This is a genomic window from Micromonospora globbae (assembly GCF_036184225.1).
Classification (GTDB): Bacteria; Actinomycetota; Actinomycetes; order Mycobacteriales; family Micromonosporaceae; genus Micromonospora; species Micromonospora globbae.
Genome location: NZ_CP108084.1, coordinates 803,634 through 861,304, shown reverse-complemented (window position 1 = coordinate 861,304; position 57,671 = coordinate 803,634). Strand labels below are relative to the sequence as shown.

The 57,671-nt window shown below is 73.5% G+C and carries 45 protein-coding genes, 1 tRNA gene and 4 pseudogenes (1 of these 50 only partly in view); 27 read left to right on the top strand and 23 right to left on the bottom strand.

The genetic code is table 11. From position 1 onward, the window contains the following. The 4 genes and pseudogenes from OG994_RS03850 to OG994_RS03835 form a co-directional block, all read left to right on the top strand. A protein-coding gene (locus OG994_RS03850) for an IS5 family transposase (RefSeq protein WP_396844139.1) crosses the window boundary here: on the top strand, positions 1-767 show its 3' portion. 148 nt of this gene lie to the left of the window's left edge; only the last 767 of its 915 coding nucleotides appear in the window; its start codon lies off the left edge, out of view; it ends in the stop codon at positions 765-767. Positions 768-1,122: 355 nt separating this feature from the next. Then, positions 1,123-2,025, top strand: coding sequence for a UvrD-helicase domain-containing protein (locus tag OG994_RS03845; RefSeq protein WP_328852193.1), 903 nt, complete (start codon positions 1,123-1,125; stop codon positions 2,023-2,025). Positions 2,026-2,036: 11 nt separating this feature from the next. Beyond that, complete coding sequence (locus OG994_RS03840) at positions 2,037-2,519, top strand: 3'-5' exonuclease (RefSeq protein ID WP_328852192.1); 483 nt, start codon at positions 2,037-2,039, stop codon at positions 2,517-2,519. Between the two features lie 284 nt (positions 2,520-2,803). After that, positions 2,804-3,869, top strand: a pseudogene (locus OG994_RS03835) (IS110 family RNA-guided transposase); the annotation flags it as partial. 145 nt (positions 3,870-4,014) lie between these two features. Here the strand turns inward: OG994_RS03835 and OG994_RS03830 are convergent. Then, positions 4,015-4,542: a DUF302 domain-containing protein gene (locus OG994_RS03830; protein ID WP_328852191.1), complete on the bottom strand. Its 528-nt coding sequence runs from the start codon at positions 4,540-4,542 to the stop codon at positions 4,015-4,017. A 128-nt stretch (positions 4,543-4,670) separates the two neighbouring features. On the opposite strand from OG994_RS03830, the gene OG994_RS03825 reads away from it, so the two are divergent. Next, entirely contained in the window at positions 4,671-5,678 is a 1,008-nt protein-coding gene (locus OG994_RS03825; protein ID WP_328852190.1) for an acetolactate synthase large subunit, read from the top strand. A 68-nt stretch (positions 5,679-5,746) separates the two neighbouring features. Further along, positions 5,747-6,624: pseudogene (locus OG994_RS03820) on the top strand (IS5 family transposase). A 53-nt stretch (positions 6,625-6,677) separates the two neighbouring features. Here the strand turns inward: OG994_RS03820 and OG994_RS03815 are convergent. Continuing rightward, positions 6,678-7,346 (bottom strand): annotated as a pseudogene (locus tag OG994_RS03815) (tyrosine-type recombinase/integrase); the annotation flags it as partial. 250 nt (positions 7,347-7,596) lie between these two features. Beyond that, complete coding sequence (locus OG994_RS03810) at positions 7,597-7,899, bottom strand: hypothetical protein (RefSeq protein WP_238688270.1); 303 nt, start codon at positions 7,897-7,899, stop codon at positions 7,597-7,599. A 339-nt stretch (positions 7,900-8,238) separates the two neighbouring features. Between OG994_RS03810 and OG994_RS03805 the strand changes: the two genes are divergently transcribed. After that, positions 8,239-9,366, top strand: a complete 1,128-nt coding sequence (locus tag OG994_RS03805) for a Fic family protein (RefSeq protein WP_328852189.1) — start codon at positions 8,239-8,241, stop codon at positions 9,364-9,366. Between the two features lie 197 nt (positions 9,367-9,563). On the opposite strand, the gene OG994_RS03800 is transcribed toward OG994_RS03805, so the two are convergent. After that, positions 9,564-9,650: transfer RNA gene (locus tag OG994_RS03800), tRNA-Leu, on the bottom strand. Positions 9,651-9,871: 221 nt separating this feature from the next. Between OG994_RS03800 and OG994_RS31515 the strand changes: the two are divergent. The 6 genes and pseudogenes from OG994_RS31515 to OG994_RS03770 form a co-directional block, all read left to right on the top strand. Then, positions 9,872-10,099 (top strand): annotated as a pseudogene (locus OG994_RS31515) (tetratricopeptide repeat protein); the annotation flags it as partial. A 1,779-nt stretch (positions 10,100-11,878) separates the two neighbouring features. Beyond that, positions 11,879-13,189, top strand: a complete 1,311-nt coding sequence (locus OG994_RS03790) for a fibronectin type III domain-containing protein (RefSeq protein ID WP_328853654.1) — start codon at positions 11,879-11,881, stop codon at positions 13,187-13,189. A 152-nt stretch (positions 13,190-13,341) separates the two neighbouring features. Then, positions 13,342-15,972 (top strand): fibronectin type III domain-containing protein, encoded by a 2,631-nt coding sequence (locus OG994_RS03785; protein ID WP_407942561.1) that lies wholly within the window; start codon positions 13,342-13,344, stop codon positions 15,970-15,972. A gap of 27 nt (positions 15,973-15,999) precedes the next feature. Next, the gene (locus tag OG994_RS03780) at positions 16,000-16,995 is read left to right on the top strand and encodes an AAA family ATPase (RefSeq protein ID WP_120326580.1); all 996 of its coding nucleotides are present in this window, start codon (positions 16,000-16,002) and stop codon (positions 16,993-16,995) included. A gap of 14 nt (positions 16,996-17,009) precedes the next feature. Next, entirely contained in the window at positions 17,010-18,305 is a 1,296-nt protein-coding gene (locus OG994_RS03775; RefSeq protein WP_328853652.1) for a DUF58 domain-containing protein, read from the top strand. Next, positions 18,281-20,833 (top strand): transglutaminaseTgpA domain-containing protein, encoded by a 2,553-nt coding sequence (locus OG994_RS03770; protein WP_328852188.1) that lies wholly within the window; start codon positions 18,281-18,283, stop codon positions 20,831-20,833. Before OG994_RS03775 ends, OG994_RS03770 begins: the two co-directional genes overlap by 25 nt. On the opposite strand, the gene OG994_RS03765 is transcribed toward OG994_RS03770, so the two are convergent. Next, positions 20,746-22,032 (bottom strand): MFS transporter, encoded by a 1,287-nt coding sequence (locus tag OG994_RS03765; protein ID WP_328852187.1) that lies wholly within the window; start codon positions 22,030-22,032, stop codon positions 20,746-20,748. The genes OG994_RS03770 and OG994_RS03765 overlap by 88 nt on opposite strands. Positions 22,033-22,098: 66 nt before the next feature. Between OG994_RS03765 and OG994_RS03760 the strand changes: the two genes are divergently transcribed. Next, positions 22,099-23,076: a DUF5937 family protein gene (locus OG994_RS03760; protein ID WP_328852186.1), complete on the top strand. Its 978-nt coding sequence runs from the start codon at positions 22,099-22,101 to the stop codon at positions 23,074-23,076. A gap of 245 nt (positions 23,077-23,321) precedes the next feature. Here the strand turns inward: OG994_RS03760 and OG994_RS03755 are convergent, their stop codons facing one another. From OG994_RS03755 to OG994_RS03740, 4 genes are all read right to left on the bottom strand, one after another. Then, a complete protein-coding gene (locus OG994_RS03755; RefSeq protein ID WP_328852185.1) occupies positions 23,322-23,879 on the bottom strand; it encodes a GIY-YIG nuclease family protein in 558 nt (185 codons plus the stop codon). A 180-nt stretch (positions 23,880-24,059) separates the two neighbouring features. Continuing rightward, complete coding sequence (locus tag OG994_RS03750; RefSeq protein ID WP_120326585.1) at positions 24,060-24,818, bottom strand: SDR family NAD(P)-dependent oxidoreductase; 759 nt, start codon at positions 24,816-24,818, stop codon at positions 24,060-24,062. Between the two features lie 2 nt (positions 24,819-24,820). After that, positions 24,821-25,807 (bottom strand): alpha/beta hydrolase, encoded by a 987-nt coding sequence (locus OG994_RS03745; protein WP_328852184.1) that lies wholly within the window; start codon positions 25,805-25,807, stop codon positions 24,821-24,823. 28 nt (positions 25,808-25,835) lie between these two features. Beyond that, on the bottom strand, positions 25,836-26,141 hold the full coding sequence (locus tag OG994_RS03740; RefSeq protein ID WP_328852183.1) for a putative quinol monooxygenase: 306 nt from the start codon (positions 26,139-26,141) through the stop codon (positions 25,836-25,838). Between the two features lie 149 nt (positions 26,142-26,290). Between OG994_RS03740 and OG994_RS03735 the strand changes: the two genes are divergently transcribed. Further along, on the top strand, positions 26,291-27,193 hold the full coding sequence (locus OG994_RS03735; RefSeq protein WP_328852182.1) for an AraC family transcriptional regulator: 903 nt from the start codon (positions 26,291-26,293) through the stop codon (positions 27,191-27,193). A gap of 110 nt (positions 27,194-27,303) precedes the next feature. Next, positions 27,304-28,605: a low temperature requirement protein A gene (locus OG994_RS03730; protein ID WP_328852181.1), complete on the top strand. Its 1,302-nt coding sequence runs from the start codon at positions 27,304-27,306 to the stop codon at positions 28,603-28,605. A 76-nt stretch (positions 28,606-28,681) separates the two neighbouring features. Here the strand turns inward: OG994_RS03730 and OG994_RS03725 are convergent, their stop codons facing one another. Both OG994_RS03725 and OG994_RS03720 read right to left on the bottom strand, forming a co-directional pair. After that, entirely contained in the window at positions 28,682-29,473 is a 792-nt protein-coding gene (locus OG994_RS03725) for an SDR family oxidoreductase (protein WP_120326590.1), read from the bottom strand. Position 29,474: 1 nt separating this feature from the next. Beyond that, positions 29,475-30,452: an LLM class F420-dependent oxidoreductase gene (locus OG994_RS03720; RefSeq protein ID WP_120326591.1), complete on the bottom strand. Its 978-nt coding sequence runs from the start codon at positions 30,450-30,452 to the stop codon at positions 29,475-29,477. Between the two features lie 195 nt (positions 30,453-30,647). On the opposite strand from OG994_RS03720, the gene OG994_RS03715 reads away from it, so the two are divergent. Next, positions 30,648-31,832 (top strand): low temperature requirement protein A, encoded by a 1,185-nt coding sequence (locus OG994_RS03715; RefSeq protein ID WP_328852180.1) that lies wholly within the window; start codon positions 30,648-30,650, stop codon positions 31,830-31,832. Positions 31,833-31,883: 51 nt separating this feature from the next. Next, positions 31,884-32,747: a DUF1028 domain-containing protein gene (locus OG994_RS03710; RefSeq protein WP_120326593.1), complete on the top strand. Its 864-nt coding sequence runs from the start codon at positions 31,884-31,886 to the stop codon at positions 32,745-32,747. Between the two features lie 7 nt (positions 32,748-32,754). On the opposite strand, the gene OG994_RS03705 is transcribed toward OG994_RS03710, so the two are convergent. Then, a complete protein-coding gene (locus tag OG994_RS03705; protein ID WP_120326594.1) occupies positions 32,755-33,423 on the bottom strand; it encodes a maleylpyruvate isomerase N-terminal domain-containing protein in 669 nt (222 codons plus the stop codon). Between the two features lie 80 nt (positions 33,424-33,503). Between OG994_RS03705 and OG994_RS03700 the strand changes: the two genes are divergently transcribed. Beyond that, positions 33,504-33,986, top strand: coding sequence for a YbhB/YbcL family Raf kinase inhibitor-like protein (locus tag OG994_RS03700; protein ID WP_204985125.1), 483 nt, complete (start codon positions 33,504-33,506; stop codon positions 33,984-33,986). 4 nt (positions 33,987-33,990) lie between these two features. Here OG994_RS03700 and OG994_RS03695 read toward each other — a convergent pair whose 3' ends face one another. Next, on the bottom strand, positions 33,991-34,866 hold the full coding sequence (locus OG994_RS03695) for a phosphatase PAP2 family protein (RefSeq protein WP_328852179.1): 876 nt from the start codon (positions 34,864-34,866) through the stop codon (positions 33,991-33,993). 234 nt (positions 34,867-35,100) lie between these two features. Here OG994_RS03695 and OG994_RS03690 point away from each other — a divergent pair, with 234 nt between their 5' ends. After that, a complete protein-coding gene (locus tag OG994_RS03690) occupies positions 35,101-35,727 on the top strand; it encodes a DUF3159 domain-containing protein (RefSeq protein WP_240032765.1) in 627 nt (208 codons plus the stop codon). Between the two features lie 277 nt (positions 35,728-36,004). On the opposite strand, the gene OG994_RS03685 is transcribed toward OG994_RS03690, so the two are convergent. Then, positions 36,005-38,905: a glycoside hydrolase family 48 protein gene (locus OG994_RS03685; RefSeq protein ID WP_328852178.1), complete on the bottom strand. Its 2,901-nt coding sequence runs from the start codon at positions 38,903-38,905 to the stop codon at positions 36,005-36,007. A gap of 1,090 nt (positions 38,906-39,995) precedes the next feature. Between OG994_RS03685 and OG994_RS03680 the strand changes: the two genes are divergently transcribed. After that, positions 39,996-41,336 carry a GH1 family beta-glucosidase gene (locus tag OG994_RS03680; RefSeq protein WP_328852177.1) on the top strand — a complete coding sequence of 447 codons (1,341 nt, stop codon included), beginning with the start codon at positions 39,996-39,998 and terminating at the stop codon, positions 41,334-41,336. Positions 41,337-41,539: 203 nt separating this feature from the next. Here the strand turns inward: OG994_RS03680 and OG994_RS03675 are convergent, their stop codons facing one another. The 3 genes from OG994_RS03675 to OG994_RS03665 form a co-directional block, all read right to left on the bottom strand. Beyond that, on the bottom strand, positions 41,540-41,962 hold the full coding sequence (locus OG994_RS03675; protein WP_120326599.1) for a roadblock/LC7 domain-containing protein: 423 nt from the start codon (positions 41,960-41,962) through the stop codon (positions 41,540-41,542). Further along, positions 41,959-44,448 carry a sensor histidine kinase gene (locus tag OG994_RS03670; RefSeq protein WP_240032747.1) on the bottom strand — a complete coding sequence of 830 codons (2,490 nt, stop codon included), beginning with the start codon at positions 44,446-44,448 and terminating at the stop codon, positions 41,959-41,961. The genes OG994_RS03675 and OG994_RS03670 overlap by 4 nt, the downstream gene beginning before the upstream one ends. A gap of 95 nt (positions 44,449-44,543) precedes the next feature. Then, on the bottom strand, positions 44,544-45,956 hold the full coding sequence (locus OG994_RS03665) for an FGGY family carbohydrate kinase (RefSeq protein WP_120326600.1): 1,413 nt from the start codon (positions 45,954-45,956) through the stop codon (positions 44,544-44,546). Between the two features lie 249 nt (positions 45,957-46,205). On the opposite strand from OG994_RS03665, the gene OG994_RS03660 reads away from it, so the two are divergent. Continuing rightward, positions 46,206-48,131, top strand: coding sequence for an anthranilate synthase family protein (locus tag OG994_RS03660; protein ID WP_328852175.1), 1,926 nt, complete (start codon positions 46,206-46,208; stop codon positions 48,129-48,131). 79 nt (positions 48,132-48,210) lie between these two features. Here the strand turns inward: OG994_RS03660 and wrbA are convergent, their stop codons facing one another. Continuing rightward, positions 48,211-48,828, bottom strand: coding sequence for an NAD(P)H:quinone oxidoreductase (gene wrbA, locus OG994_RS03655; protein WP_120326602.1), 618 nt, complete (start codon positions 48,826-48,828; stop codon positions 48,211-48,213). A gap of 120 nt (positions 48,829-48,948) precedes the next feature. On the opposite strand from wrbA, the gene OG994_RS03650 reads away from it, so the two are divergent. Then, positions 48,949-49,437 carry a GNAT family N-acetyltransferase gene (locus OG994_RS03650; RefSeq protein WP_120326603.1) on the top strand — a complete coding sequence of 163 codons (489 nt, stop codon included), beginning with the start codon at positions 48,949-48,951 and terminating at the stop codon, positions 49,435-49,437. Positions 49,438-49,547: 110 nt separating this feature from the next. Here the strand turns inward: OG994_RS03650 and OG994_RS03645 are convergent, their stop codons facing one another. Further along, complete coding sequence (locus OG994_RS03645) at positions 49,548-49,931, bottom strand: hypothetical protein (protein WP_120326604.1); 384 nt, start codon at positions 49,929-49,931, stop codon at positions 49,548-49,550. Positions 49,932-50,123: 192 nt separating this feature from the next. On the opposite strand from OG994_RS03645, the gene OG994_RS03640 reads away from it, so the two are divergent. Beyond that, a complete protein-coding gene (locus OG994_RS03640; protein ID WP_328852174.1) occupies positions 50,124-51,218 on the top strand; it encodes a winged helix DNA-binding domain-containing protein in 1,095 nt (364 codons plus the stop codon). Between the two features lie 89 nt (positions 51,219-51,307). Here the strand turns inward: OG994_RS03640 and OG994_RS03635 are convergent, their stop codons facing one another. The 4 genes from OG994_RS03635 to OG994_RS03620 are packed head-to-tail and all read right to left on the bottom strand — an operon-like array spanning position 51,308 to position 55,683. After that, a complete protein-coding gene (locus OG994_RS03635) occupies positions 51,308-52,513 on the bottom strand; it encodes an ABC transporter ATP-binding protein (protein WP_120326606.1) in 1,206 nt (401 codons plus the stop codon). A gap of 9 nt (positions 52,514-52,522) precedes the next feature. Continuing rightward, entirely contained in the window at positions 52,523-53,359 is an 837-nt protein-coding gene (locus OG994_RS03630; RefSeq protein ID WP_120326607.1) for a carbohydrate ABC transporter permease, read from the bottom strand. Position 53,360: 1 nt separating this feature from the next. Further along, on the bottom strand, positions 53,361-54,353 hold the full coding sequence (locus tag OG994_RS03625; protein WP_328852173.1) for a carbohydrate ABC transporter permease: 993 nt from the start codon (positions 54,351-54,353) through the stop codon (positions 53,361-53,363). 43 nt (positions 54,354-54,396) lie between these two features. Then, entirely contained in the window at positions 54,397-55,683 is a 1,287-nt protein-coding gene (locus tag OG994_RS03620) for an ABC transporter substrate-binding protein (RefSeq protein WP_328852172.1), read from the bottom strand. A 284-nt stretch (positions 55,684-55,967) separates the two neighbouring features. Here OG994_RS03620 and OG994_RS03615 point away from each other — a divergent pair, with 284 nt between their 5' ends. From OG994_RS03615 to OG994_RS03605, 3 genes are all read left to right on the top strand, one after another. Beyond that, positions 55,968-56,672, top strand: a complete 705-nt coding sequence (locus OG994_RS03615) for a VOC family protein (protein ID WP_328852171.1) — start codon at positions 55,968-55,970, stop codon at positions 56,670-56,672. 186 nt (positions 56,673-56,858) lie between these two features. After that, the gene (locus OG994_RS03610) at positions 56,859-57,290 is read left to right on the top strand and encodes a RusA family crossover junction endodeoxyribonuclease (RefSeq protein ID WP_120326611.1); all 432 of its coding nucleotides are present in this window, start codon (positions 56,859-56,861) and stop codon (positions 57,288-57,290) included. 47 nt (positions 57,291-57,337) lie between these two features. Then, positions 57,338-57,613 (top strand): hypothetical protein, encoded by a 276-nt coding sequence (locus OG994_RS03605; protein ID WP_120326612.1) that lies wholly within the window; start codon positions 57,338-57,340, stop codon positions 57,611-57,613. Positions 57,614-57,671 lie beyond the last annotated feature (58 nt).

Below are 57,671 nucleotides of genomic sequence, written 5' to 3'. Positions count from 1 at the left end.
GGGTCGGTGCGCCGTGGCGGGACGTGCCGGCGTGTTATGGCTCCTGGCAAGCGGTATACGCGTTGTTCCGGCGTTGGCAGCGGGCCGGGGTCTGGCAGCAGATCGTGACCGGATTGCAGGCCCGCGCCGACGCGGTTGGCTTGATCACCTGGGATGTCAGCGTCGATTCGACTATCGCTCGGGCCCACCAGCACGCCGCCGGCGCACGCCGGTGCCCACAGCAGCAGATCGAACCGCCCGGTGGGGTGGCGACGGAGCCCGCCGACCATGCCCTCGGGCGTTCCCGCGGCGGGTGGACCACGAAGCTGCACCTGGCCTGCGAGCAGGGCGGCAAGCCGTTGTCGATGCTGCTCACCGCGGGGCACCGCGGTGACAGCCCGCAGTTCACTGGGGTGCTGGCCGGTATCCGGGTGCCTCGGCTTGGCACCGGCCGGCCTCGCGTGCGACCAGACCGGGTGATCGCCGACCGCGCCTACACGTCCCGCGCCAACCGCGCCTACCTGCGCCGCCGGGGGATCAAGGCATGCATCCCCAGCAAGGTCGATCAGGACGCGCACCGCCGCGCCAAAGGCTCCGCAGGCGGCCGGCCACCTGCCTTCGACCCGGAGGTTTACCGGCAGCGCCACGCCGTCGAATGCGGCATCAATCGGCTCAAACGCCACCGTGGTCTGGCCACTAGGTACGACAAGCTGGCCGTCCGCTACGAAGCCACCATCCACGTCACCGCCATCAACGAATGGCTACGCGCACTTCGAGACACGACCTAAGGCCCTGTCCGCCCTGACCGGCCAACCACACCCCATGGCGGCACGCAGAGACGATTTTCAATCGAGCGCTAAGCTCCTACCGGCTGACCTTTCCCCACCGTCGAGCTGAACTACCTGCTCTCGGCGGTGCGGAGCACAATCCGCACCGCCGTGAGCGGCGCCGGCGAGCACTTCCACCAGGCGGCTGGGCTACGCCGCCCGCAGGATGGTCGGTCCTTCATCTTCGAAACGATGTCGGTTGCTATGGCGAGTATCCTGGCCGGTGGTCTCGCTACCGCTGGCGAGTACGGGATGAAGGCGGTGGGACTGATGGCTGACGGCGCGCGATTGCTCTGGCCAACGACCCGTCTGAACCATGTGGAATCTGATGCTCAGCCCCATCGACATCTTCGCTCGCAGCCCGGCGGAGCCCGCAAGTTGGGCCACAGGATTCGATCGCTCTGTTCTGACGATCCCAAGGCCACACGGCATCCCTACCTGTAGTCCCTGTGTACCTCGGCGCTGGCTACGCGTAGCCAGCCATCGGACAGGAGACGTCGTGTCAGAGCGAGCTGGAAACGGACTTCCACAGCTGACGGGTTCAGCCTTGGAAGCGGTGGGCCACCGAGGCAGTCACCTCCAGATCATCGCCTCTGCGGGCGCAGGAAAGACCGAGGTTGTGTCTCAGCGAGTCGTGGACCTCTTGGCCGAGGGCGTGGCTCCAGAAGCGATCGTCGCGTTTACCTTCACAGCTCGGGCGGCAGAGGAGCTCAAGAACCGGATCGTCCAGCGAGTCGAAGGACGCCTGGGAAAGGCAGCTCTCGACCGGTTGAACGGTCTGTTCGTCGGCACGATCCACGCCTTCTGCTTCCGCCTCCTGCAACAGCGAGTGCCTCGATACGAGACGTACGACGTGCTTGATGACAACCAGCTCACCGCCTTCCTCTCCCGAGAGGCGAACCGACTCGAGCTGCGTCAGCTCGATCCCGGGAACCGACTCTTCGCGTCGATCGCGGCGTTCCTCAAGGCGGTGGACGTGGTCGAGAACGAGCTGCTCGGCACTGATCCTTTGCCCGACCCGGTCAAGTCTGTCCTCCACAACTACTACGAGACCCTCGACCGTTACCGGCTGCTGACCTACGGCCAGCAGGTCGTTCGCGCCGTGCGGGAACTGGAGCGCCCGGCATTCGCAGCCGACATCCATGCGACCCTGCGCCACCTGATCGTCGATGAGTACCAGGCATCAACCCGGCGCAGGAACGGCTTATCGAGCTGCTAACCGGCCCGCAGGTGGAACTGTGCGTCGTCGGCGACGATCAGCAAGCCATCTACCAGTGGCGAGGCTCCGACGTCTCCAACATCGTAACGTTTCCGCAGCGCTACCCCGACATGGCAACTTTCGAGATCACCGTTAACCGTCGCAGCCGCCCTCAAATCATCGGCGCCGCCAACCGCTTCGCCGAGACAATCCCCGAACGCATTGACAAGCAGATGCTGCCCCACCGACCCTCCGCCAACAGCCCGCAGCCGGAGGTTGTGGTGTGGACGGCCGAGACGGAGACCGAAGAGGCAGGCTGGATCGTCAGCTACATCCTCGACTTGGCCGACGACGGTGTCCCACTGAGAGACATCGCCGTGCTGGTCCGGAGCAGGGCCGCGTACCCGCGCCTGGTGGAGCAGATCGCCACCTTCGGCATCCCGGTGCAACCCGGTGGCCACGCCCCGTCGATAAGGGCTGCACCTGCTCCCCGGTCGGCGTGGTCCGGTCGTTGAAAACACTGTGAAGGTGGGTGTTGGCTGGCCTGGGGCTGGCTGGCAGGGTCAGCGTCATGATCGCGGCTGGGTGTGGCTCATGAAAATGGTGGCCCCACGAGGTGCTCTCAGTGAGATCTGCCCATCCGGTCTCTGGTCGGGCGCCGGCCCTGCCTCTCTCGGTGGCTTGATCAGAAGCTTGCCCGGTCCGTTGCAGCGGATCGTGGCTCATCACAGTCCTGCCTCGAGAGCACATTCCTGGGCCGGCGCCATCACGACGTCTCCCGGGAAGGCAGTCCGCCGCAATGGCCATCGTCGCAGACCAGTACGACTTCGTCATCGGCGTGGACACCCACGCCGCCTCCCACACGCTCGCCCTGATCACCGCTGGCACCGGCGCAGTCGGGCAGCAGGCTCAGTTCCCGACCAGCCCGTCAGGGCTGCGCCGTGGCGTCGACTGGATCCAACGCCACACCCACCAGGCGCCAACGCTGATCGTCATCGACGGCGCCGGTTCCTACGGCGCCACCTTCACCGAGCAGCTTTCTGCAGCCGGCTTGACCGTCGTCGAGGCCCCCGACGTTGCGGCCACTACCCGGCGTCGCCGTGGCAAGAGCGACGTCGTGGACGCCGTCGCGATGGCCCAAGCAGTTCGCAGCCTCGACATAAACGAACTGTGCTGGCCACGGGCCGGCGGCGATCGCACAGCCCTGCGCGTCCTGACAGTGGCTCGCGAACAGATGAGCGGCGAACGCACCCGCGCGGTCAACGCGCTGACCGCGCTGCTGCGCACCGTCGACCTCGGCATCGACGCCCGCCGCGCCCTGACCACCACGACGATCGCCGCCGTCGCGGCCTGGCGCAACCGCAGCGACAACGCTACCCTGGCCGTCTGCCGCGCCGAGGCGATCCGGTTGGCGCGTCGCATCCGTGCCCTTGACGCAGAACTCGCCGCCAACCACACCGCGCTGCACGAAGCTGTCGCCGCGCAAGCGCCACAACTGCTCGCCCTGCCAGGTGTCGGCGCCGTCGTCGCCGCCACCGTTCTGCTGGCCTGGTCTCACCCTGGTCGCGTCCGCTCCGAAGCCGCGTTCGCTGCCCTGGCCGGCGCTTCACCGCTACCGGCCTCATCAGGCAATACCACCCGCTACCGGCTCAACCGCGGCGGCGACCGACGCCTCAACCGAGCGCTCTACACCGTCGCGCTGGTCCGCATGGGCCACGACCCGCGAACCCGCGACTACGTGACCCGCCGCACCCGCGAAGGACGCACCAAACGCGAGATCATGCGCAGCCTCAAGCGCTACATCAGCCGGCAACTCTTCCGGACCCTGAACGGCGTCCACTCAGCCACCAGCACCACTTGACAGCTATAGAAGCATCTCGGTGTTCATGACACCGAGGGGTTCGTTCAGGGCGTCATCGATCATGATGCGCTGGTGACGCCGACGAACCTCGACCCGCCGGCTGCCAACGGAGGACGGCCTGGCTCGAGTTGTATCGGCTCGCGCGAACCTCAGGCGGACAGTTGTGCTGGGATCGGCAGTCCAAGATGTTCTAGCAGGGAGGCCACCTTCCGGTCGAGTTCGACGCCTACAGCGTGGATCGCGTCGACGCCGAAGGAGCCCATCGCGCAACTGGGCTGCTCGATCGTCAACCGCGTACCACCGGAGTCACTGCTGATGGCGGTGCGTAGCGGCGCGTACAACATGACCGTCGGGTCGTGGCGGAACATCCGTTCGGCGATGGTGTGGTTTCCCATCAGGTACTCCACGGACTGCGCCGAGTCGCCCGCCAGGCTCATCATCGGCTGCAGGTCACCGCTGCTCCAGTAGATGAGGAAACCGTTGGGGGCGCGCTCCCGCATCAGGCTCAGTACGTCGGACCAGGGTGCACCGCGAGCCACCAACGCGTTGAACGCCGTTGGGTCGTACGGCGGGACCGCTTCCTCGTACTGCCGCCGGAAGTCCTCGAACGGGCGGTCGACGCTGATGTCGAACCGGCGGGCCTGGTAGGGGCGTTCAGCAACACGGTCCGGTCTCATCGCCTCGTCAGTTCCCCTCTGCCTGCCTCATTGCCACTCGAAGGTAGCACCCAAAATACCTTTTAGGTTTTCGTGAGGATTTCGTCCCTTATTCTACTGCTCCGGGTCCAGGCGGAGAGGGGTGGAACGTGAACGGCGCGGAAGCACTGATGCGCACGTTGGCAGACGGCGGGGTAGAAGTCGTCTTCACCAACCCCGGCACCACCGAGCTGCACCTGGTCGGCGCGCTTGACTCGGTGCCGCAGCTACGCGGGGTACTCGCTCTCTTCGAGGGTGTGGTGACCGGCGCGGCCGACGGTTATGCCCGCATCGCCGGCAAGCCGGCGGCGACGCTGCTGCACCTCGGTCCGGGGTTCGCCTACGGGCTGACGAACCTGCACAACAGCCGGCGAGCGAACTCACCGGTCGTGAACATCGTCGGCGACCACCCGACCTACCACAACGCCGTCGACCCACCCCTGGCCTCCGACATCGCCGCCCTGGGCGGCTGGCTGCGCGGTCCCGTGCGCCGCCCCGAGAACCCCGCCGGCGCAGGGACCGACGCCGCCGCGGCCCTGGCCGGCGCGGTGGAGTCACCCGGGCAGATCGCGACCGTGATCATGCCGGCGGACGTCTCGTGGTCCGACGGCGCAGCGGTAGGCGTCCCCGCCGCCCCACAGCCCGCGCCCGCAGTTGATCCCGACATCATCAACCAGGTCGCGCAGATCATCCGCAGCGGCGATACCGCCGCCCTGGTGATCGGCGGACCCGCCCTGCGCGAGGCTGGTCTCTGCGCGGCGAGCCGAATCGCCGCCGCCACAGGCGTCCGCGTCCTGCAGGAGCTCTACTCCAACCGGGTCGAACACGGAGCAGGCCTACCCACGTTCCCCCGGCTGGGCTTCTACCCCGACCAGGCCCTCGAACAACTGGCCGGGGTACACCACGTCATCACCGCGGGCGCGAAAGCGCCTGTCGCCTTCTTCGCCTACTCCGACAAACCCAGCTGCCTCGTTCCCCCAGACGCTACGACCCATGTGCTCGCCGAGGTGGGCCAAGACGCCGAGGCCGCGCTCACGCAACTAGGCGTGTGTCGAAGTCGGTGCCAAGGTTTGCGCTGGCTTGAAGGTCTGGGCGTGTCGGAGATCGAAAATGGGTGAGGTCTCCGGTAGATGGTTCAGCGACCAAGCAGAACCTGAAAACCGGAGACCTCGTGGACACCCTAGCGGTGACGAGGCGGTTCGACCTGACCGACGTGCAGTGGGCGGTGCTGGAGCCGTTGCTGCCGGCGCCGAAACGGCCAGGTCGACCGTCGTCATGGACCAGGCGGCAGTTGATCGACGGGATCCGGTGGCGGATCCGGGTGGGTGCCCCGTGGCGGGATGTGCCACCGCAGTACGGGTCTTGGTCGGCGGTGTATGCCCTGTTCCGGCGGTGGCAGCGCGACGGGACCTGGAAGCAGGTGCTCACCGCGTTGCAGGCTCTCGCCGATGCGGAGGGCAGGATCACCTGGGACGTGTCAGTGGACTCGACCAGCGCCCGCGCTCACCAGCACGCGGCCGGGGCGAGGAAAAGGGGGATCTGCAGGCCGAACCACCCGGCGGAGTCAGCGTCGAGCCCGCCGATCATGCGCTCGGCCGTTCCCGCGGTGGGTTGACCACCAAGCTTCACCTGGGCTGCGAGCAAGGGCAGAAGCCCCTCGCGATGGTGCTGACCGCTGGGCAGCGCGGTGACAGCCCGCAGTTCATCCCGGTCCTGACCGCCATCCGTGTCCCCCGCTTGGTCACCGGCCGACCGAGGACCCGACCGAACCGGGTCCTGGCCGACAAGGCGTACACCTCGAAAGCCAACCGGGCCTACCTGCGCCGGCGAGGGATCGCCGCGACGATCCCGAGCAAGGCCGACCAAGACGCGAACCGGCGGGCCAAGGGATCCAAGGGCGGCCGACCGCCAGCCTTCGACCCGCACCTCTACCAGCAGCGTCACGCCGTCGAGTGCGGGATCAACCGGCTCAAGCGCAACCGAGCGGTGGCCACCCGATTCGACAAGCTGGCCGTCCGGTACGAGGCCACCATCCACCTCGCCGCAATCAACGAGTGGCTGTGACCGACTTCGACACAGGCCCTAGCGACGTCGTGCAGATCGGCCTTGATGTAGGTGATGGTCGAGGATCCAGGACTGTCGGTGTGTCCGGCGTAGGCGCGGGCGATGCCGTAGCCAAAGTGCCGTTCCACCCAGGTCAGCGTGGTATGGCGCAGCCAGTGGGCCGAGATGCCGTGCACGGCCACCCAGGGCAGGCGCTCACCCAAGCGTTTCCACAGGTGGTCGTAGCGGCGGCTGGTGATTGGCTGCCCGTTGCGCGCGCGCAGAAGCGGATCGGTCGGCAGGACCGCGCCGCGAGCATCGGCGTGCTCCCCCAGGTGTCCGGCGAGTTCGAGGGTGATGGGCTGCCAGCGGACAGTGGATCCTTTCTCGGTGAGGCGGACGAGTCCGTTGGTCCTGTCGAGATCGACCAGCCGTAGGGCCAGGGCGCCACCACGGCGGCACGCGGTCTCGGTGTGCAGTCGCAGGATCAGCGCGTCGAGGATGACGTCGTTCCCGCTGGTGCGCGCCATCGCGTTGATCTCCTCCAACTCATATTCGGTCAACGCGCGGCGGGTGCCGGGTAAGCGTCGGGGTTTCGCGACAAGGTGCGCCGGGCTGGCGGCGGCGTCGATCAGCCCGTCGGCGATGGCACGTCGGTAGAACGCGCGGGCTGCGGCGATGACATGCTCACCGGCGTGCTGGCCGTTGCGGCTGTTGCGCCGCGACACGGCGCTGGCGATCATCGCCTGTTTCAGTACCTCGACGTCGCTGGCGGCGATGGTGTCCAAGGGCCGCTCGGGCCACGCGGCGGCCATCCGGTCCCAGTAGGTGCCGTAGGTGCGGCGTGCTCCAGGCCCGGCAGCGGCGACTACACGGGGCAGGTACTCGACGACCGTCGGCAGAACGGCAGGCGTCGCGGGGTGAGCCTGCAAATCGGTCACCGTGACGCCCAGGTGAGCCAGAACTTGGTGAGCGGCAGCGACGGCTGCGCGGTCAGCGTTCATCGCCGCCTCCCGTCAGGTGAGAGTGCAGGTCGACGAGCAGGCGTACGACGGTGCCGACGGGATGCACGACGAGCAGGTCGTGCGTGACAATCGCCACGAGCAGCACAGGTTGACCGGATGCGATGCGACACATGTGCCGGGCATTCGCCGGCAACGGTAAATCACCTCGGCTGCCGACCTGGTGGCGGCCGTCGCTGGCCGAGCGGATGACGAGCATGTCGTGGCGCGGCTGAATGTCGATGCGGTGGCGCGGGGGCCAGTCCAGTGCACGCAGAAGGTGCTGCGCGCTCACCCGGCCACAGTGCGCCGGAAGCGCCATCCACGGCAACAGAGCGGCGCCGATGATCGCCGGAGGGAGCATCTGGGCAGGTAGAGCTGGCATCGGCATCGGGCTTGAACCCGCATGCGCGGGCAGGGCAGCAGGTATGAGTAGACCAACGAGCTGTTCTTTCGGCCGGATAGGTCGTGTCATAACCGAACGATCACAGTGAGACAGTGCTCAACGAGACACAGCGTGTCCGGGACCTCCTGCCGCCCTTCGCGCCCCTCCCATCGAGATGCCAACCAATCGCCTTCTTCTAAATGCTGAAATGATTCCAGCATAAAACGGAAAGCATTGTAGGATTGGCGCATGCTGTATCGGGCCCCGGCACTCACCGACGACGACAAGCGCGTGCTCGGCGAACTGGACACCATGCGGGACAACCTGCGGTATCAGATCGCCGAGCCGCACCGCTGGACAGGGCAACTCCGACGCACTCTGATCGCTCACGCTATCCAGGGCTCGAATTCGATCGAGGGCTACCAGGTGTCCCTGGACGACGCGGCCGCAGCCGTCGCCGGCGACGAACCGGTGGAGACGAACCCGCAGACCTGGGAAGTCATCACCGGCTACCGGGACGCACTGACCTACGTGCAACAACTCGCCCGCTCACGCGAGTTCACCTGGCAGCACATGCTGCTCAACGCGCTGCACTTCATGATGCTTCGGCATGACCTCACCAAGTGGCCGGGCCGATTCCGTCCAGGCGACATCCACATCGACGAGGCGCACACCGGCCGACGGGTCTACACCGGGCCAGACGCCGACGACGTTCCGTCGCTGATCTCCGAGCTGATCGACTGGCTGGCCGACGGCGAACCGGAGACCCCACTGCTCGTACGGGCCTCGATGGCTCACCTGAACCTGGTCAAGATCCATCCCTGGCGCGACGGAAACGGCCGAATGTCCCGCTGCCTGCACACCCTCGTGCTCGCCCGGGACGGTGTCCTCGCCCCGGAGTTCTCCTCGATCGAGGAGTGGCTCGGCGTCGGCCGGAACACCTACGCCTACTACGACGCACTCGGTGAGGTCGGGGGCCCAACCTGGCAGCCCGAGAACGACACCAGCAAGTGGATCCGATTCTGCCTGAGCGCCCACCACCAACAAGCCCAACTGGTCCGACAGCGCCTCGATCAGGCCGCGCATCTCTGGGAACTGCTCGACACCTGGGTCCGACGCGCAGGGCTACCCGAGCGGGTCGTCAGCGCCCTGTACCTCGCCGCGACCGGCGGCCGAGTACGCCGGACCCTCTATCAGCGCGACGAGAACCTCACTGACGACCAAGCAACCCGCGACCTTCGCGCCCTCGTCCGGGCGGGCATGCTCGAACAGCACGGCGAGACCCGAGGCAGGTTCTACCTCACCTCGCCGACGCTCCGCGACCTCGCCGCACCCGCGCTACGCCCCAAGGAGATCATCGACCCGTACCGACGCTGAGGCGCAGACCCGGCATGCCCACCACCGTGAATCTGCGACGTCAGGGCGCAGAAGAGACGCCATTCCCTGTCACCGAATTGGACAGATGCGGCCAATCATAGCCAGGCGGCCGCTTCCAAGATTTACAACATTTGGGTCTGAATAAGCCCAAACAGGACACCTATTCTGTCCTATTTATCGTGAATTTCCACGAAATTTGGTGTCCGAGGGGGGACTTGAACCCCCACGCCCTATACGGGCACTAGCACCTCAAGCTAGCGCGTCTGCCATTCCGCCACCCGGACTTGCCTGTCCAGCCTACCGCGCCAGCCCAGGTGTTCTCGACACCCGAGGACCGGCCCGGCGGGCCGCACGGGGAGTTACTGTACACGGCCCGGATGGATCATGCACATCGCCGTCCCCCGGGGTCGCTGGAGGCGATCTTCACCCTGGTCAGGCGCCTCCCAGCGGCAGCCGCGGCGGGTCCGGGTAGCGTCCGGGGGCGATCTACCGGCAGCATGACCATGTGTCCCATCCCTCCCCACTGGCCGCCGTTCAGCACGCGGCGCTCTCCCTGCGTACCGCGGGTGATCTGACCGCCGCCCGTCAGCTGCTGACCGAGGCCGTCGAATCCGTCCACCCGCCGTACGGGAGAGATCACCCGGAGGTGCTCAACACCGCGCACCTGCTGGCTCGGCTGCACCGGGAGGCCGACGACCCACTCGCCGCCCGGCGGGTGCTCGAGGAGGCGTACGCCGCCGCGGAGCGGAGCTGGGATCCCAGCGACCCGCTGATGCTGGCCCTCAGCTACGAGCTCGCGGGGGTCGCCGAGGAGCTGGGCAACCGGCACGAGGCCCGCCGCAACTACAGCCGCATCGCCACCGCCGGGCCCGCCGTGCTCGGCGAGGACCACCCGGCGGTACGCGCCGCGCGCCGCTACCTGGGCCAGCCGGCCGACTCCACGCCGCCCGCCCCGCACGCCGCCGCACCGGCGGACGCCGGCACGATGGCCGCCCTGGCCGGGCCGACGATGGCGTTCTCGGCGCTGCCGCCGGCCCGACCCGCCCCGGCGTCCGCCGGCGGACAGCCGCCCGTCGCGCACCCGCCCGGGGCCGTGCCGCCCCCGCCACCGGCCCCCGCCGCGTCCGGCGCTCCCGTGCCGCCTCCGCCCGCGTCGCCCTGGGCTCCGCAGCCGACCGCGGCTCCCGCCACGCCGCCGTCGGGTAGCGTCCCGGCGCCGCCGCCAGCTCCCCCGGTCGCCCCGACTCCCCCGGGCACGCCGGCCGCGAACCCCGTGCCACCGCCCCCGTCGCCCTGGGCGCCACGGCCGGGCGGCTCCCCCGCCGCTCCGGCGGCACGACCCGGTTCCGCCGCCCCGGTGCCGCCACCGCCGCAGTCGCCCTGGGCACCACCCACCGCGCCGGCAGGGTCACCGCCGCGGGTTTCACCTCCTCCCCCGGGCGCGCCCGCGATGTCGCAGGTCGCGCCACCCCTACCGCCGGCGCCGCCCGCGCCTCCGCACCAGGGCCCGGCCGCCCCGCAGGCCACCCCGGCCGTCCAGCCCGCGGCCCCGGGGGTACGTGTCGCGCCGCCACCGCCGGCTCCCGCGGCACCGGTCTCCGGCCCGACGGCACCCGTGCCGCCGCCGGTACCTCCCGCCGTGGCGCCGCCGCCTCCGGCCTCCGGGCCACCGGCGCGCTCCGTACCCCCGCCGCCGGCGCCATCCGGCCCGCCACTGGCGGCTCCACCGGCTTCGGCCTCCGGACCGCCGGTCCCGCCCGTGCCGACGCCACCGGCCGGTAACCTGCCGCCGCCGGCGGCGCCCGCCCCGGGCATGGTTCCGCAGCAGGCACCCACCCGGGCGCCGGGAGGCGACGATCGTCCGCCGTCCACGCCGCCGGAGATGGCGACGCAGCCGACTCCGGTCAGCCCGGCCACCCCACCGGTCAGCCCCGCCACCCCACCGGCCGCGCCGGGGTGGGACCGGCCGACGATCCAGGTTCGGCAGATCGAGCCGCTGCTGGCGGACGAGATCGCACGCGCCCGGACCGGCCAGCGCCAACGGGACCAGGAGCCCGGGCCGGGCGGTCCCGGCATGCCCGGACCCGCCGCGGGCCCGGCTCCGCAGGTCGGCGCGCCCTCGCAGGTCGGCCCGGCGCCGGGATCGGCTCCGGCCACCGCGCCCACGGCCGACCACGCCGCCGGCGGCATCCTCCGGCGCCCTGCGGAGGCGGCTCCGCCGGTCCAGCCCGTGAGCCCACCAGCCGCGCCGAGCGGCCCAGCCTCGTCGATGCCGGCACCACCGCCCGGGCACGCGAGCGCACCGCCCCCGCCGAACGCCCCGACGTCGGCATCCCCCGGGCACCCGAGCCCACCGACCGCGCAGACCGCCGCGATGCCGACGCCTCCTGGACACGTGAGCGCACCACCCCCGCCGAACGCCCCGATGCCCGCACCCTCCGGGCACCCGAGCCCACCGGCACCGGGTGTCCCGGCGTCGGCACCGGCCCGGCCGGCACCGCAGCACGGGCACGTGAGTCCGCCGCCCGCGCCGAACGCCCCGGCGTCCGCCCAGCCGGCACCGCACCAGCAGGCACCGCACCAGCAGGCAGCCGGCCTCCGTCCGGCCGGCGCCTCCGGCCACCCGCAGCCGGTGCCGCCGCCGATCCCCCCGCAGGTGCCGCCGCCGGTCGCCGCACCACCGGTCAGTGGACACCCGGTCGGCGGACCACAGGGCTACGCGCCGCCGGTGAGCGCACCACCGGGCTACGCGCCGCCGGTCAGCGCACCGCCGGTCAGCGCACCGCCCGTCAGCGCACCACCCGGCTACGCGCCGCCGGTCAGCGCGCCACCCACGAGCGCGCCGCCCGGACTCACACCGCCGGTCAGCGGACCGCCCGGCTACACGTCACCCGTCAGCGCGCCGCCCGGGTTCATGCCGCCGGTCAGCGGCGCGCCGGTGAGCGCCCCGCCGGTGCCACCGTGGGGTCTGACGGCACCACCGTGGAGCACCACGGCGCCACCCCAGCCCCTGCCCACCACCGGGGAGTCCGACCCTGAATCCGCGGGGCCGGCGGACATGGCCGAACCGCCGGCCCCGGGAACGACGCCACATCCCGAGGACAGCCCGGAGCACGGGGATCCCGCCACGCGGGCGCCGGACGGACCGGCGTACCCGGGGCCGGCCGACCCCGCCGACCGGGCCGACCACCGGCCGGAGGCGCCGGGCGCCGTGCCGGGCGCGGCCGACCCGCAGCCCGGGTACGGTCCGACGGCGCAGCCGGCAGCGTCGCAGGCACCGACCGGTACGGGAGGCGTGGCGTACGAGGCGACCCCTGTCCCGGGTCACCCGGCGTACCAGGTGTCGGTGCCGCCCGCGTACCCCGTCGACGAGCCGGAGCCGCGCGGCCGCGGGCGGGGCGCGGTGGCCGTCGCGGTGACCGCCGCCATCGTCGCGGTCGCCGCGGCGGCCGGGGTGGGCGCGCTGGTGCTGGGACGGGACGCCGAACCGCCGCAGGGCGCGCCGTCACCGACGCCGGCGGCCCCCACCGCGAGCGGGCCGCCCCCCGGTGACCTGCGGCTGCGCGACGACCTGACCACGATCACGCTGACGTGGACGGACCCGTCCGGCGGGGTGGTGCCGTTCATGGTGGCCGGTGGCCGGGCTGGGCAGTCCCTGGGCGTGATGGCCAGTGTGGACCCGGGCAGCACCAGTTACACGGTCAACGGGTTGAACTCCCGGGTGGACTACTGCTTCACCGTGCTCGCCGTCTGGTCGACGGACACGTTCGCCACGTCGGGGCAGGTGTGCACGGAACGCGAGGGGCGTACGCCGTCGAGCTGACCTGGGACGATCCACCCGCACGCTGAGTGTCCACAGGGAGACGGTGCGGGTTCCCGCCGTCGTGACCGGGCCCATATGATGGCACCCGGCTCAGGGGAGGGGTCGCCGGCAGGGGGCGCCACCTGGCACGACGACACGGGAGGCAGCCGGTAGTGGCCACCATCGACGACGCCGTGGACACCGGGTCCGGTCCCGTCCGCCGCCGGTCCCGGCTGCGGGGTGGGATCGTCACCATCGCCACCGTGGCCGCGTTGCTCGCCGCGATGGGGTTGACCGTCCTGGGGCTCGGCGCCGCCGACAACGCGGTCGCGAACTACGACGCGAGTTCCTGGCTGTGGAGCGCGGCGCGCAGCGAGCTGGCCCGGGTCAACGGGGTCACGGCGCGGGTCGACACGCGCACCGAGGTGCCCGCGGCCCGCCGGCACCCGATGCAGGTCACCCAGACCGACCGGCTGCTGCTCCTGCGCGACCTGAACACCGGGCAGGTCAGCTCACTGGACCTGGCCACCCTCCAGATCACGGCCACCACCCGGACGACGCCCGGGCTGGGGGTCAACGTCGCGCTGCACGAGGACGCGGCCTTCGTCGTGGACGCCGTGCAGGGCGTCGTCCGGCAGCTCGACCCGCGGTCGCTCGCACCGGTGGGCGAGCCCATCCGCTACCCCCCGGGCATCACGGGCGGCTCGTTCGACGGTGAGGGTCGCCTGTGGATCGCGGTGCCCAGCGAGGGCACCGTCTCGGCGATCACCGCCGCGCCGCTGCCGGAGACGCCGGCGTCGGCACCCGCCGGGGGCGGGCTCAGCCCGAAGCAGGTCGAGACGTACGACGTGGCCGAACCCGCCCACGAGCTGGTCGTCTCCACCCTGGACGACGGCGTCGCGGTGCTCGACCGCACCGCCGCCGCCCTGGTCACGGTGCAGCGGGGCACGGTGACGCCGACGAAGCTCGCCATGGCCGCGCGGGGCGCGCTGCCGACGCGGACGACCGGGCCGAGGGTGCCGGTGACCGTGCCCGGCGAGCGGCGGGTGCACGTGGTCGGCGCGAAGGGCGGTGACGTCAGCACGTTCACCGTGCCGGGCAGCGGCGACCAGCTCAGCCCGGCGGTCGCCTGGGCGGACCGGTTCTACTGCGCCGACGAGGCGACCGGCACGATCTACGCGTTCGACGCCACGGGTCAGCTGGTCGACACCATCCGCGGCCGGGCGACCGGCCCGCTGGAGCTGGAGGTGCGGGAGAACCACCTGTTCATCAACGCTCCCGACACGTCGACCGCCCGCGTGGTCGACGACAAGCACCAGGTCCGCGAGGTCGACAAGTACGCCAACGACGTCCTCGGCGGCGACCCGCCGCCCGCTCCCCCGCCGCCGCCCCCGCCGAAGAAGCCGAAGGTGGGCAAGCCGGGCGCGCCGCGCGGTGTCACCGCGGCGGCGGGCGACGCGCTGGCCCGGGTGAGCTGGCGCCCGGCGCCGGCCAACGGCGCGGAGATCATCCGGTACGTGGTGGAGGGCGCCGGCCAGCGGCACGAGGTGGGCGCCAACCAGCGGTCCGTGGAGATCAAGGGCCTGACCAACGGCGAGACGTACCGGTTCGAGGTGCACGCGGTCAACGCCAAGGGCGCGGGCCCGTCCCGGACCAGCAACCCGGTCACGCCGACGGCCGCGGTCCCGGACCCGCCGGCGAGCGTGACCGCCGAGGAGCGGCCGGACGGCACCGTCCTGGTCCGCTGGCCGGAGGCGAACGGGCAGGGCAACACGATCGCGAGGTACGCGGTCACGGCGTCCTCCGCGGGCGCCAACGCCCCGGTCGGCGAGTCGACGAAGACGGAGCTGGTGGTGCCGGCGGGCGAGTTGGAGTACGGCACGCAGTACGCGTTCACCGTGGTCTCGGTCAACGACAAGGGCGCGGCCTCGGCGGCGTCGCCGGTCAGCAACACCGTGGTGCCGTACGCGGCGCCGGGGCGTCCGGCGGACCTGCGGGCGAGCACGGTGCCCGACCAGCCCGGCACCGTCTCGGTGCAGTGGGCGCCGGCCGAGCCCAACGGCCGTCCCGTGACGAGGTACGTGGTGGACGTGGCCGGGCGCACCAGCGAGGTGACCGACACCCGGGCGACGGTGAGCGGGCTGGGCAACGGCCAGAACGTCACCGTGAAGGTGAAGGCGGTCAACGAGGCCGGGCCGGGTGCCGAGGCGACCGCCACCGCGCGCACGGTCGCCGAGCCGCGGGTCACGGTGACCGGCTCGTCGGCGACGGCCACCTCGGCGACGGTGTCGTTCACCGTGGACGCCGGCGGCGGCAAGGCGACCTGCACGCTGAGCACGCCGGGTGAGCCGGCGAAGTCGGGCGGCTGCTCCAGCATCACGATGAGCGGCCTGACGCCCGGCACGACGTACACGTTCACCGTGACGGCCAGCAACGCGGCCGGCTCGGGCACGGCCACCCGCGCGCAGAGCACCGACGCGATGTACGGGATCGCCACCTGCAACAACGGCCCCGACGGCGACCAACGCACCTACTGCGACAAGGACCGGGACGGCCGCAACGGCAACGAGATCTTCAAGGTCACCCGGCAGGACAACGACCAGCAGGTCGGGTGGGCGGAGCCGGGCACCCGGCTGAAGGCGTACTGCAAGAAGCGGGGCGACAACGTCGACGCGTGGATCTACAACAACCAGAAGCAGAGCACCTGGTGGGTGCAGGTCGAGTACGAGGGGAAGAACTACATCCCCTGGGCCTGGCTCAACCTGGAGGGCGGCGACGACATCAACGTCCTGCCCACCTGCTGACCCGCCCAGGCAAGGAGCACCACGCACGTGAACACCCGTGAGCCGCTCACCCAGCCGGAGGTGCAGGGCTTCGCCGCCCTCGCCGCCCGGCTCGCCGAGAACGTCAACGCGGTCGTGCTGGGCAAACCGCAGGTGGTCCGGCTGGCGCTCACCGCCCTGTTCGCCCAGGGGCACGTGCTGCTGGAGGACGTGCCGGGGGTGGGTAAGACCACGCTGGCCCGGGCGATCGCCGCCACGGTGAAGGGCCAGTGGCGGCGGATCCAGTTCACGCCGGACCTGCTCCCCTCGGACGTGTCCGGGGTGACCATCTTCAACCAGGCCACGCGCGGCTTCGAGTTCCACCCGGGCCCGGTGTTCGCCAACATCGTCATCGCCGACGAGATCAACCGGGCGTCACCGAAGACGCAGTCGGCGCTGCTGGAGGTGATGGAGGAGCGCACGGTCACCGTGGACGGTGTGCGGCACCCGGTGCCGCAGCCGTTCCTCGTGGTGGCCACCCAGAACCCGGTGGAGATGGACGGCACCTACCGGCTGCCGGAGGCGCAGCTCGACCGGTTCCTGGTGAAGCTCTCCGTCGGCTACCCGGACGAGGCGGTCGAGGTGGAGGTGCTGCGCGGGGCGACCGTCCGCTCGCCGGAGGCGCTGTCGGCGGTGACCGACACGGCCACCGTCGGGGAGATGGTCCGCATGGCCCGCCGGGTCCACATCGCCGAGCCGCTCTACGCCTACGCGGTGCGGCTCGCCGCGGCCACCCGCAACCACCCGCAGGTCCGGGTCGGTGTGAGCCCGCGTGGCGTGATCGCGCTGACCCGCGCGGCGTGCGCGTACGCGCTGATCGACGGCCGGGGCTGGATCATGCCGGAGGATCTGAAGGCCCTCGCCGAGCCGGTGTTCGCCCACCGGCTGCTGCTCACCCCGGACGCCCAGGTGCGGGGCGTGACCGCGGCCGAGGTGCTGCGGGAAGCGGTCGCCTCGGTGCCGGTGCCGCTCCCCTCGGGCCAGCCGGCCCCGGTGCAGGGGTGACCGGCCGCACCGGAATGGGGATCACCGCCCGGGGCGTCGGGCTGCTCGTCGCCGCCGTCGTGCTGGTCGGCACCGGCGTCCGCTTCGCGTACCCGGAGCTGACGCTGCTGGGCGTGGCGGCCGGCACGGCGGTCGGCTACGCCGCCCTGGTCGCGGCGTGGCGGCCCCGCCTCACGGTCACCCGCCTCGCCGACCCGGACCGGGTGGCGCGCGGGGAGCCGGCCAGCATGACGCTGACCGTCCGCAACACCGGGCGGCTGCGGGCGGCGAACCTGCTCGCCGAGGACCGCTGCGGCGATCAGGCCGTGCCCGTGCCGCTGCTGCGGCTGCGACCGGGCCGGGACACCACCGTCCGGTACGACGTGCCGACCGTCCGCCGCGGCGTGGTGCGGGTCGGTCCGCTGCGGGTGACCCGCCGCGACCCGCTGGGGCTGGTGGCGTTGGCCCGCGCGTACGGGCCGACGGTGCCGGTCTGGGTGCACCCGCGCGTGCATCCGCTCGCCGCGGTGCCGACCGGGGCCGGGCGCAGCCTCGACGGCCGGGTCGACGCCGTGCCGCACGGGTCGATCACGTTCGACTCGTTGCGGGAGTACGTCGTGGGCGACGAGCTGCGCCGGGTGCACTGGCGCACCAGCGCCCGCGTGGGCGAACTCATGGTGCGGGAGAACGTGGACACCAGCCTGCCCCGGATCGTGGTGCTGCTGGACAACCGGGCCGCCGCCCACCCCGACGGCAGCGGCGGGACGGCCCCGTCGTTCGAGGCCGCGTGCGAGGCCGCCGCCTCCGTCGTGACCGCGGCCCACCGGGCGGACCTGCCCGTCACCCTCCTGCTCGTGGCACCCTCGGCCGGGGCGACCGACCGGCCGCCGCCCGAGGTCGCCGGTCCCGAGGTCGACGAGGAAGTTCGCGCGGGCCGGCTCGCCCGCCGGTGGTCGGGGTGGCGTGCCGGCCGCCGCCGGGACACGGGCGGCGCGTCCGCCGGTGACTCCCCCGCCGGGCCGCTGGACCGGCTCGCGGAGGCCCACCTCGTCGCGGCCCGCTCGGCCGCCGACCCGGGCGACCCGCTGCGCGCGACCGCGACCCGGCTGCGCCGGGACCGGTTCGGCGACACGCTGGTCTTCCTCACCGGTCCGGGCGGCCGGGGCGACCTCGGGCACGTCGGGGCGCTGCGCGGCACGTACCCCTCGGTGGTGGTCGCGGTGTTCGGCGCGGCCGAGCCGACGCCGCCCGGCGCGGCCGGCCTGGTGGTCATCGACGCGGCCGACGGGGCCGGGTTCGCCGCCGAGTGGGACGGGGTCAGGCGGTGGTGACCGTGCGCGAGGGACGACCGCCGGCCGAGCCGGACAGCGCGGCGGCCGGGCGCGGGCGTGTCGCCGGCGTGCTGCGGGCGGCGGCCGTGCCGCTGGCGCTGGTGGTGATGACGGCGCTGGCCGGGGTGGTGCTCGGTAGGGTGTACGCCGGTCCGCTGCTGCCCCGGCTCGTGGCGGGCGCCGCGGTCGGCTCGGTGCTGGTGAGCCTGGCCGCCCGGCGGCTGCCGTCCTGGCTGGTCGCCCCGGTCTCGGTGCTGGCGCTGGCGGGTTGGACGGCGTGGTCGCTGCGGCTGGCCGCCGCGCACGCCGACGTGCCGGGCACGCTGGCCGGGGTGGCCGCGGACGCCGCGCGCAACGGCATCCCCCGGCTGCTCACGGCGATGATCCCGGTGGAGCCCGCCCCGGACACCGTGCTGGTTCCGGTGGTCGCCGCCTGGCTGGCCGGGTTGACGGCCGCCGAGGTGGCGCTGCGGGCCGGCCGGGTGCTGGCCGGCTACCTGCCACCGGTGCTGCTGTACGCGGGCGCGCTCTACGTGGTGGGCCCGAACGCGGAGCCGGCGCTCTGGCCCACGGTGGTCTTCGTGGCCGTCGCGGTCGCCGGGCTGGCGGCGACCGCCCGCCCCGCCCGGGATCCGGCCGACCCGGTCGCCGGGCTCGCGCCGGGCGTGCGCGCGGCCGTCCGGGTGCGGCTGGCCGCCGGCGCGGCGTTCGGGATGGCCGTCGTGGTCGGCCTGGTTGCCGTCGTCGGGCCGGCCGTCGTGGCACGGGTGGACGGCCGGCCCGTCGACCCGCGCCGGTACGTCGAGCCGCCGCAGGTGGAGACGCTGGACGAGAACCCGCTGATCCGGATCTCGGGATGGGCCCTGCACCCCGAGCAGAAGCTGCTGGAGGTGCGCACCGACCGGCCCGGCGCCGGCCCGTCAACGGGCGACGTACCGGCGCGGGGACCCGTCGACGGCGACGGACCGGTCGACGGCGACGGCGCGGCGACCGGCGGCCCACCGGCCCGCGAACCGCTGCGGATCCGGCTGGCGGTGCTCAGCGACTACGACGGGGTCACCTGGCGGGTCGGCGCCACGTACCGCAACGCGGGGCGGATCCTGCCGGCCGCCGTCCCGTCGCCGGGCAGCAGCGTCGAGACCGTGCGCCAGGAGATCACCGTCGCCGAGCTGACCGGGCGGCTGCTGCCCGCCGTGGCCACGCCGCGCGAGGTCAGCGGCGCCCGGGTGGCGTACGACCGGGAGACCGGGACGCTGATCCGGCCCGAGGGGTTGGCGCCGGGGCTGCGGTACACGGTCGTCTCGGAGCGGGAGCACGTCGACTCGAACCTGCTCACCACGGCGAACGTGCCGGCCGGGGACTCGGTGGCCCGCGTGCTGCGGGTGGCCGACGGTGCGCCCGAGCCCCTGCAGCGGCTGGCCGCCCAGCTGGCCGAGGAGAACGGCGCCCCGTACGCCCGGGCCGCGGCCATCGAACAGTTCCTCGCCGAGCACTACCGGCTGGTGGCGGACGCGCCGAGCGGGCACGCGTACCCGAACCTGGCGTTCTTCCTCTTCGGTCCCCGCAACGGCGGCGGGCAGCGCGGCACGTCGGAGCAGTTCGCCGCCGCGTTCGCCGTCCTCGGCCGGCTGACCGGCCTGCCGACCCGCGTGGTGGTCGGCTTCGAGTCCACGGGGGACGGTCCGGTGACCGCCGGGGACGCGTTCGCCTGGCCGGAGGTGCTCTTCGACGGGCTGGGTTGGGTGCCCTTCCACCCGCTGCCCCGGCCCGACCAGGAGCCGCGGCCGGTGGAGGAGGACTTCCGCCCGGCGCCGGACGACCCGCCGCCGTCGGAGGCGCCCGAGCCCACCCTCGAACCGACCGCGTCGCCCGAGCCGGAGGCGGCGGCCGGGCCGGCCGACGCGGGCGGGCTGTCCACCCCGGTGCTGGTGGGCGGCGGCACCGGTGGACTGCTGCTGCTGGTCGGTGCGGTGCTGCTCACCCTGCTGTCGATGCGCCGCGCGCTGACCCGTGCCCGACTCGATCGGGGCGACCCCGCCCAGCGCATCGCCGGCGCCTGGCGGGAGGTCACCGACGCGCTCCGGCTGGCCGGTCATCCCGTCGGCCCCGACCTGGCCGCCACCGAGGTGGCCGCGCGCGCCCGCCGCGCCGTCCTGTCCACCGGCCGCGACGCGGCCACCATCGGCCGGGCCGCCCGCGCCCGCCGCGCCGTGCCGTCCACCGGCCACGACCTGGCCACCACCGACCCGGCCGCCGGCGCCGTCGGGCAGGGCGCACCGGGGACGACCACCGCCGCCGTCCCGGACCCGGGCGACGCACCCAGCCCCGCCGACGCCGGCGCGGGCGTGGAGGAGCTGGCCGACCTGCTCAACCAGGTCGCGTTCGCCCCCGGCACCGCCACCGGAGAGCAGGCCGCGCGGGCCGCCGTCGTCGCCCGGTCCTACGTGGACGCCCTGCGCGCCACCCGCTCCCGGATCCGCCGCCTGCTGTGGCCGGTCCATCCCGGCCCGCTGCGGTGGCGCCGCTGACCGGCGCCGTCAGCCGGGCGGCGGGGCACGAGCACCGCCGTGGCCGCCGTGGCGGCGCCCGCGAGGGCGATCGCCGCGTGGACGGTCGTCGCCTGCGCCAGCCCCCCGAAGAGCGCCGGCCCGAGCCCCTGGAACGTCATGAGCCCGGTCGACAGCAGACCGAACGCCTGCCCGCGGACCCGCCCGGGCACCGCGTCGAGGAACGGGCGCTGCACCCCGAGCGAGTAGGCGAAGCCGACCCCGCTGGTGGCCATGGCCGCGGCACAGGCCAGCAGCGGCGGGTCGAGTGCGAGGAGGACCGGCGGCACGCCAAGCACGAGGATCAGCGGCGCCACGAGGCGCCGGCGTACGGCGGGGCGGACCAGCCGGCCGACGACGAACTGGCCGGCCAGCATGCCCAGCGGCGAGCACGCCAGCAGCGCGCCGAACGCCGCCGGCGGGAACCCGCGCTCCCCCGCGTACGCGACGAGCAGCGCCTCCGCCCCGACCACGAACGCGCACGGCAGCCACTGGACGAGCAGCAGCCGGCGTACCACCGGGTCGGACAGGAGGCCCGCGACGGTCGACCAGCTCTGGCGTACGGCCGAGACGCCGGCGGCCGGCGGCGCCGGCAGGTCCGGGAGGCCCCGGCGCACGAGCAGCGCCGCGCCGAGGTGGCAGGCGGCGCAGACGAACAGCGCGTGCCGGGCGCCGAGCGTGGCGACCGCGACACCGCCGCACGCGAGACCGAGCAGTTGGGCGCCGCCGGCCGCCATGCCGATCAGCGAGCGGCCGAGCACGAACGCGTCGCCGGTCAGCACGTCGGCGACGACCCGGTTGGCCGCGCCGCCGAACACGGGTGTGCCCGCCGCGACGACCGCGACCACCGTGAGGCACAGCCACGCGGGCAGCGGCAGCGCCGCCAGCGCGACGGCGGCCGCGCACTCGGCCAGGTAGCCCGCCACGATCAGCGGCCGGGCCCGCACCCGGTCGGCGAGCGACCCGAGCAGCAGCCCGCCCACCACCTGGGGCAGGAACCCGACGCCGTACGTGAGCGCGGCCAGCCACGCCGACCCGCTGGCGGTGAACACGAGGACCGACAACGCCACGATCCGCAGCATGTCCGCCGCGACCGCGACCACGCGGCTGACGAACACCACCCGGAACGCGGGCACCGCCCACACGTCGCGGTAGGCCGCGGGAGCTTCCACCGTCGCCATGCCGGAAGCCTGCGGCGGGAGGGAACGGGCACGCCAACGTTACGGGTACGGCCGTAACATCGGGCCGTGCTCCGCTACCTCGTCGGCGCGGACGACCTGCTGCACAGCCGGTTCGCGCTGTCGCCGGGCTTCGAACTCGCCAGCCTGCTGCGCGTCCTCGACCGGATCGACCGCGGACGACCAGAGCAGCCCGTCGCCCGGCTGCGGCCCGCCTTCGAGCGGCTGCGCCGGACCGATCCGGCCGTACGCGCGCTGCTGGCGCTGCACCACTCGCGCGGCGGCGCCGGCTTCGTGGCGCCACCCCCGACCCGCGGCGCCCTCCAGACCATCGACGACGACCTCGCCGCCGTCCGCGCGGCACCGCTGGACGTGGCGCGGTCGGAGATCGCGGCGAGCCTCGCCGCCCGGCCGCCCGCCGACCCGTCGGTGCGGGAGATCCTCGACGTGCCCGACGTGACCGCCCGCCTCGCCGAGGCACTGCGGCGCGCGTGGGACGCCCTGCTCGCTCCCGACTGGCCGCACCTCCGGGCGATCTGCGAACGCGACATCGTCTACCGCTCCGGCCTGCTGGCCCGGCACGGCTGGGCGGCGGCGCTCGACGGCCTCCACCGGAGGGTCCGCTGGCACGACGGCGCCATCGAGGTGACCCGGATGCGCGACACCACCGTGACGGCCGGCGGCACCGGAATGACCTTCATCCCGTCGGTCTTCGTCTGGCCCGGCCTCGCCGCGCACACCGACGACCCGTGGCCGCGCTGCATCATCTACCCGGCCCGGGGCATCGCCGAATGGTGGACGGGGAATCCCGCCCGACCGTCGGCCGCGCTGGAGGAGCTCATCGGCCGGTCCCGGGCCCGCATCCTGGTCGCCCTCCGCGAACCGGCGAGCACCACCCAGCTCGCCCGGTCGATCGGCGTGCCGACCGGCTCGGTCGGCGACCACCTGCGCGCGCTGCGGCGCGCCGGCCTCCTGGACGCCGCCCGCGCCGGCCGTTCCGTCCTCTACCGGCGTACGCCGCTCGGCGATCTCCTGGTCGGCGACTGACTCTGCCGCCCAGGAGGTGGTGCCGCCGACGGTGGTCTCACCCCTCCCCCGCGGCGGCGTCCTCCGCGTCGGGTGTGGCCCGTAGCCGGCGTCGCTGCGGCCGGCTGACCATGAACTCGACGGGTCGTGAAGGACTTCAAGCACATGGGGTACCACGACATCGAGGACGGGGCGCGGCCGCCCGCGCCCGAGCCGGGACGGGCGGGGACGTGGCGAAGCCGGCGGGCGCGACCGCGAGCGTCCGTTCAGGAGGCGGCAGGTCGCGGGCCGGCGCTCGCCGCGTAGGCCGCCTTCGCGGCCTTCACCAGGTCGCGCACCTCGCCCGGCCGCGCGCCGTCGACGTTCAGCGGTGGTCGGAGGCTCGTGATCAGTGCGGTCTCGTGCTGCCGGGGCTGCTCGCACGCGAACCAGGTCAGCCGCAGGTTGGCCCGCATCCAGGCGGTGAGACGCTCCTCGTCCTCGGGCACGAGGACCACCCGGTCGGTCCAGGTCGTCCGGTAGCGTTCGGTCGGCAGGAGCAGGCCGGCGAGCGTCCGGCGCAGGGTGGAACTCCCCGAGCGCGCCAGGTGGTTGCGCACGACCCTGGTGCGGAGGCTGGTCGCGATCCCCAGGTACAGGAGGCGGACATCCGGGTCGGCCTCGTTGGATGGGCCGGGCAGGTCGGGAAGCACGCCGGGTTCCGCCCACCACGCGTAGAGGCCGGCCGTACGCGGCAGGAGCGGCACGGCGTCGACGAGGGGTACGGGCGTGTCGTTCAGACCGTCGCGGACGGCCCGGGTGTGGGCGGTGGCCGGCGTCGTCATGTGTGGACAGCCTCCCGGTGAGGGGCCGCGTGAGTCCCCGGGGCGGGGCGTCGGTGCGTACGGCAGCGTAGCGGCGCCGCGCCCGCCGCGGTCGACACGGCCGTGACCACGGTCCCGGCCGCCGTCACGCGGTGGCCAGGACCGTGGCCGGCTGTCCGCGGCGCGGACCGGCCCTCGGCGCTACAGGTTGTACCCGCCGGAGACCTCGATGTCCTGCGCGGTGATCCAGCGGCCCTCCTCGCCGAGCAGGGCGGCGATGGCCAGCCCGATGTCGTCCGGCTCGCCGAGCCGTCCGAGGGCGGTCCTCGCGGCGAGGCCGGGGATCACCTCGGGGAAGCGCGCGAAGGCGTCGTCGGCGATCCGGGTGCGGGTGGAGCCCGGGGACACCGAGTTGACCCGGATGCCGCGGACGCTGAACTCCTTGGCCATGTAGCGGGTCAGCACCACCAGCCCGCCCTTCATGGTGCCGTAGGCCGAGTATCCGGGTTCCATGCCGGCGAACAGTGCCGAGTTGCTGGCGACGTTCACGATGGCGCCGCCGTCGGCCAGGAGCGGCAGCAGCGTCTGGGTCAGGAAGTACGGGCCCTTGAGCAGGACCCGCAGCAGCCCGTCGAACATCTCCTCGGTGGTGTCCTCGAACATGGCCATCTGGCCGTAGCCGGCGTTGTTGACGAGGTGGTCGAACGTGTCGCGCTGCCAGGTGTGGCGCAGGGCGGCGGTCACCGAGTCGCGGAAGGCCGGGAAGGTCTCCGATCGGCCGACGTCCAGCCGGAGCGCGACGGCCGTGCCGCCGTCCTTCTCGATCGCCGCGACCGTGTCCAGCGCCCCCGACTCGTTGCCGTTGTAGGTGAGGATCACCCCGGTTCCGCGCTTGGCGACCTGGATGGCGGCGCTCTGTCCGATGCCGGAGCTGGCGCCGGTGACGATGGCGACCCGCATGGTCAGCCCTTCCTTCCGTTCGTGTGTGGCTGGGCAGTCGTGTGGAGCACCCGGGCGAGCCAGTCGTTGCGCGTGCGTCGGGCCGCGGCCGAGACCGGCACCCGCGGGTAGAGGGCATCGAATCCGTGGAAGCCGCCGGCCCAGACGTGGAGTTCGGCCTGGCCGCCGGCCGCCCAGATCCGGCTGGCGAAGTCGACGTCCTCGTCGCGGAAGACCTCGGCCGAGCCCGCGTCGACGTACGTGGTGGGCAGGCCGGAGAGGTCGTCGGCGAGCGCGGGAGACACGTACGCGGGCACGTCCGCCCCGGCGAGATCGCCGAGCACCGAGCGCCAGCCGAACTCGTTCATCTCCCGGGTCCAGACGCCGGGTTCGCCGGAGTACTGGCGGCTGGAGACGGTGCGGTTGCGGTGGTCGAGCATGGGGCCGATGAGCACCTGGGCGGCGATCGCCGGGGTGCCGCGGTCGCGCGCCATCAGGGTGACCCCGGCGGCGAGGCCCCCGCCGGCGCTCGCGCCCGCCACGACGAGGCGGGCCGGGTCGATGCCCAGGTCGGCGGCGTGCTCGGCGGTCCAGAGCAGACCGTGGTAGCAGTCGTCCACGAGGGTCGTCCCGGTGACCTCCGGCGCCAGCCGGTAGTCCACCGAGACCACCACGGCGCCGAACAGGTCCAGCCACTCCAACGGGATGTCGAGCTGCGAGTAGCGGTCCCCCATGACCATTCCGCCGCCGTGGATCCAGTAGACGCACGGCGCGGTGGCGGCGGTGGCCGCGGCGGGGCGGAGGATCGACAGTGGGATCTGCCCGCCGTCGGGGGCGGTGATGGTGACCTCGCGCCGTGCGACGGCACGGCCGTCGAGCAGTGCGTCGACGGGCGCGGACGCGAGCGGGCGGATCTGCGCGAGCACCTCCGGGTCGAGCCGGGGCACGAACGGCATGTCGGCCAGCAGCGCGCGCAGCTCGGGGTCGAGGTCGGGTCGTGCCAACGTCACGGTGGGTCCTTCCTTGCTGCGGGCGGTCTCAGAAATCGGCCTTGCCACCGGCGGGCACCTCGTCGGTGTACTGCGACTCGCCGACCAGCAGCGGCTGGAGCCGGGCGACGAACGCCTGCGCCTCCTCGGTGGCGAAGAACGCCTGGTGGGCTTGCTGGCTGGTCCAGCCCTCGGTCACGTGGACGACGTCCGGGTCGCTGGCCGAGCGGCCGACCAGGAACACGACGCAGTCCGGGTGCGGCAGGGAGGGCGCGTCGAGCAGAAGCGCGACCGCCTCGTCGCCCCGGCCCGGCCGGGCGGTCACGGTGGCGTGGAAGCCATGGTTGACGACCATGATTGGCTGTCTCCCTCTCGATGAGTTGCCGTGGGATATCGACCACCCAATCGAAACAGGGCCACCAGGGAAAACGTTAGAAAGATCGTCCCGAACTCTTGCCTGATCCTCTCATTGTCGGGACCATCGGATGGTGCTTCAATCGGGTCGTGAGTCTCGACGAACTGCGTGACCTGGTCATCCGCCATGCCCGGCCCGACGCGACCACGGCCATCGACGACGTTCTCGTCTCCCGGGTCGAGGAGTCGACTCCCCCGTCGTCGTCGATGTCCGGCACGGTGCTCGCGGTCATCGCGCAGGGCGCGAAGCGGCTCGCGCTGGGCGACCGCGTCTACGAGTACCGCGCCGGGCAGTACCTCATCGCGTCGGTGGACCTGCCGGTCACCGGCCACTTCACCGAGGCCACCCCCGAGCGGCCGGCGCTGGGCTTCGGCATGATCCTGCGCCCCGCCGCCGTGGCCGAGCTCCTGCTCCAGGCGGCCCCCGGAGACCTGCCGCCCGTCGGCGGCGGCACCCCGTCCAGCATGGCCGTGAGCGACGCGCCGGACGAGCTGCTCGACGCGGTCGTCCGCCTGCTACGCCTGCTCGACCACCCGCGCGACGCCACGGTGCTGGCGCCCCTGGTCAAACGGGAGATCCTGTGGCGGCTCGTCACCGGTGAGCAGGGCGCCGTCGTCCGCCAGCTCGGCCTCGCCGACAGCAGCCTCTCGCACGTCGCGCGAGCCGTGCAGTGGATCCGCGACCACTACACGCAGTCCTTCCGGGTCGAGGACGTGGCCCGCCGGTCCGGCATGAGCGTGTCCGCCTTCTACCGCAACTTCCAGGCGGTCACCGCGATGAGCCCGATCCAGTTCCAGAAGCAGATCCGGTTGCAGGAGGCCCGGCTGCTGCTCGCCACGAATCCCAGCGACGTCACCGGGGTCAGCCGTCGCGTCGGCTACGAGAGCCCCTCACAGTTCAGCCGCGAGTACCGCCGGCAGTTCGGCGCGCCGCCCAGCCAGGACACCGCCCGCCTGCGCGCACCGGCCGCCGCCGCGCCCGCCGCGCTGTGACGGTGGCCCGTCCCCGACCGTTCCGGCCGGACGCGACCCGGCGGTCGCCGCCGGTGCCGGTTCGACGCGTAGCCGGCACCGGCGTGATCGGTTGCTGACACACTGCCGATGTGAGGACGAAGCTGCCGTCGCGCGCACTGAATCTCGGCGCACCCGGTTCCCGCGTGACCCGGCTGGAGCTGTTCTACGACCTGGTGTTCGTGTTCGCGTTCCTGAACGTCAGCTCGTTGACGGAGGCTGATTTCAGCGTGCAGGGACTGGTGGAGGCCCTGCTCGTCCTGTCCCTGCTGTGGTGGTGCTGGAGCGGCTTCGCCGCGCTCGGCAACATCCTCCGCGCCGACCAGGGCGTCATGCCGCTGCTGGGGTTCGGCGTCATGGCGGCCGTGTTCGTCCTCGCCCTGTCGACCGACACGGCGTTCCGGAAGAATCCCGGGAGCTTCGACGGCCTCTTCGTCTTCGCCTGCGCCTACACGCTGATGTGGGTGATCCTGATCGCCGCGCTGTGGAGCACCGTGCCGGCGCAGCGGGGACCGCGGCTGCGCTCGCTGGTCCTCACGGTGCCGATGGTGCTCGGCGTCGCCCTGATCGTCGTCGGCGCGATCGTGCCGCAGCGGCTGTTCACCAGCGACGTCGCCGACAACGTACGCATCGGGTGCTGGGCACTGGCGCTGCTGGTCGAGTACGCGGTCGGTCTTTTGCTCGGCCGCACCGGCTGGCGGCTGCGGTCGATGGGGCACTGGGCGGAGCGGCACGCCCTGATCGTGCTGATCGCCCTGGGCGAGTCGGTCCTCGCCCTCGGCGTGGGAGCGACGAACCGCAACGGGCGGCCGATCAGCGCCTCCGTCGTCGTGGCGGCCATGCTCGGCATCGCGGTGATCGCCGCCCTGTGGTGGCTCTACTTCGACGTCCTCGCGTCGCGGGTGGAGCAGATCCTGCACGGGGTGCGGGGGCCGGAGCGCATCCCCGCCGCCCGGGACGTCTACACCTACCTGCACCTTCCGCTGGTCATCGGCGTCATCCTGTTCGCGCTCGGCCTGGAGCGACTGCTCGGCGGGATCATCAACCGGCCGGAGGCCACCGCGCACAGCGCCGTCGGCGGGCTGGACGTCGTCATCCTCCTGGGCGGGGTCGTCCTGTACCTGCTGGCGCTCGTCGCCGTCGAGCTGCGGGTGTCCGGTCGGGTCGACGTCGTCCTCGCCACGTCCGGCGCGCTGCTGGTGGTGTTGATACCGGTCGCCGGCCGCTTTCCCGCGCTGATCGGGTTGGCCATGCTCGCCGTGGTCACCGTGGCGACGGCCGTCGTCCAGTTGGCGGCCAAGCGGGGTGTCCGCCGCCGGGTACGCGACCTCATCCAGCAGGAACAGGACGCGTTGGAGGCGGCCGCGAGCCAGTGGCGGCAGCGGTACCTGTGACCGCGGCCCCGGCCCGCTCACACGACGCGGCACGACGCGGCATCCCGGCCGGGCCACCTCCGCGGCGGCGGGACGGTCAGGTCGTGAGGCGGCGGACGAGCTTGCGCAGCCCGGCCTGCCAGCCGTCGGGGTCCTCGGCCCGGCGCCTCGCGTACGCGGCGACCTCCGGGTGCGGCAGGATCAGGAAGCGCTCCTCGGCCAGCCCGGCCACGGCGGCCTCGGCCACCTGGTCGGCGGTGAGGATCGCCCCGGAGGCGGCGATCACCCGCGCCCCCAGGTGCCCGGCGGCCAGCCCGTCGGCGAGCATCGGCGTGTCCACGCCCTGGGGGCAGAGCGCGCTCACCCGGATGCCCCGGTCCCGGTAGGTGATCGACAGCCACTCGGCGAAACCCACCGCCGCGTGCTTCGTGGCCGTGTACGCCGCGTCGCCGACGGCGGTGAGCACGCCCGCCGCCGAGCACGTGTGCAGCAGGTGGCCGCCGCCGCGGGCGAGCATCCCCGGCAGCACCGCCCGCGCGGCGTAGACGTGGGCGAGCACGTTCACCCGCCAGGCGCGGTCCCAGGCCGCGTCGTCGACCTCGATGCCGCCGCCCGTGGTGACGCCCGCGTTGGCGCAGAACAGATCGATCCGCCCGTACCGCCGCTCGGTGTCGGCGACGAGGGACCGGACCTGGTCCTCGTCGGTGACGTCCACGGTCGCGGGATGCGCGACCGGGCCGATGCCGTCGGCGACGGCGTGGGCCGCGTCGGCCTCCAGGTCGGCCACCACGACGGCGGCGGCGCCCTCGGCGGCGAACCGGCGGGCCAGCGCCGATCCGATGCCGCCGGCCCCGCCGGTGACCACCACGATCCGGTCGGTGAGGTTCACGTCAGTGCTCCTGCCCGGTCGGTCCGAGCCGGGCGATGAGCGCCGCGAGCGCCTCCGGGCCGGCCGCGCTCAGCTCGGGTGTGGGCAGCAGCGCCAGCACCGGCACGTCGACGCCGGCGTCGGCGTACCGGCGCACCTGTTCCCGGACCTGCTCGGGCGAGCCGTGCAGCACCAGCGCGTCGACCACCTCGTCCGGCACGGCCGCGAGCGCGCCGCGGCGGTCCCCGTCCGCCCACGCCTTCCACATCGGCGCGAGCGCGTCCCCGCGCCCGAGCCAGCGGTGGAACGCGGCGTACGCCGGAACGGTGAGGTAGCTGGTGATGAGTCGGCGGCCCAGGGCCCGGGCGTGCGCGGCGTCCTCGGTGGGGCAGACGAAGATCCGGGCGACGACGTCGAACCCGGCGCGACGCTCGCCCACCTCGGCCAGGGCCCGGGGCACGTCGCCGGCCGCCAGCCAGTTGAGGATGACCCCGTCGGCCTCGGCGCCGGCCAGCCGCAGCATGCCGGGGCGCAGCGCGGCGAGCATGACCGGCGGCGGCGCGGCGGGCGGGCGTTCCAGGGCGAACCGGCGCACGGCGAAGGTGTCGAAGGCGCCGTCGACCGTCTCCCCGGCCAGCGCGGCGCGCAGGAACCGCAGCACGTCGCGGGTACGGCGGAACGGCTCGTCGTACGGCACGGCGTTCCAGTCGCCCACCACGACCGGCGACGAGGCGCCGATGCCCAGTGCGAACCGGTTGGGCGCCACCTCGGCCAGCGCCGCGGCGCTCATGGCGAGCAGACCCGGACCGCGCGTGTAGACCGGCACCACGGCGGTGCCGAGGCGCATCCGGGGTTGCCAGGTCGCGGCGAGCGTCAGCGGGGTGAACGCGTCGGCCCCGGCCACCTCGGAGGACCAGAGGTCGGTGAAGCCGGCCCGCTCCAGGGCCGCGTAGACCGCGGCGTGGTCGGCGAGGGAGACCCCGCCCAGCGGCACCGTCATGCCCCATCGCGTCGTCATCGGTCGATACTGCCCGGTAACTACGCTCCTGGGCAAGATCCGGGTCCGGTGCGGAGACGGCTCGGGTTTTCCGGTTGCCGACGGACGGGCGCACCGGCGGTGCTACGACTGCGGAATGGAGCGAATCGTGGACGGACCCGGCTGACCATGGCCACCGGCGGGAGGATCCGCCCGGCGATGGCCACCGACAACCCGGGACAGGCCACCTTCCTGGAGCTCTTCTTCGACCTGGTCTACGTCTTCGCGCTGACCCGGATCTCGGCCCGCGCATTCGAGGATCTCGCCGTCGACGAGGGCACCGCGCACGGGTGGAGCGCCGTGACCGGCGGGGGCAAGACGCTGCTGCTCCTCCTCGGGCTCTGGTCGGTCTGGCAGGGCACCGCCTGGGTCACCAGCCGGTACGACCCGCGCCACGCCGGTGTGCAGAGCATCATCATCACCGCGCTGGTCGCGAGCATGGTGATGGGTGTGGCCATCCCTCGGGCGTTCACGGCGACCGGGCTGATGTTCGCCTCGGCGTACGTGATCGCCCAGGTGTCCCGGCCGCTGATCCTGCTCGTCGCCCTCGGCCCGCACCGGTACCGCCGCCTCAAACTGCGGATGACGATCGTCTTCGCCGCGACCGGGGTGCTCTGGATCACCGGCGCGCTGCTGCCCACCAACCCGAAGGTGGTGCTCTGGACGGCCGCCCTGTCGGTCGAGTACCTCGCCGCCCGCTTCGGCTGGCCGGTGCCCGGGCTCGGCCGTTCCACCATCTCCCGCTGGGACATCGCGGGTGAGCACCTGGCGGACCGCTACCAGCAGTTCTTCCTCGTGGCGCTCGGCGAGACGATCCTGGTCGCCGGCCTCGCCTACAGCACGGGGCCGTACGCGGAGGGCCATCCCGCCGCGTTCGCGCTCGCGCTCGCGACGTCGATCCTGCTGTGGCGGATCTACATCCAGCGAGCCGGGCAGATCCTCGGCGAGGCCGTCGGCAAGGCACGGCATCCGGCGAACATCGGCCGGTCGGCGGCGGACACCCACCTCGTGATGGTGGTCGGGCTGACCGCCGTGGCGATCGGCTACGAACTGGTCATCAGCCACCCGATGGAGCACCCGCCGGTGGCGTGGCTGGCCATGGTCATCGGCGGGCCGGTCCTCTTCCTGGCCGGGCGGGCCAGGTTCGAGTTCGAGGTGTTCGGCCGGGTGTCGCCGTCGCGGTGGATCGCCGTCCTCGTGCTGCTGGCGGCGACACCGCTGCTGGTGCACGCCGCGGCGCTCGTGGCGAGTACCACGGCGGTCGTGGTGCTGGCGGCCGTGGCGGTGACCGACGCCCGCCGCGCACACGGCCGCCCACCGGAGGCGGCCGCGCCGCCGTTCTGACCCGCCTTGCGGGGGTACGACACCCGGGCCGCTCCCGGCTACTCTCTGCCGGTGACCTTCTCGATCGTGGCCCGCTCGGACGACGGCCGACTGCACGGCGTGGCCGTCGCGAGCAAGTTCCTCGCCGCCGGCGCCCTCGTGCCGGCCGCCGAGGCCGACGTCGGGGCGCTGGCCACCCAGGCCAGCGCCAACCTCGCCTACCGGCCGCAGGGGCTGACCATGCTGCGCACCGGCGTGCCGGCCGCCGACGTGGTGGCGGGTCTCGTGGCCGCCGACGGGGAGCGGGACCACCGCCAGCTGGGCGTGGTCGCCGCCACCGGGCCCGGGGCCACGTTCACCGGCGCGAAGTGCCACGACTGGGCCGGCGGCCAGGCCGGGGAGGGCTGGGCCGCGCAGGGCAACATCCTGGTCGGCCCGCAGGTGATCGACGCGATGCGGGACGCCTGGCTGGCCGGCCCGGCGCTGCCGTTCCCGCGGCGTCTGCTCGCCGCGCTGCGTGCCGGCGACGAGGCCGGCGGGGACCGGCGCGGCCGGCAGAGCGCCGGGCTGCTGGTGGTGCAGCGCGGCGGAGGGTACGGCGGCAACAGCGACGTCGTGGTGGACCTCCGCGTCGACGACCACCCGAACCCGGTCACCGAGCTCGACCGGCTGCTCGCGGTCCACACACTGCTGTTCACCCGGCCCGACCCGGCCACGCTGCTCGACCTCACCGGCGCGGTCGCCGCCGAGGTCGGCACGCTGCTGGCCGCGCTCGGCCACCCGGTGGGGCCGGCCGGCCCGGAGGAGGCGCTGGTCTCCTGGGCAGGGATGGAGAACCTGGAGGAGCGACTCGTGCCGGGGCGCATCGACCCGGTGGTGCTGGAGCACCTGCGCCGCGCGGCCCCGCACATCCCCACCCCCCGCACCGCCTCCTGATCGTCCGTCAGGCGGCGAAGGAGAGCCAGCGGAAGCCGGACGCCTCGGCGACCGACCGCTCCCGGTCGGTGAGCGGCGACCGGCCGGTGGTCTTGCGGATGAGCGTGAGCCGGTCCCAGCCCAGCTCGGGCGGGACCGGCCGCCCACCGGTCAGCAGCTCGGCCACCACCCGCGCCGCGGTCGGGGTGAGCCACGGTTCGCGGTCCAGCGCCGCGGCGAGGTCCAGCCCGTGCACGCCGACCTCCACGACCCGCGTACGCAGGAACTCGGTGAGACTCATCGCGTCGCCGTGCCGGGTGCGGACCACCCGGTCGGGTGGCGCCGCGGCGACCGCCGCGTCGGTGGCCCGCCACGCCCGGTCGAAGTCCGCGACCAGGGCCGGGCCGTCGAGCTCCCGGGCCTCCCGCCGGCCGCTGTCGACACGTGCCGCGTCGACCTCCGGGGTGAACTTCGCCGCGCCGAAGTAGCCGGCCGCGTCCACCTCGGCCCGCGGCGGAGCGGGCGCGGCCAGCATGCCGGCGAGCCGGCCGACGCCGGTGCGGACGTGGGCGAGCAGCTCCCGTACGCGCCACGGCCGGCAGTCGGTCGGGCGGTCCAGGTCCGCCTCGGACAGGCCGCGCAGCACGTCGCCCAGGCGGGCGCACTCGTCCCGGAACGCCTCCCGCACCGTGTCCATGCCTTCTCCCCTCCGTCGCCGTCGCCCGTACCCTCTCACGGGCGGCCCGGCCGTTTCGGCACCGGCCCGACGGGTACGCGGTGGCGCACGCGAGTGAGGGGGACGCCACCATGGCCGGGATCATGATGCGCAGCAGCGCGTTCAACGACCACGACCTGCTGCCGGCTCGCTTCTCCCGGGAGGGCGGCAACATCTCCCCGCCGCTGGAGTGGTCCCAGGTGCCCGACGGGGCCACCGAACTGCTGCTCCTGGTCGAGGACCCGGACGCGGGGCGTACGCCGTTCCTGCACTGGCTGGTCACCGGCATCCGGCCGGTCTCCGGCGGGCTGGCCGAGGGCGCGGTGCCCGAGGGCGCCCGGGAGTGGCCCAACGGGTTCGGCGACGTCGGCTGGGGCGGTCCGCAGCCACCGCGCGGCGACGACCCGCACCGGTACTTCTTCCGCCTGTACGCGCTCGACGGGCCGCTGGAGCTTCCCGCCGCGCCGCAGGCCGACGACGTGCACCGGGCGGTGGCCGGTCACGAGGTCGCCAGCGGCACCATGGTCGGCAGGTTCTCCCGCTGAACGGTCAGCCCGGGTGCCGGGGCACGAGCCGGTGCACCACGGCGAGGACCAGCGCCATGACCACGGCCATCGTGCCGGCGATGCCCGCGGCGCTGCCCGCGTAGCCGACGAACAGCGCCCGGCGTCCCAGCTCCTCCGGGTCGACGCCGCGCAGGTCGACCAACCAGCCCAGCGCGAGCCCGCAGATCGCCAGGCCGATCAGGCCGGCGACGCCGAGGACCGTGGCGGCGACCCGGTGGGCGTCGGAGGCGCGCGCCCGCTCCCGCTGGCTGAGCAGCAGCACCATCCCGGCCAGCGCCGCCCAGATCCCCACCACGAGGAAGGCCGCCGCCGCGTCGCTGGGCCGGTGCCAGCCGGCGGACAGGGTGGCCACACCGGCGACGGCCGCGTAGCCGGCGCCCAGGAACGCGCCGAACGCGCGCACCTTCGCCGGCAGCACGAGCACGAGCGCCACGGCCACCGACGCCGCCACCGTGGCGTGGCCGCTCGGCAGGCTGTTGCCGGCGTAGACGCGCGTCAGGTCGATGCCGAGGTCGGGACGGGACAGGCCGTGCTTGAGCAGCTGGGTGCTCACGTTGGCGCCGGCGATGAGCAGCGTCGCGGTGATCGCCAGGGCGATCCGCCCGCGCATGAGCGCGATGAAGCCGATCACGGCGGTGGCGGCGAGCAGGGAGACCACCGACATGGCGTTGAGGATGCGGTCGACCGGCTCGTCGATCCGGTCCCGCCCGATCCGGTTGCCCGTCAACGCCACCGTGTCGATCCACTGGCCGAGCCCGGTGTGGACCGCCACCCGCCACAGGACGACGAACGCGGCCACCTGGACGAGCGTGAACACGACCAGCCAGACCACCGTCCAACCCCTCGCCGTCGCGCGCACGCGCCCACGTTAGCGAGCGGTCCGCGGCGACCGGCGGGAGGCCTCCCCGGGCCCGCGGACCCGCCCGGGGGCGGGTCCGCGGGCCCGGGGACGGATAGGTTGGGACGGACGTGAGGAGGGACGGTGACTGGCACACCGGAGCACGACGCGCGTACCTCGGCGGCTCCCGCCGGGGACGACCGGCGGGCCGACGCGGCCGGACCGGCCGCGCCCCCGGCGGAGTCGCTCGCCGACCTGCTCGGCGGCCGGCGCGGCGCGATCGACGCCACCCTGCCGCCGGTGGCGTTCGCCGCCGGCTGGCTGCTCGGCGACGAGTCGCTCTGGGCCGGGGTCCTCGCCGCCGTGGTGACCGCCAGCGGGGTGGCGCTGTGGCGCCTGCGCCGGGGCGACCGGCCGCGCTCGGTGCTGATCGGTCTGCTGGCGGTCTGCGTGGCCGCGCTGATCGCGCTGCGCACCGGCCGGGCCACCGACTTCTTCCTACTCCAACTGCTGTCCAACGCGGCGAGCGCGCTCGCCTGGGCGGTCAGCGTGGTGCTGCGTTGGCCGCTGCTCGGGGTCGTGGTCGGCGCGGCGCTCGGGCAACGGGGCCGGTGGCGGCGGGATCCGGCGCTGCTGCGGGCGTACGGGCGGGGCAGCTGGATCTGGACGGCCACGTACGTGCTGCGTCTGGCGGTGTTCGTGCCCCTCTACCTCGGCGGTCAGGTGGTCGCGCTGGTGGTGGCCCGGGTGGCGCTGACCTGGCCGTTGGTGGCCGCCGCGCTGGCGGTGAGCTGGGTCGTGGTGCGCCGGTCGCTGCCGGCCGGTCACCCGGGGCTGCGGCACCCGGTCGCGCCGGTGGCCCCGCAGCCGGGGCCGACATAAAGGAGAGAGGCCACCACGGGGGGAGCGGCCTCTCTCGGTCAGGTACGTTACTCCGTCCCAGCCCGCCACGTGATCCCGCGACGGCCCTTTTTTCAGCCCGTTTTCACGCCGGATCCGCCCCCGCGGAGTGGATGGGCCGGCCGATCCGCCGCGTCGGCCGGATGGCCGGCCCACCCCGGCCCGGCCGTGGGGTGCCGGGCCGTCCGTCGCCCGGCCCGGCGTGCCCTCCGGGCCCGGCGACTCCGGGGTGGGCGCGGCGCCCACCCCGGGGACAGGGTCAGCCGTTGGGGAAGAGGTTGCCGTAGTCGGCGTACGCCATCGCCACGTCCGCCTGCGCCCAGAACCGGTGGTACGTGAACTCCGGCTCCGGTCCGCCGTCGAGGTACGCCTGCACCTTCGGCCAGTCCGGGTCGCGCTTGTAGAACGAGCGGATGTCGACGAAGCTCTTGCCCGCCGCGATGGCGTCACCGTTGGGCATCGTCCCGGTCCAGCCCGGCGGGACGTACAGACCCTGCCCGGTGGCGGCGTCGTAGACGTCGTCGAAGCGCCGGTAGTCGCCCCGCTTCTCCGGCGTCGCCACGCCCTTGGCGTCGCTGGCGGCGTGCAGCGCGTCGAGCAGCCCCTTGGCGGTGTCCTTCGCCGCCGCGTTGCCGGACTTGGCCGCGTACGCGATGAGGGTCCGCGCGTACGCCGCGGCGATGCCGACGTCGCGGCCGGTGCTGATCACCTCGACGTGCAGGTTGGTGTTCGGCTGGGGGCTGGTCGGGTTCCAGATGGCCGGCTGGCCGGTCCAGCGCAGGTCCGACGGGATCGACCAGTTCGTGCCGAGCGTGGTGTTGGCGATGGCCCACGGCACCCACTTGTCCAGCAGCGCCTTGGCGCGGGCGTTGCCGGTCTGCAGGTACAGCTCGGCGACCCGCTGCATCGACCAGGCCTGCATGCCGAACCACTGGTTGGACGGCGGGTCGTTGTAGACCGGGTCGACGTCGTAGTACATGCCGTAGAACGTGGACGTGCCGGCCGGCGGCTGGCCGTAGTGGCCGCCCCAGCTGTTGGTGGCCCCGCCGGCGATGCCGCCCTCGGCCGACTGCAACCAGGTGTAGAACTCGAGCTGCCGTTCGAGGCTCTTCGTCCAGTCGGACACCGCCGTCGGCGACTGCGGCCGCAGTTCGGGAGTGTTGGTGAGCGCCCAGGCCGCGAACGGGTTCTGGTAGCCGAAGTGGTTGTGGCTGGAACCGATCCGCCAGGACCAGTTCTGGCTGGTGTCGTAGGCGCCACCCCAGGCGTAGTACCAGGACAGCAGGTAGTGCGCGGAGTCCCGGCCGGTGCCCGCCGGGCAGGTGCTGGCCCCCACGCAGTTGCCGATCTTCTTGAAGTACTTGTCGAACATCGCGTACCGCAGGTAGTCGCCCATCCGGGCGGCCTTGGCGACGGTGGCCGCCACGTCGGCCTGCCGGCCCTGCGCCTTGGCCCAGGTCAGCGCCCAGTACGCGGCCTGCACGGCCCGGGCGTCGGCGTCCGGCGCGTTGGTGTACTTCCACTGCTTGGCCGGGGCGTTCGACTCGGAGACGAACAGGTCCAGGTAGCCGTACCGTCCACCGTGGGCGAAGGTGTCGCAGGACGGCTGGGGCACCGTCTCCCACACCGACTCCTGGGTGCCGCGCTGGAAGGTGTTGATGTACGCCGGCCGGCTGGTGCCGTCGCCGCACCGGCCGTAGCCGTACACGTTGTCCACGTCGAGCAGCCAGTGCATGCCGTAGATGTCGCCGGTGCCGTAGGTGGACTGCAGCTCGGCGCGCAGCGGGTCCTGACCCACGGGCACCGACGGCTCCAGCCGGGACGGGTACTGGTTCGGCTGGTCGTGCTCGGCGGCGTACTGCGGCGTGCCGGGCGCGCCGGCCGTGGGCTGGTCGGCGTGCGACGGGATGATGTACTTCTCCATGACCGTCCAGGCGTTGTTGAACGGCGCCCAGTTCTGGGTCACCCGCCCGTACTGGGCCTCCAGCCACAGCCAGAAGCTGAACGCCTCGGAGGTCGTCTCGTGCCCGTGGTCGGGCGCCTCGACGATGAGCGTCTCGATCGAGTGGTACGGCACGCCCTCGGGGCTGAAGTAACCCGAATTCTTGATCTTGCCGTACTGGTCGAGGAACCGCTTCACGTACGCGTTGTCGCCGCCCGGGCTGTCGTTGTCGACCTCGGTCGCCGTGATCGCGAGCGGGGCGTACCCGGTGGCGGACGCCGTGATGGTGGCCGTCCCGCCGACGGTGTCGGCGTCCTCGGCCGCGGCGACGGTCACCGTGACGCCGGTGTTCCAGTTGGTGGGGGTCAGCGTCACGGTGCCCGGCGAGACGGTGATGTCGGTGTCCCCCGACCGGGTCAGGGTGACCGGCACGTTGCCGCTCGGCGCGGCGCTGAGCTTCAGGTTGACCGTGGCGCTGCCGCCCTCGGAGACGCTGACCGCGGACGGCGTGGCGACCAGGACCGGCCCGGTCGCCGGGGTCACCGTGAAGGAGCGCTCGGCGGTGGCCGTGAGGTTGGCGTTGTCGTACGCCTTGGCCTGCACGGTGTACGAGCCGGCCGGCAGATCCTCCAGCGTGTAGGCGTACGGCGCCGTGGTGTCGGTGTTGACGAGCAGGCCGTTGCGGTAGAACTCGACCTTGCTGATGGTGCCGTCCGGGTCGCTGGCCGTCGCGGTGAGCGGCACGTCGGCGGGGGCCTCGAACGGCCCGGCCGGCACGTCCAGCGCGACCGTCGGCGGCTGCTGCGCGGCCCCGCCGCAGGTCACGCCGTTGACCGAGAACGAGGTCGGCGCGGGGTTGCTGCCGGTGTGGGAGCCGTTGAAGCCGATGGTCGTGCTCGCCCCGGTGCCGAGGCTGCCGTTCCAGGCCTCGTTGGTGGCGGTGACCTGGTTGCCGCTCTGGCTCCACCGCGCCGACCAGCCCTGGGTGACCCGCTGGTCGCCCGGGAAGGCGAACCGCAGCGTCCAACCGTTGATCGGGTCGCCGAGGTTGCGGATGGTCACGTTGGCGGTGAAGCCGGTGTTCCAGTCGTTGGTCGCGTAGACCACGTCGCAGGCGGGCGCGGCCTGGGCGGCGCCGGCGGGCACGGTGGCCCCGCCCACGGCCAGCACGGCGGCGACGATCATCGCGAGCCGGCGGCGTTGTGCCGGGTGTCTCATGCGCGGTGTCTCCTCGGACCAGGCCGGGGCGTTCGCCCCGGCGAGGCGCCGTGCCGCGGTGGGTGGTGGCGTGCGGCGTTCCACGGCGCCCGGGAGTGGGTGGTCGCCCCGGGCCCGGGCCGGGGTTGCGGAGGGACCTGCCCTGCGGGCGCCCTCCGGGTGCGTGCGTTCGACCGAGCCGGTCGTGCCGGCTGCCCTTCGGCGACCCGCGTGCGCGCGAGCTGGCTCCTCGTTCGCGCTGGGACGACAGTCTGTCATGGAAGCGCTCCCACAACAAGCATGCGATCGGGATGTTTCGATCTCGTTCCGGGTCTTTTGCAAACGGGTGACGGGCGTTACAGTCGCAAGCATCGTCGATGGGAGCGCTTCCATCGACAGCGGTGCAAAAACAAGATCGCCGGACCGTCCTGACCCGACGGCCGGGGACCAGCCCGAAGGCTGACGGTGCGCCAGCCCGGACGCCGCCGCCAGCCTCGCCCGCCACAACGGAGGGAGGTGGATCCGAAAGCCACTCGCGTGGCCCGGCTCCCGCGTGACACGCACGGCAGGACGCCCATTCCGCCCGTGCGTGTGCAGCAACGGTGGGGACGGGGGTTGCCCTCCCCCGTCCCCACACTAAACCCCGTCACACGATGGGAAAAGAGGCCGACGGGACAGGCGCGAACGCCGCCCGGCCGGCCCCGACCACCCCGCCCCCGGCCGGCCCGGCCGCTGTCCCGGGCCAGCTCCTGCCAGGCCCCGGCCCGGCCAGGCCCCGGCCCAGCCAGGCCCGCCGGCCTCGCCCGACCCGGCCCGGTCGGCCCCGGCCCAGCTCGCCCCGCTCACCCCGCTCGGCCGACCTCGGCCGACCTCGGCCGACCTTGGCCCGCCTCGGCCCGCCTCGGCCCGCCTCGGCCCGGTGATCATGAGGTTACCGGGCCCTTCTGTCCCCTTCGTCCCCGCTAACGTCATGATCACCGCGTGTCGGGCGGGCGCCGTCGCGCGCGCGGTGCCGGCTCCCGCCGGCACGGTGCGGGCGGCTCGACGGGCTGCCCTATGCTTGGGAGCGCTCCCGTCATCGGCGGGAGCTTCGCGTCCACGAGGAGAACCGATGTCGATGTCCACTCCGCAGCGCCCGCCGCTGCGCTTCCCACCCGACTTCGGCTGGGGCGCGGCCACCTCGGCGTACCAGATCGAGGGGGCGGTCAAGGAGGACGGCCGGGGCGAGTCGGTCTGGGACACGTTCAGCCGGACGCCGGGGCGTATCCGCAACGGCGACACCGGTGAGGTCGCCGCCGACCACTACCACCGGTACCGCGAGGACCTGGACCTCATGCGCGACCTCGGCCTGCGCAGCTACCGGTTCTCCATCGCCTGGCCCCGGATCCAGCCCGACGGCACCGGTACGCCCAACCAGCGCGGCCTGGACTTCTACCGGCGGCTCGTCGACGGCCTGCACGAGCGGGGCATCGCCCCGATGGCCACCCTGTTCCACTGGGACCTGCCCCAGGCGCTGCAGGACGCCGGCGGCTGGGAGGCACGCGACACGGCGTACCGCTTCGCCGACTACGCCGAGGCGGTGTTCCGCGCCCTCGGCGACCGCGTTCCCGTCTGGCTCACCATCAACGAGCCGAAGACGGTGGTGCAGAACGGCTACCTCTCCGGCCACCACGCGCCCGGCCGGCAGGACCCCGACGCCGCCTACCTCGTGGCCCACCACCTCCAGCTCGCCCACGGCCTGGCGGTACGGGCGCTGCGCGCCAACGGCACGGGACGGATCGGGCCGGCCTTCAACCTGCACCCCTGCTACCCGGCCGACGACTCACCGGAGGCGACGGCGGCCACCCGCCTCTACGACGGCTACGAGAACCGCCTCTACCTCGACCCCGTCCTCACCGGCCGCTACCCCGACGACGTCCTGGCGGACCTCGGGCCGGACAGCCGGATGGTGCGCGGCATCGCGGACGGCGACCTGGAGATCATCTCCTCCCCGGTCGACCTGCTGGCCGTGCAGTACTACACGCCGATCTACGTGACGGCCGCCGGCGACACGGTGCGGCGGTGGCCGACCTCCGAGGCGGAGTGGCAGCAGATCTACCCGGAGGGCCTGTACGACATCCTCACCCGGGTCACCCGCGACTACGGGCCGATCCCGATCACCGTCACGGAGAACGGCCTGCCCACCCCGGACACCCTGGACGCGCACGGCACCGTGGACGACGCCGGCCGCATCGCGTTCCTCCGCGACCACCTGGCCGCCGCCCACCGGGCGCTGGCGGCCGGGGTGCCCCTGGAGAGCTTCCACGTCTGGTCGCTGCTGGACAACTTCGAGTGGGCCGAGGGGTACGACCAGCGGTGGGGCCTCGTCTACGTGGACTACGCCACCCAGCGCCGCGTCCTGAAGCGCAGCGCGCACTGGTACCGCACGGTCATCGCCGACAACGGCTTCTGACCCGCGAGCCCGGTCAGGGCGGGCCCGCGTCGCATCCCGCCTCGGGGCCGGCCAGGTGACGCCGGCCCGCCGCGGCCGCGAACGCCGCACGCCGCTCCGGGCCGGCCACGAACGTCGCCCGCATCCCGGACCGGCCGCGAACGCCGCACCCCGCTCCGGGCCGGCCACGACGCCGGCCCGGGGCCCGGGCCGGCCGGGGCTGGTCAGCGGGGCAGCGCCTGCTGCAACTCGGCGCGGAGCGCCGGCGTGAGCATCTCCCCCGCCTGCTTGGCCAGCCGGGCCATCTCGTAGCCCACGACGCCGATGTCGGCGTCGGCCGCCGCGAGGGTGGCGAGGATCGACCCGTCGCGGACCTGCATCACCAGGAAGTAGCCGCGGCCCATCTCGACCACCGTCTGCTTGACCACGTCCCCGTCGAACATCTGGGCGGCGCCCGAGGTGATGCTCATCAGCCCCGAAGTCACCGCGGCCAGCTTGTCGGCGTGGTCGCGGGGCAGGTGGTCGGAGACCGCCACGAGCAGACCGTCCGAGGAGACCACCGCCGCGTGGGCGACCCCGGGCACCCGCTGGGCGAAGGCGCTGACGAGCCAGCTCAGGTCCCGCGCCTCCTGACTCAACGTCGTCACTGTCGTCGTCCTCCCTCCCCGGCGCCGCCGGTGGGCGGCACGGGTATCTCGGTGGTGTCCTCCGCCTCGGCCCGCCGTACTCCGTTGTAGAGGCGGGAGAGCATTCCGCCGACGGCCTCCGGGTCCGGCTCGTACGCCGCCGGGGCCGGTGGGTGCGGCGCCGACCCGGTGACCGCGGCGAGCTGGGCCATCGGTACGCGCACCGGCAGGCCCCGGGCGTTGACGCCCCCGGTCACCGGCGTCGGCGGCGGGACGACCGGGCCGGTGACGGCCGGCGCCGGTGATCCGTGCCGCGACCACCAGCCGCCTCCGGACGGGGCGGCGGCCGGGGCGAGGACGTCCTCGGCGCGTACCGGCGTCCGGCGGGTCTGCCGGGGGACCCCGGCGGGACGGCGTCCCGCCACGGGCCGGTCGACCGCGCCGGCCGTCCCGGCGATCCCGGCGGTGAGCATCCGTGCCGTCGCGGCCGGCTCGATCTGCCCGGTCGGCGCCGGCGCGAGCAGCGCGCCCGGCAGCCGGATCACCGCGACCAGGCCGTCCTGCCCGCCGTGCAGCCGTACGCGGACGCCGAGCCGGGACGCCAGGTGGCTGACCACGAACAGACCCATCCGCTCGACCGTCGCCACGTCGGCGGCCGGCGGCGTGGCGAGCACGCCGTTCGCCTCGGCGAGAGCACCGGGGCTCATGCCCAGGCCCCGGTCGGTGATCTCGACGACCGCGCCGGCCCCCTCGGCCCGGGCGGTGACGGAGACGGTGGTGTCCGGCCGGGAGAACGCGGTGGCGTTCTCCAGCAGCTCGGCGAGGAGGTGCACCAGCTCCCCCACCGCGTGCCCCACGACGTGCAGCTCGGCCACCGACTCGTGGCGGACCCGCTGGTACTGCTCGATCTCGGCGGCGGCGGCGAGCAGGACGGCGCCCAGCCCGACCGGCCGGGGCCACCGCCGGGTGGACTCGGTGCCGGCGAGCACCAGCAGGCTCTCGTCGTTGCGGCGCATCCGGGCGGCCAGGTGGTCCAGCTTGAACAGGTTCTCGAGCTGGATCGGATCGCCCTCCTCGCGTTCCAGCTCGTCGAGCAGCTCCAGCTGCCGTTCCACCAGCACCTGGCTGCGCCGGGCGAGGTTCACGAACATGGCGTTGACGTTGCGCCGCATCATGGCCTGCTCGACGGCCACGCTCACGGCGCTGCGGTGCACGGCCACGAAGGCCTCCGCGAGTTCCCCGATCTCGTCGAGCGACCGGACGACGGCGGGCGCGACCTCGATGTGCGGCACGCCGCCGGTGACCGTGCGCAGCCGGTCCAGCGCGTCGGGCAGCTCGACCTGCGCGATCCGCAGCGCCTGGCCGCGCAGCACCCGGATGGACCGGGCGACGGACCGGCCGACGAGGAGGGAGATGAGCACGGCGACCAGCAGCACCGCCACGATCCCGCCGACCACCAGCAGGGTGGTGCGCAGCTGGCCGGCGGCGGCGCCGTCGGCCTGCCGGACCGCGTCGTCCAGCACACCCGCCTCGGCCTGCCGCAGCAGCTCCTGCCGTTCCTCGCTGGCGGCCCACCACTGCGCGGCGGGCAGCACCGCGGGCGCCGCCCCGCCCGTGGGGAGGCTCTGCTCCTCGAGCCGGGCGGCGGCCGTGAACGCCGCGTCGACCGACATCTCGTCGTACCGGCGGATCTGGTCGGTGGTGGCGGCCACCCGGAACGCGCCGAGGGCGGTGAGCTGCTGGGCCCGCAGGTCGGAGAGGACGATCTGGTCCTCCGGCCCGTACCGGCCGGCGCGGGCGGCGGCGTACAGCTCGGCGCGGATGCGCGAGGTCAGCTCCTTGACCCGGGCCAGCTGCACGTAGCGCAGCACCGCGTCGCTGAGGGCCGGGCGGTCCTGGCCGGGGGTGGGTTCGGCGAGCAGGTCGAGCAGGGCGCCGACGGCCCGGTGGTAGGTGCCCAGGATGGTGTCGCTGCTCAACACCGCGGGCGGCACGGCCGGTCTGATGTAGACGATCTGGTCGTACGCCTCCAGCACCTCGGAGTACGCGACCCGCCAGGACGCGTCCGCGTCGGCCAGCGGCTGCGCCGCGCGGCGCAGGTCGGCGACGGCCTGGTCGGTGGCGGCCTGCAACGGCTCCAGCGCCGTGATCGCGGCGTCCCGGTCGGCCGCGCCCGCGGCCCGGCGCAGTTCGGCCAGCTCGCCGGCCGACCGGTCCCGCTCCTGCTGGATGCGGTGCACGGCCGCCGTGATCTGCCGGCCGATGCCGACCTGCTCGGCGAAGTCGCTGAGCACCGTGGTCTGCCCGACGAGGGAGCGGGTCTGCACGCCGGCCAGGACGAGGAACGCCACCGACGGGACGACGAGCACCGTGGCGAGCTTCGTCCGCATGCGCCAGTCGCGCGGCCGGAGCGGGGAGCGGCGCCGGTGCGGCACGACCCGGACGTCGAAGCGACGCCGGCGGTGGCTGGACACCGCGCCGCGCGTCGGGTCCGCACCTGCGCCCACGCTGCCTCCTCCTCCCCGCGCGTCCGCCGCGACCGGGGAGCGCAGTCCATCCAACCAGGCCCGGGAGTGGTGTCAACGGCCCGAACGCCGGGCGGTCAGGATCGATCCTGCGGGCGAGACGGACCTGCCGTGGTCGGTGAGATCAACTCATCCGTCCGGCCGATGTCGGCCAACCCGGCGGCCTCCTCGAACCGTCCCAACGCGACCAACGCCGCGCCCGTCGCCCCGATCTCCGGGTTGCGTTGGTGCGACACGTCCCGCGGCGCGAGCGCCGCGGCGAACGCCTGCCGCCACCACACCGAGGCGGCCATCGCTCCCCCGCCGAGCACCACGGACACCTGCCGGTCGACCGTGGACTCCAGCACGCCGAGGTCCTCCGCGACCATCTCGCACAGGCCCTGCATGAGCCCCGCGAGGATGTCGACGGCCGTGGTCCCGAAGCTCAACCCGCGCAGCTCACCCGAGCCGGCCGGGGCGAGGCCGGGCGGGCGGTCCCCGCCGAAGCGGACGTCGGCCGGCCGGCCGCCACCGGGGGGCACCAGCGCGAGCGCCGCGTCCAGCTCGGCGCCGACCGGCAGCCTCAGCTCGCGGTTGGCCCAGGCGAACAGGTTGCCCCCGGAGGAGTACGCGGCGCCGGTCACCACGTGGTCGTGGTCGACCCGGTAGCGCCACAGCCGCTCCGGCAGGCGGGGCAGCTCCTGCCCGGCGGGCACCCGCTGGAGCAGCCGTACGGCCGCGGAGGTGCCGACCGTCACGGCGGCCCGGCTCGGGTCGACGCACCCCGAGCCGACGTTCGACGCCGCGCCGTCACCCACCGGCGCCGACCACGGCACGCCGGCCAGCGCGGCCCACCGCTTCGCGTGCTCCGGCCGCAGCCGCCCGTGCCAGCCCATCGGCGCGAGCCCGGGCAACTGGTCGACCCGGGCGCCGGCCAGCGACAGCGCCTCGGCGTCCCAGGTGAGCGTCCGCAGGTCGAGCAGGCCGGTCCCGGAGGCCTGGGAGATCGACATCGGCGCCTCGTCGAGCAGCTCACCGAGCAGGTACTCGACGAGGCCCGTGAAGCGGGCGACCCGGCTGCCCGCCCGTTCCCGCAGCCAGGGCAGCCGCACCGACCAGTAGCCCCGGTGCCACCAGGTGCCGGTGCGCTGGTGGTAGTCGTCCGCGTCGACGGGCCCCCGCGACGAGGCCGGGGGTGTCGGCCGGGTGTCCAGCCAGGTGACCGCCGGCCCGAGCGGTTCGCCGCCCCGGGCGAGCGGGATCACCGAGTGCCACTGCCCGGAGACCGCGACCAGCTCGACGTCGCGCAGGTGACCGGCGTCGGAGAGTTCGTCCAGGCACTCGACCAGGCACGCGAGGTACGAGGGCCCGTCGAGCGTGCCGGTGCCGTCGTCGCCGATGGCCAGGCTGACCTTCCGCCGCGCCAGGGCGCCCGGCACCGGCTGGGTCTCCTCGTCGAGCACCAGCCCGCGTACCGACGAGGTGCCCAGGTCGAGCGCGAGAATGTTCATCGCCGGTCAAGGTACCCGCTACGGGTGCCGGTCGAGCGCCGGTCGCAGGGCGTACGCGAGATCGGCTTCCGCCGGGGTCCGGCACCGCGTAGGGTGGGCCCATGCTCGCGCGTCTGACCTGCTGGTGGCCCGCCGACCCGGCGGCCATCTCCCGCGCGTAGCTTCCCACGCGGCCGCCCGTCGAGGCGGTCGCCGGTCCTCCCGGCCCCGGGCCGCCCCGTCGGCGGCACCCGGCCCCAGGAGAACCCGATGACCCACCTGCACGACCTGCTCGCCGCCGTCGACGCCGGCGTCGACCCCGGCCCGTTCGCGCTGGTCCGCCGCGCCGAGGCCGACGGGTTGGACCTCTTCACCGGTTCCGTCCGCACGGTCGACCGGCTCGCCGACATCCCACTGCCCGCCGGTGCTCCCGGCCCACGGACGCTGGCGCTCGTGCCGTACCGGCAGATCACCGAGCGGGGCTTCGCCTGCGTCGACGACGGCGCGCCGTTGGAGTGCCTGCTGGTGGGCCGGCACGAGCGGGTCGGCCTGGCCGAGGCGCTGGCCGCCCTGCCCGAGGGCCCGGTACGCGCCACCGGCGCGGCGTTCGACGTCGGCGACGAGGAGTACGCGGCCACGGTGGGTCGGGTGCTGGCCGAGGAGATCGGGCGGGGCGAGGGCGCGAACTTCGTCATCCACCGCACACTGACGGCGACCGTGCAGGGTCCGCCCCTGGTGGCCGCGCTCGCGGCGCTGCGCCGGCTGCTGCTCGCCGAGCGGGGCGCGTACTGGACGTTCGTCGTGCACACCGGCACCCGGATCCTCGTGGGCGCGAGCCCGGAGCGGCACGTGAGCGTCGACGACGGCCTCGTGATGATGAACCCGATCAGCGGCACGTTCCGCCACCCCGGTGCGGCGGTCGACCGGGCCGCACTGCTGCGGTTCCTCGCCGACCCGAAGGAGGTCGAGGAGCTGTACATGGTGCTCGACGAGGAACTGAAGATGATGGCCTCGGTGGCCGAACACGGCGGGCAGGTCGTCGGGCCGTACCTGAAGGAGATGTCCCACCTCGCGCACACCGAGTACCTGCTCGCCGGGCGCAGCACCCGGGACGTCCGGGAGGTGCTGCGGGAGACGATGTTCGCCCCCACGGTCACCGGCAGCCCCATGGAGAACGCCTGCCGCGTGATCGCCCGGCACGAGCACACCGGCCGGCGCTACTACTCCGGGGTGCTGGCGCTGCTCGGTCACGACGACGCCGGCCGGCAGACCCTCGACGCGCCGATCCTGATCCGCACCGCGGAGATCTCCCCGGCCGGCGCCCTGCGGGTGTCGGTCGGCGCCACGCTCGTGCGGCACTCGACGGCGGCCGGAGAGGTGGCGGAGACGCACGCCAAGGCCGCCGGGGTGCTGGCCGCGCTGGGCCTCGGGCCGGAGGCGGACGCGGGCCGGGAGGGTGCGCCGCGCCTGGCCGACGATCCGGAGGTACGCGCCGCGCTGGCCGCCCGCAACGCGCCCCTGGCCCGGTTCTGGCTGGACCAGCGGGCGCCGGACGCCCCCGGGCTGCCCGGGCTGGCCGGCCGCACGGCGCTGATCGTCGACGGCGAGGACACCTTCACCGGCATGCTGGCCCACCAGTTGCGCGCGCTCGGCCTCGCGGTGACCGTTCGGCCGTGGCACGCGCCGGGTCCGGTCGACGCGTACGACCTCGTGGTGGTCGGCCCCGGGCCCGGTGACCCGGGCAGTGCGACCGACCCGAAGATGCGCGCCCTGCGCGGCCTGCTCACCGGGCTGCTGGACGCCGGTCGCCCGACCCTCGCGGTCTGCCTGGGACACCAGTTGCTGGCCGGGCTGCTCGGGTTGCCGCCGCACCGGCGCGACGCCCCCTACCAGGGGCTCCAGCGGGAGGTCGACATCTTCGGCACGCGCCGGCGGGTGGGCTTCTACGCCACGTTCACCGCCCGGGCCGACACCGACGGGCTGGACACCGCGTACGGCCGGGTCGAGCTGGCCCGCGACGGCGCGGACGGCGCGGTGCACGCGCTGCGCGGGCGGTCCTTCGCCGGCGTGCAGTTCCACCCGGAGTCGGTGCTGAGCCCGGACGGGATGGCCGTGCTGGCCGAGTTGCTGCCGCCGCTGCTGCCCGGTCGTCCGGCGGCCAGCGGCACGGGACACTCCGCGGCGGGGGCCGCGTAGCGGGCCGGCAACGCGGGTACTGCCGTGGGCACCGGTGGTCGGGCGGCCGAGAGCCACCGCCCGGCCACCGGCCGTCCGCTCAGCCGGCGAGCCCCTTCTTCACGGCGGCGCCGATCTGCACGGCCCGCCGGGCGGTCAGTGCGGTGGCCGTCAACGCGATGTCGTCCGGTGCGATCTCGCCGTTGTTGCTGGTGTGCGACGCGCCGTACGGGTTGCCCGCGATGAACTGGCTGGTGTCGGTGTAACCGGGGGTCACGACGATGCCGCCCCAGTGGTAGAAGACGTTGAACAGCGAGAGCAGCGTGGCCTCCTGGCCACCGTGGGCCGTGCCGGTCGTGCAGAACGCGGAGTAGACCTTGTTGACCAGCACGCCCTGCGACCAGAGTGGGCCGGTGGTGTCGATGAACTGCTTGAGCTGGGCGGCCATCACGCCGTACCGGGTGGGCGTCCCGAAGATCACCACGTCGGCCCAGGAGAGGTCGTCCAGCTGCGCCTCGGGGACGTCCTGGGTCTCCAGGCGGTGCGCCTCCCAGCCGGAGTTCGAGCGGATCGCCTCGTCCGGCGCCAGCTCGCGCACCTTGCGCAGGCGTACCTCGGCCCCGGCGTCGCCGGCCGCCTCGCACGCCGCCTGCGCCATCTGGTACGTGATGCCGGTGGCGCTGTAGTAGATCACCGCGACCTTGACCCGGTCAGCCATCGGAACGTCCCCTTCCGCACGTGTGTCGGCTCCGGCGACTACCCCCGCACTCCCCCGGCAAACGCTCCGTCCGGGCGACCCCGCCGACGGCGGGCGCCGCGGCGCCGCGATGCTGGAGGCATGCTGATCCGACCCGCCACCACCGACGACTGGCCGCGGATCTGGCCCTTCCTGCGCCGGATCGTCGCCGCCGGGGACACGTACACCTGGCCGCGGGACGTCGAGGAGGACACCGCGCGGCGGCTGTGGCTCGTGCCGCCACCCGGGCGCACCGTCGTGGCCGTCACGCCCGACGGCGCGGTCCTCGGCTCGGCGAAGCTCGTGCCCAACCAGCTCGGGCCGGGTGGGCACGTCGCCAACGCGAGCTTCATGGTGGCGCCGGAGGCCGGCGGCCGGGGCGTCGGGCGGGCACTCGCCGAGCACGTGCTGGAGCGGGCCCGCGCCGACGGCTACCGGGCGATGCAGTTCAACGCCGTGGTGGCGACGAACACCAGGGCGGTGGCGCTGTGGCGCTCGCTGGGCTTCGAGGTCGTCGGGCGGATCCCGGACGGCTTCCACCACCCGACGCGGGGCTACGTCGACCTGCTCGTCATGTACCGCCGGCTCTGACACCGCGGTGGCCCCACACGGGGGATCGCGCCGCGTCGGCACGAGCCGACGTGGCGCGATCAGGGAGCACGGGCGGCGGCCCGTGCCCGTCCGGGAGGTCCCCGTCCCGGTCAGCTGATCCGGCTCCGCAGGTCGTCGACCTGATCCTGGAGCCGGTTCACCGCGCCCTCGTTGTTGAGGACCGTGGTGACGCCGGCGATGAACACGAGCCCGAGTATCAGGGCGATGATGCTGAGCACGAGACCACCGATGGTGACCCCGCGTCCGGTCACACCGGGTCGCGCGGCCATCCGGAGCCCGACGACGCCGAGGATGATCCCGATGATGCCGAGGATGATCCCGGCCCACGAGAGGATGGCGGTCAGGACGCACACCATGGCGGAGACGCCGAACACCAGGCTGAAGGTCGCGGCAGCGCTGGTCTTGGCCGCGGTGCCCCGGTCCCGACGCGCCGGTGCGCCGGCGCCCCGCATCGGTTCGCTGGACGCAGTCATGACTCTCCCTTCCGTACGCGCGGCGCGCGCACTTGGCGCGTCGCATCCCCGCTGCCGCGACTGTTATGCCTTCCCACCGCTCGCCCCGTCCGCGCCCGGGGCGTCCCGCCCGCGTCGAGGCGGCTCCCGCCGCCCCGGATCTGTCGTGGGGCGGGCCTAGGCTGAACGCCCGGATCCGGCGAAGGGAGTTCCATGCGACTGACCGGGAGCGAGGCGCTCGCCCTGCGGATGACGAGCCTGCTGCTGCGTCCGCACCCGGCCGTGGTCCCGGGGACGGTGGCCGAGGTGGTCGAGTGGTTCGGCGCCATGCAGGCGCAGGACCTGGCCAGCGGCCTCTGGTCGCTCGGCGCCCGGCTGCCCGCCCTCACCCAGGCGGACGTGCAGGCCGCCCTGGAGCGGCGGGAGGCGCTGCGCACCTGGCCGATGCGGGGCACGGTCCACCTCGTCCCGCCCCGCGACGCCCGCTGGATGCTGGAGCTCACCGGCGTCCGGTCGCTGGCGAGCGCGGCGACCCGCCGGGCCGCGCTGGGCCTCTCCGCCGCGGACGCGGACCGGGCCGTGGAGGTGCTGGGCGCGGCGCTGTCCGGCGGCGGGCGGCTCACCCGGGCGCGGTGCCTGGCGGCGCTCAACGACGCCGGTATCGGCACCGACGGCCAGCGCGGTTACCACCTGCTGTGGTACGCGAGCGTCCTCGGCGTGACCTGCCTCGCGCCGAACGTCGGCACCGAGCAGACCTTCGTGCTGCTCGACGAGTGGGTGCCGGCGCCGCGCCGGCTCGACCGCGACGAGGCGCTCGCCACCCTCGCGCTCCGCTACGTCCGCTCCCACGGCCCGGTGACCGCCCGCGAGTTCGCCGGCTGGACGGGGCTGACCCTGACCGACGCGCGCCGGGGCGTGGCCGCCGCGGGTGACGCGCTCGCGACCGTCGAGGTCGACGGGGAGGCGATGCTGGTCGACGCCGCGCTGCTGGACGCGCCCCGGGCGCCGGTCGACGACCTGCTCGTGCTGCCCGGCTTCGACGAGTACCTGCTCGGCTACAAGGACCGCTCGCTGATGCTCGACGCGGCCCACCGCGACGCGATCATCCCGGGCAACAACGGGGTCTTCCAGCCCACGGTGGTGCAGGCGGGCCGGGTGGTGGGCACCTGGAAACGCGCCGTCGGCCGGCGCGAGGTGAAGGTCGTCGTCCGTCCGCTGGCCGCACTAGACCGCCCCCGCGTGGAGAAGGCCCTCGACCGCTACGCCGGCTTCCTCGGCCTGCCGTTGCGGGTCGACTGGCCGGCCTGAGCGCCCGTGGGGCGGGTCGGGGTGGTCATCGCCGACGCGCCGCGACGGGACCGGCGGGGCGACCCCGCGCGGCCCCGTCGCCGTACGCGTCAGTCGGCGAGCGCCCCGGCGGCCCGGCCCTCGTGCAGGGTCAGGTTCCGGCCGTTGGTGGGGTCGAACAGGTGGATCTTCTCCAGGTTGAACCACACGCGACGGGTCCCGCCCTCGGTCACCGGCGACTCGGCCGACAGCCGGGTGACGAGGTTGGCCCCACCGCCGGTGAAGTCGGCCCCCGCGTCGGCCGCCAGCTCCTCCAGCTCGGCGGCGCTGGCCCGCTCCCCCTCGACCGTGAAGTAGACGTACTTGTCCGAGCCCATCGACTCGACGATCTCGACGGGCGCCTCGAACTCCATCCCGCGCCGGCGGGTCTCCTCGTCGACCAGCTCCGCGTCCTCGAAGTGCTCGGGACGGATGCCGAGGATGAGTTCGCGGGGCGCGTCGGCGGACTCCAGCTCGCGCCGGATCCGGTCCCCGACGGGCACGTCGCCCAGGGCGGTGCGCAGCGTCCCGTCCTGCACGGCGGCGTGCAGGAAGTTCATCGACGGCGAGCCGATGAACCCGGCCACGAACAGGTTGCGCGGGTGGTCGTACAGCTCCTGCGGCGGGCCGACCTGCTGCACCTCGCCGCCGCGCATGATCACGACCCGGTCGCCGAGGGTCATGGCCTCCGTCTGGTCGTGGGTGACGTAGACGGTGGTGGTGCCGAGCTGCTTCTGCAGCCGGGACACGACCGTGCGCATCTGCACCCGCAGCTTCGCGTCGAGGTTGGACAGCGGCTCGTCCATGAGGAATGCCTTGGGCTGCCGGACGATGGCCCGCCCCATCGCCACGCGCTGCCGCTGCCCACCGGAGAGGTTGGCCGGCTTGCGGTCCAGCAGCGGGGTCAGTTCGAGGACCTTCGCCGCCTCCTCGACCTTCTGGTTGATCGTCTCCCGGTCCAGCTTCTGCAACTTCAGCGGGAACGCCATGTTCTCCCGCACGCTCATGTTCGGGTAGAGCGCGTACGACTGGAACACCATGGCGATGTCGCGGTCCCGGGGCGCCTTGTCGTTGACCCGCTCGCCGCCGATGCGCAGCTCACCGGAGCTGATGTCCTCCAGACCGGCGATCATGTTGAGGGTGGTGGACTTGCCGCAGCCCGAGGGGCCGACCAGGATCACGAACTCGCCGTCGGCGATCTCCAGGTCGACGTCCCGCACCGCGACGGTTCCGTCGGGGAACCGCTTGCTCACCTTGTCGAGCACGATGTCAGCCACTGTTACCACCTATCCCTTGACCGCGCCGGAGGTCAGGCCGGAGACGATGCGGCGCTGGAAGAAGAGCACGAAGAGGATGATCGGAATGGTGATCACCACGGCGGCGGCGCAGATGGCCCCGGTCGGGTCCTCGAACTGCGACTCACCGGTGAAGAACGACAACGCCACCGGCACCGTACGGGCCCGTTCGGTCGAGGTGAGCGTGATGGCGAAGAGGAAGTCGTTCCAGCAGAAGATGAAGACCAGGATCGCCGTGGTGAACAGGCCGGGCGCCGCGAGCGGCGCGATCACCCGGCGGAACGCCTGGCCCTGGGTGGCGCCGTCCATCTTGGCCGCCTTCTCCAGATCCCAGGGGATCTGCTTGAAGAACGCCGACAGCGTGTAGATCGCCAGCGGCAGGGCGAACGTGATGTACGGCAGGATCAGCCCCGGCCAGGTGTCGAACAGGTGGAGCTGCCGTTCGATCTCGAACAGCGGGGACACGAGCGACACCTGCGGGAACATCGCGATCAGCAGGGAGACCCCGACGAGCAGCCGCTTGCCGGGGAAGTCCAGCCGGGCGATCGCGTACGCGGCCATGGCGCCGAGCACCACGGCGACCGCCGTGGCGATCAGGGCGATGCCGATCGAGTTCACCAGGGCCCGGACGAACTGGTCGGTGTCGAAGATCGTCCGGTAGTTGTCCAGCGTCCACTCCCGGGGGATGAACCGTCCGTCGGTGAGCGTGGCCGGGGTCTTGAACGACAGCGACGCGATCCAGAGCACCGGGATCAGCGCGAACACGACCACGACGGCGTCCAGCAGACCCCACCGCAGCTTCGCCCGCGTGGTGGTTTCGGTAGCCATCTCAACGCCTCTCGTCGTCCGAGCTGCCGGGGGCAGCGGTGCCGAAGAGCTTCACGAAGATGAACGCGATGATCGCCACGGTGATGAAGATCAGCACGGACATCGTCGACCCGATGCCGAGGTTGAGGCCCCGGATCAGGTTGTTGTAGGCCAGCATCGACACCGACGAGGTCTCGTTGCCGCCGGCGGTGAGCACGAAGATGTTGTCGAAGACCCGGAACGCGTCGAGCGTGCGGAACAGCAGCGCGACCAGGATGGCCGGCTTCATCACCGGCAGCATCACCCTGGTGAACCGCTGCCACGCCGTCGCGCCGTCGGTGCTGGCCGCCTTCAGGAGGTCCTCGGGCACCAGCGCCAGCCCGGCCATCAGCAGCAGCGCCATGAACGGGGTGGTCTTCCATATCTCGGCGAGCATGATGATCGCCAGGGAACTGGCCCGCTCGGTGAGCGGGGCGCCGTCGCTGAACAGGTTGGCCAGGTACCCGGTGCCGGGCGTCCACGCGTACCGCCAGGAGAACGCGGCCACCACCGTCACGATCCCGTACGGGATCAGTGCGGCCGTCCGCACGATCCCCCGGCCGACCAGCGTGCGGTGCATGACGAGCGCCAGGCCCATGCCGAGCACCAGTTCGACGGCGACCGTGACCACCGTGATGAGGGCCGTCACCCCGAAGGCCGTCCACCAGAACTCGTTGGTCAGCACGGTGACGTAGTTCTCCAGCCCGACGAACTCGCGCTCGTCGGGGAAGCGCAGGTCGAAGCGCTGCAACGACAGCCAGACCGAGTAGATGATCGGGTACGCGGTGACCGCGAGCATGACCAGCGCGGCGGGCGCACAGAGCAGCCAGCCGAGCCGGCGCTCGGCCTTCTTGTTCTCGCTCAGCGGCGGCCGGCGCCGGCCGGCGCGCTGCGTCGGCACCGCGGCGTGGCGTCCGCCGGCGCGTTCCGCCTGGGCGGCGACGTCCGCCCCGGTCGGGGTGGCGTTGACACTCATGACGCCGCCTCCCTCCGGCCGGTGAGCCGCTCGGATCGCTCTCTCACGGCAGCACCCCCTTCGACTCGAGCGCGTCGGCGATCGCCCCGCGCAGTTCGTCGGCGGTCTGCTCCGGCCGGATCTGCGAGGGCGGCGACAGGACCGCGGACATCACGGTGGAGATCGACTGGTACGCCGGGGTCAGCGGGCGCACCGCCGGCTCCTTGAGCTCGGCGAGGATGGTCTCCTTCATCGGGTACGCCTCGTCCATCTCCGGGTCGTCGTAGACCTTCTCGATCGTCGGCGGCACGCCGTCGTTGATCGCGGAGAACTTCTGGTTCTCCTCGTCGCGCAGGCACTTGGCCGCCTCGAAGGACAGCTCGGGGTGCTTCGAGTACGCGCTGACGGCGAGGTTCACCCCGCCGATGGTGACCTTGCTCGGGGTGTCCTCGTCGATGCCGGGCACCCGCGCCCAGGCGACCTGCTTGGCCAGGTCCGGGTTCGCCTCCTGCATGGCCGGATAGACGAAGGGCCAGTTCACCTGGAACGCGCCGCCGCCGGCCTGGAACTCCAGCCGGACCGGGTCCTCGGTCGCGTTGCTGAACGACGGCGACGTCACGCCGGAGGTGGCGAGGTTCCGCAGCTGCTCCAGCGCCCGCACGGTGCCCTCGTCCATGACCGCCTTGCCGCCGTCGTCGCTGAGGATCCGGCCGCCGGCGCTCTCCGCCAGGGTGTTGTAGAGGACGACCAGCCCCTCGTACTGGGCGCCCATGGTGAGCACCTGGTACGGCTTGCCCTGCCGCTTCAGGTCCTGCGCCATGGAGATCATCTGGTCCCACGTCTTCGGCGGCTCCGGCACCAGGTCCTTGCGGTACCAGAGCAGTTGGACGTTCGTGTTCTTCGGCGCGCCGTAGAGCTTGCCGTCGTAGCGGGCGGTCTCCAGCGGGCCGGCGAGCGTCCCCTGTTCCACCTCGGCCTTGTCCTGCCCGGTCCACTCGAGGATCCAGTCGGCGCTCGCGAACTCCTGCGTCCAGGTCACGTCGAGGCCGAGCACGTCCATGCCGCTGTCCTCGGCGGCGAGCCGGCGGACCATCTGCACCCGCTGGTCGTCGGCCTGCCGCGGCAGCACCCGGTAGACGATGCGGTAACGCCCGGCCGCCTGCGTGTTGCAGGTGTCGACCACCTTCTGGAGGTTCTGCTCCGGCGGGTAGTACAGGTTGATCGTCGGCGTGCCGCCGTCCCCGCCGGCACCGCAGCCCGCCACGGACGCCGCCAGCACCACCGCGGCGGCCGCCGCCCCCACGCGCACCCGTGGTCGGCGTCGACGTACGGCCTCGTCAGGGTCGTTCATCACCCCTCCCCTCTGCTCGGCCCGTACCGGGGAAGGTCACCGTGCCCCGGCGCACGGCGAGACGGCCAGGGGCCCTGACCAGCGAGTGATCGGCTCCGGACGTTTCGTGGCCCCAACACTGCCCGACCTGCGAAGCCGCGAAACCTGGCCGCGCCTGAGACGCGATCAACAGTGGCCTGTGTGTCCCGGGTCACCCGGCGGGCCCGTGCGGCGCGGGCCAGCTCCGGCGCGACACGTGGGCAGAGGCGAGCCGCGTGGCCGGGGGTCGCCGGCATGATGTCCGCATGAGCGCACGCTTCAAGGACCTCTGTCTCGACGCGTCCGACGCCCACCGGCTCGGCGCCTTCTGGGCCGGCATCCTCGACGGAACGCTGGTCGACCTGGGCGACGGCGACACCCGCATCGACCCGCCCGCCGGGCGCACGAAGGCCGAGTCGATCTGGGTGAACACGGTGCCCGAGCCGCGTACGGTCAAGACCCGCGTCCACCTGGACCTGCGGCTGCCCGGGGAGGACCCGGCGCCGCTGGTGGCGGCCGGGGCGCGGCTGGTCCGGGAGCCGGACGCCGAGATCAGCTGGTGGGTGCTGGCCGACCCGGAGGGGAACCTGTTCTGCGCGTTCCCCGCCCGGGAGGGGTCGCGACCCGGCCCCATCGCGCTCATCGTCGACTCCGCCGACCCGGCCGCGCAGGCCACCTGGTGGGCCGGGGTGGTGGGCGGCACGCTGGAGCCCGGCGAGGAGGGACACGTCAGCCTGCGCGGCGCCGGAGGGTTCCCGTGGGAGTACTGGATCTTCAACCCGGTGCCGGAGCGCAAGACGGTCAAGAACCGGATGCACTGGGACGTCGACCTCGCCGGCCCCGATCCGACCGCCCTGGTCGCGGCCGGCGCCACCCTGCTGCGCGAGCCGGACGACGACATCGACTGGTGGATCCTCGCCGACCCGGAGGGCAACGAGTTCTGCGCCTTCCCGGCGCGTCCCACGCAGTGAGCGGCGACGCTACCCAGGTCCGGCGTCGTGCATTAGCGTCTCGGTAGCTCCACCGCCAGCGCGTACGCCGCCGACGTCGATACGCCTCCGGCCGACCCCACCTTGCCCGATCGGTTGGTTCTCGCGGGAACGCCCACCACCGGTCGACCGGTTGGGCAGGATCGTCCGCAACGAGGAGGTGCCGTCGTGCGGGACACCCGCGCTCTCACCCTGACGTTCGAGGTGAGCGGCCTGCCACCGGTGAAGACCGAGGCGCTGTCCATCTTCGCCGCCGGGCACCGGCAGGCGACGAGGGTCCGCGCCCTGCTCGAGGCGGCCTGCGCGGCGGCCCAGCGTACGGGCTGGACCCCGCTCACCGGCCCGATCGAGGTGGGCCTCGTGCTGCGCTGCCCGCCGGGGCACCGCACCTCCGACGCGAGCACGCTGCTCGGCGGGGTGTGCGCGGTGCTCCAGGAGAAGAAGCGGGTGGCCAACATCGGGCTGGCGCACCTCGGCGTCCTCGTGGACGTCGCCCTCTACGACGACGACCGGCAGATCCGCCGCCTGTCGTACGTGGAGGAGCCGGCCGAGGACTTCTCGTACCAGGTGCGGGTGGCGGCCGTACCACAGGTGGTTTGACCGACGACCGCGGTCGGGTACCGCGGACGCCGACGAAGGGAGCGCCGATGTCGGAGCCACATGTCACGCTCGACCCGCGCGGGCTCGATCCGGTGCAGCGGAAGCTGCGCGGCCCGCTCGAGGACCAGCTGACCTCGGCGCTCCAGGCCGCCACCGAACGGGTCCGCGCCGGCTACGCGGGCGAACCCGTCGAGCAGGTCTGCCAACGGCTGCTCGACGAGACCCGGGCGGGCCTGCACCCCGACATCGCGGCCGGTTTCAACCCGGACATGGACGAGTTCTGCCGGGTCGCCGTGGCGATCGTCCGCGGCACCGCCGTCTGACACCGCCGACCTCCACCGCCGGTCGCCGGCGACGGGCGCGCTGCGAGCTCGAACCTAT

Excerpts from the sequence above, each read along its gene's own strand:
- OG994_RS03715 (WP_328852180.1), top strand. The coding sequence starts at position 30,648 with ATGGCCACCGACAACCCGGGACAGGCCACCTTCCTGGAGCTCTTCTTC.
- OG994_RS03765 (WP_328852187.1), bottom strand. The coding sequence starts at position 22,032 with ATGGCGACGGTGGAAGCTCCCGCGGCCTACCGCGACGTGTGGGCGGTG.
- OG994_RS03720 (WP_120326591.1), bottom strand. The coding sequence starts at position 30,452 with ATGACGGTGCCGCTGGGCGGGGTCTCCCTCGCCGACCACGCCGCGGTC.
- OG994_RS03680 (WP_328852177.1), top strand. The coding sequence starts at position 39,996 with ATGTCGATGTCCACTCCGCAGCGCCCGCCGCTGCGCTTCCCACCCGAC.
- OG994_RS03630 (WP_120326607.1), bottom strand. The coding sequence starts at position 53,359 with ATGGCTACCGAAACCACCACGCGGGCGAAGCTGCGGTGGGGTCTGCTG.
- OG994_RS03845 (WP_328852193.1), top strand. The coding sequence starts at position 1,123 with ATGTGGAATCTGATGCTCAGCCCCATCGACATCTTCGCTCGCAGCCCG.
- OG994_RS03660 (WP_328852175.1), top strand. The coding sequence starts at position 46,206 with ATGACCCACCTGCACGACCTGCTCGCCGCCGTCGACGCCGGCGTCGAC.
- OG994_RS03750 (WP_120326585.1), bottom strand. The coding sequence starts at position 24,818 with ATGCGGGTCGCCATCGTCACCGGCGCCAGCTCCGGCATCGGACAGAGC.
- OG994_RS03740 (WP_328852183.1), bottom strand. The coding sequence starts at position 26,141 with ATGGTCGTCAACCATGGCTTCCACGCCACCGTGACCGCCCGGCCGGGC.
- OG994_RS03705 (WP_120326594.1), bottom strand. The coding sequence starts at position 33,423 with ATGGACACGGTGCGGGAGGCGTTCCGGGACGAGTGCGCCCGCCTGGGC.
- OG994_RS03805 (WP_328852189.1), top strand. The coding sequence starts at position 8,239 with ATGCTGTATCGGGCCCCGGCACTCACCGACGACGACAAGCGCGTGCTC.
- OG994_RS03685 (WP_328852178.1), bottom strand. The coding sequence starts at position 38,905 with ATGAGACACCCGGCACAACGCCGCCGGCTCGCGATGATCGTCGCCGCC.
- OG994_RS03830 (WP_328852191.1), bottom strand. The coding sequence starts at position 4,542 with ATGAGACCGGACCGTGTTGCTGAACGCCCCTACCAGGCCCGCCGGTTC.
- OG994_RS03640 (WP_328852174.1), top strand. The coding sequence starts at position 50,124 with ATGCGACTGACCGGGAGCGAGGCGCTCGCCCTGCGGATGACGAGCCTG.
- OG994_RS03650 (WP_120326603.1), top strand. The coding sequence starts at position 48,949 with ATGCTGATCCGACCCGCCACCACCGACGACTGGCCGCGGATCTGGCCC.
- OG994_RS03605 (WP_120326612.1), top strand. The coding sequence starts at position 57,338 with ATGTCGGAGCCACATGTCACGCTCGACCCGCGCGGGCTCGATCCGGTG.
- OG994_RS03645 (WP_120326604.1), bottom strand. The coding sequence starts at position 49,931 with ATGACTGCGTCCAGCGAACCGATGCGGGGCGCCGGCGCACCGGCGCGT.
- OG994_RS03775 (WP_328853652.1), top strand. The coding sequence starts at position 17,010 with ATGGGGATCACCGCCCGGGGCGTCGGGCTGCTCGTCGCCGCCGTCGTG.
- OG994_RS03625 (WP_328852173.1), bottom strand. The coding sequence starts at position 54,353 with ATGAGTGTCAACGCCACCCCGACCGGGGCGGACGTCGCCGCCCAGGCG.
- OG994_RS03615 (WP_328852171.1), top strand. The coding sequence starts at position 55,968 with ATGAGCGCACGCTTCAAGGACCTCTGTCTCGACGCGTCCGACGCCCAC.
- OG994_RS03665 (WP_120326600.1), bottom strand. The coding sequence starts at position 45,956 with ATGAACATTCTCGCGCTCGACCTGGGCACCTCGTCGGTACGCGGGCTG.
- OG994_RS03620 (WP_328852172.1), bottom strand. The coding sequence starts at position 55,683 with ATGAACGACCCTGACGAGGCCGTACGTCGACGCCGACCACGGGTGCGC.
- OG994_RS03755 (WP_328852185.1), bottom strand. The coding sequence starts at position 23,879 with ATGACGACGCCGGCCACCGCCCACACCCGGGCCGTCCGCGACGGTCTG.
- wrbA (WP_120326602.1), bottom strand. The coding sequence starts at position 48,828 with ATGGCTGACCGGGTCAAGGTCGCGGTGATCTACTACAGCGCCACCGGC.